Source organism: Pseudomonas sp. Irchel 3F6, from assembly GCF_900187595.1.
In the GTDB taxonomy this organism is placed as follows: domain Bacteria; phylum Pseudomonadota; class Gammaproteobacteria; order Pseudomonadales; family Pseudomonadaceae; genus Aquipseudomonas; species Aquipseudomonas siliginis.
In genome coordinates this window covers 1,025,008-1,082,678 of record NZ_FYDP01000002.1, presented here as the reverse complement: position 1 = coordinate 1,082,678, position 57,671 = coordinate 1,025,008, and the positions used below count along the sequence as shown (strand labels likewise).

45 protein-coding genes, 4 tRNA genes and 1 pseudogene (1 of these 50 running past the window's edge) are annotated in these 57,671 nt (G+C 59.6%); 29 read left to right on the top strand and 21 right to left on the bottom strand.

All coding sequences use genetic code 11. The features are described from left to right. The 4 genes from CKW30_RS11065 to CKW30_RS11050 all read left to right on the top strand — a co-directional run. Positions 1 to 894 carry the 3' portion of a urate hydroxylase PuuD gene (locus CKW30_RS11065; protein ID WP_095180787.1) on the top strand. The gene continues 420 nt to the left of window position 1, outside the view, so only the last 894 of its 1,314 coding nucleotides appear in the window; the start codon falls outside the window, past its left edge; its stop codon occupies positions 892 to 894. Positions 895 to 1,062: 168 nt separating this feature from the next. After that, complete coding sequence (locus tag CKW30_RS11060) at positions 1,063 to 2,415, top strand: nucleobase:cation symporter-2 family protein (protein ID WP_095180786.1); 1,353 nt, start codon at positions 1,063 to 1,065, stop codon at positions 2,413 to 2,415. A gap of 162 nt (positions 2,416 to 2,577) precedes the next feature. Beyond that, the gene (locus CKW30_RS11055; RefSeq protein WP_041479324.1) at positions 2,578 to 3,363 is read left to right on the top strand and encodes an outer membrane protein OmpK; all 786 of its coding nucleotides are present in this window, start codon (positions 2,578 to 2,580) and stop codon (positions 3,361 to 3,363) included. 371 nt (positions 3,364 to 3,734) lie between these two features. Then, complete coding sequence (locus CKW30_RS11050; protein ID WP_095180785.1) at positions 3,735 to 4,520, top strand: outer membrane protein OmpK; 786 nt, start codon at positions 3,735 to 3,737, stop codon at positions 4,518 to 4,520. A 91-nt stretch (positions 4,521 to 4,611) separates the two neighbouring features. Here the strand turns inward: CKW30_RS11050 and CKW30_RS11045 are convergent, their stop codons facing one another. Next, positions 4,612 to 5,784 (bottom strand): patatin-like phospholipase family protein, encoded by a 1,173-nt coding sequence (locus tag CKW30_RS11045; protein ID WP_095180784.1) that lies wholly within the window; start codon positions 5,782 to 5,784, stop codon positions 4,612 to 4,614. 34 nt (positions 5,785 to 5,818) lie between these two features. Beyond that, positions 5,819 to 6,751 (bottom strand): lipid A biosynthesis lauroyl acyltransferase, encoded by a 933-nt coding sequence (locus CKW30_RS11040; RefSeq protein WP_041479319.1) that lies wholly within the window; start codon positions 6,749 to 6,751, stop codon positions 5,819 to 5,821. Positions 6,752 to 6,868: 117 nt separating this feature from the next. Here CKW30_RS11040 and minC point away from each other — a divergent pair, with 117 nt between their 5' ends. The 9 genes from minC to CKW30_RS11000 all read left to right on the top strand — a co-directional run bounded on the left by minC (position 6,869) and on the right by CKW30_RS11000 (position 15,799). Further along, the gene (gene minC / locus CKW30_RS11035) at positions 6,869 to 7,606 is read left to right on the top strand and encodes a septum site-determining protein MinC (protein WP_041479318.1); all 738 of its coding nucleotides are present in this window, start codon (positions 6,869 to 6,871) and stop codon (positions 7,604 to 7,606) included. Positions 7,607 to 7,775: 169 nt separating this feature from the next. Next, on the top strand, positions 7,776 to 8,588 hold the full coding sequence (gene minD / locus CKW30_RS11030; protein ID WP_007913953.1) for a septum site-determining protein MinD: 813 nt from the start codon (positions 7,776 to 7,778) through the stop codon (positions 8,586 to 8,588). After that, positions 8,588 to 8,842 carry a cell division topological specificity factor MinE gene (gene minE / locus CKW30_RS11025; protein ID WP_003223146.1) on the top strand — a complete coding sequence of 85 codons (255 nt, stop codon included), beginning with the start codon at positions 8,588 to 8,590 and terminating at the stop codon, positions 8,840 to 8,842. Before minD ends, minE begins: the two co-directional genes overlap by 1 nt. Before the next feature lie 169 nt (positions 8,843 to 9,011). Further along, entirely contained in the window at positions 9,012 to 9,647 is a 636-nt protein-coding gene (locus tag CKW30_RS11020; protein WP_024012204.1) for an RluA family pseudouridine synthase, read from the top strand. Positions 9,648 to 9,799: 152 nt separating this feature from the next. Then, positions 9,800 to 10,642 (top strand): hypothetical protein, encoded by an 843-nt coding sequence (locus CKW30_RS11015; RefSeq protein WP_056784015.1) that lies wholly within the window; start codon positions 9,800 to 9,802, stop codon positions 10,640 to 10,642. Between the two features lie 94 nt (positions 10,643 to 10,736). Beyond that, positions 10,737 to 11,831: a hypothetical protein gene (locus tag CKW30_RS11010; RefSeq protein ID WP_095180783.1), complete on the top strand. Its 1,095-nt coding sequence runs from the start codon at positions 10,737 to 10,739 to the stop codon at positions 11,829 to 11,831. A 78-nt stretch (positions 11,832 to 11,909) separates the two neighbouring features. Further along, positions 11,910 to 13,199 carry a M18 family aminopeptidase gene (locus tag CKW30_RS11005; protein WP_016773748.1) on the top strand — a complete coding sequence of 430 codons (1,290 nt, stop codon included), beginning with the start codon at positions 11,910 to 11,912 and terminating at the stop codon, positions 13,197 to 13,199. A 192-nt stretch (positions 13,200 to 13,391) separates the two neighbouring features. Beyond that, positions 13,392 to 13,568: a hypothetical protein gene (locus CKW30_RS27300; protein ID WP_016773747.1), complete on the top strand. Its 177-nt coding sequence runs from the start codon at positions 13,392 to 13,394 to the stop codon at positions 13,566 to 13,568. Positions 13,569 to 13,642: 74 nt separating this feature from the next. Next, complete coding sequence (locus tag CKW30_RS11000) at positions 13,643 to 15,799, top strand: mechanosensitive ion channel family protein (RefSeq protein WP_095180782.1); 2,157 nt, start codon at positions 13,643 to 13,645, stop codon at positions 15,797 to 15,799. Positions 15,800 to 15,846: 47 nt separating this feature from the next. Here CKW30_RS11000 and CKW30_RS10995 read toward each other — a convergent pair whose 3' ends face one another. After that, the gene (locus tag CKW30_RS10995; RefSeq protein ID WP_290127533.1) at positions 15,847 to 16,122 is read right to left on the bottom strand and encodes a bacteriocin immunity protein; all 276 of its coding nucleotides are present in this window, start codon (positions 16,120 to 16,122) and stop codon (positions 15,847 to 15,849) included. Then, a complete protein-coding gene (locus CKW30_RS10990) occupies positions 16,097 to 18,004 on the bottom strand; it encodes an S-type pyocin domain-containing protein (protein ID WP_095180781.1) in 1,908 nt (635 codons plus the stop codon). Before CKW30_RS10990 ends, CKW30_RS10995 begins: the two co-directional genes overlap by 26 nt. Positions 18,005 to 18,308: 304 nt before the next feature. On the opposite strand from CKW30_RS10990, the gene CKW30_RS10985 reads away from it, so the two are divergent. Then, positions 18,309 to 19,643 carry an amidohydrolase gene (locus CKW30_RS10985; protein WP_095180780.1) on the top strand — a complete coding sequence of 445 codons (1,335 nt, stop codon included), beginning with the start codon at positions 18,309 to 18,311 and terminating at the stop codon, positions 19,641 to 19,643. Positions 19,644 to 20,102: 459 nt separating this feature from the next. Here the strand turns inward: CKW30_RS10985 and phnR are convergent, their stop codons facing one another. Further along, positions 20,103 to 20,816 carry a phosphonate utilization transcriptional regulator PhnR gene (phnR, locus tag CKW30_RS10980; RefSeq protein ID WP_016773745.1) on the bottom strand — a complete coding sequence of 238 codons (714 nt, stop codon included), beginning with the start codon at positions 20,814 to 20,816 and terminating at the stop codon, positions 20,103 to 20,105. A gap of 350 nt (positions 20,817 to 21,166) precedes the next feature. On the opposite strand from phnR, the gene CKW30_RS10975 reads away from it, so the two are divergent. The 6 genes from CKW30_RS10975 (at position 21,167) to CKW30_RS10950 (ending at position 26,477) form a co-directional block, all read left to right on the top strand. Further along, positions 21,167 to 22,234 (top strand): ABC transporter substrate-binding protein, encoded by a 1,068-nt coding sequence (locus tag CKW30_RS10975; RefSeq protein WP_041479304.1) that lies wholly within the window; start codon positions 21,167 to 21,169, stop codon positions 22,232 to 22,234. Positions 22,235 to 22,367: 133 nt separating this feature from the next. Beyond that, a complete protein-coding gene (locus CKW30_RS10970) occupies positions 22,368 to 23,174 on the top strand; it encodes an alkaline phosphatase family protein (protein ID WP_095180779.1) in 807 nt (268 codons plus the stop codon). Positions 23,175 to 23,179: 5 nt separating this feature from the next. Continuing rightward, on the top strand, positions 23,180 to 24,016 hold the full coding sequence (locus CKW30_RS10965; RefSeq protein WP_161984092.1) for an ABC transporter permease subunit: 837 nt from the start codon (positions 23,180 to 23,182) through the stop codon (positions 24,014 to 24,016). After that, positions 24,003 to 24,803: an ABC transporter permease gene (locus CKW30_RS10960; RefSeq protein WP_016773742.1), complete on the top strand. Its 801-nt coding sequence runs from the start codon at positions 24,003 to 24,005 to the stop codon at positions 24,801 to 24,803. Before CKW30_RS10965 ends, CKW30_RS10960 begins: the two co-directional genes overlap by 14 nt. After that, positions 24,800 to 25,789, top strand: a complete 990-nt coding sequence (locus CKW30_RS10955) for an ABC transporter ATP-binding protein (protein WP_095180778.1) — start codon at positions 24,800 to 24,802, stop codon at positions 25,787 to 25,789. The genes CKW30_RS10960 and CKW30_RS10955 overlap by 4 nt, the downstream gene beginning before the upstream one ends. A 34-nt stretch (positions 25,790 to 25,823) precedes the next feature. Next, a complete protein-coding gene (locus tag CKW30_RS10950) occupies positions 25,824 to 26,477 on the top strand; it encodes an HAD family phosphatase (protein WP_095180777.1) in 654 nt (217 codons plus the stop codon). A gap of 97 nt (positions 26,478 to 26,574) precedes the next feature. Here CKW30_RS10950 and CKW30_RS10945 read toward each other — a convergent pair whose 3' ends face one another. Then, positions 26,575 to 27,537: a zinc-binding dehydrogenase gene (locus CKW30_RS10945; RefSeq protein ID WP_095180776.1), complete on the bottom strand. Its 963-nt coding sequence runs from the start codon at positions 27,535 to 27,537 to the stop codon at positions 26,575 to 26,577. Between the two features lie 138 nt (positions 27,538 to 27,675). On the opposite strand from CKW30_RS10945, the gene CKW30_RS10940 reads away from it, so the two are divergent. Then, positions 27,676 to 29,760, top strand: a complete 2,085-nt coding sequence (locus CKW30_RS10940) for a carboxy terminal-processing peptidase (RefSeq protein ID WP_177434207.1) — start codon at positions 27,676 to 27,678, stop codon at positions 29,758 to 29,760. A gap of 118 nt (positions 29,761 to 29,878) precedes the next feature. Beyond that, positions 29,879 to 31,660: a bifunctional diguanylate cyclase/phosphodiesterase gene (locus tag CKW30_RS10935; RefSeq protein WP_095180774.1), complete on the top strand. Its 1,782-nt coding sequence runs from the start codon at positions 29,879 to 29,881 to the stop codon at positions 31,658 to 31,660. Positions 31,661 to 31,771: 111 nt separating this feature from the next. Here the strand turns inward: CKW30_RS10935 and CKW30_RS10930 are convergent, their stop codons facing one another. The 7 genes and pseudogenes from CKW30_RS10930 to CKW30_RS10895 form a co-directional block, all read right to left on the bottom strand. After that, positions 31,772 to 32,167 carry a hypothetical protein gene (locus CKW30_RS10930; protein ID WP_095180872.1) on the bottom strand — a complete coding sequence of 132 codons (396 nt, stop codon included), beginning with the start codon at positions 32,165 to 32,167 and terminating at the stop codon, positions 31,772 to 31,774. A gap of 493 nt (positions 32,168 to 32,660) precedes the next feature. After that, positions 32,661 to 37,334 carry an RHS repeat-associated core domain-containing protein gene (locus tag CKW30_RS10920; RefSeq protein WP_256584316.1) on the bottom strand — a complete coding sequence of 1,558 codons (4,674 nt, stop codon included), beginning with the start codon at positions 37,332 to 37,334 and terminating at the stop codon, positions 32,661 to 32,663. Between the two features lie 239 nt (positions 37,335 to 37,573). After that, positions 37,574 to 37,980: pseudogene (locus tag CKW30_RS10915) on the bottom strand (sel1 repeat family protein). Next, positions 37,981 to 38,352 (bottom strand): hypothetical protein, encoded by a 372-nt coding sequence (locus CKW30_RS10910; RefSeq protein ID WP_003223109.1) that lies wholly within the window; start codon positions 38,350 to 38,352, stop codon positions 37,981 to 37,983. It abuts the pseudogene before it with no gap. Further along, the gene (locus CKW30_RS10905; protein ID WP_056783977.1) at positions 38,349 to 38,690 is read right to left on the bottom strand and encodes a helix-turn-helix domain-containing protein; all 342 of its coding nucleotides are present in this window, start codon (positions 38,688 to 38,690) and stop codon (positions 38,349 to 38,351) included. The genes CKW30_RS10910 and CKW30_RS10905 overlap by 4 nt, the downstream gene beginning before the upstream one ends. A gap of 112 nt (positions 38,691 to 38,802) precedes the next feature. Continuing rightward, complete coding sequence (locus tag CKW30_RS10900; RefSeq protein ID WP_016773733.1) at positions 38,803 to 39,258, bottom strand: YkvA family protein; 456 nt, start codon at positions 39,256 to 39,258, stop codon at positions 38,803 to 38,805. A 292-nt stretch (positions 39,259 to 39,550) separates the two neighbouring features. Next, positions 39,551 to 40,267: an FKBP-type peptidyl-prolyl cis-trans isomerase gene (locus CKW30_RS10895; protein ID WP_016773732.1), complete on the bottom strand. Its 717-nt coding sequence runs from the start codon at positions 40,265 to 40,267 to the stop codon at positions 39,551 to 39,553. Between the two features lie 269 nt (positions 40,268 to 40,536). On the opposite strand from CKW30_RS10895, the gene CKW30_RS10890 reads away from it, so the two are divergent. Both CKW30_RS10890 and CKW30_RS10885 read left to right on the top strand, forming a co-directional pair. Next, positions 40,537 to 42,348 carry a di-heme-cytochrome C peroxidase gene (locus CKW30_RS10890; protein ID WP_095180772.1) on the top strand — a complete coding sequence of 604 codons (1,812 nt, stop codon included), beginning with the start codon at positions 40,537 to 40,539 and terminating at the stop codon, positions 42,346 to 42,348. Beyond that, positions 42,345 to 43,514, top strand: a complete 1,170-nt coding sequence (locus CKW30_RS10885) for a catalase family protein (protein WP_095180771.1) — start codon at positions 42,345 to 42,347, stop codon at positions 43,512 to 43,514. The genes CKW30_RS10890 and CKW30_RS10885 overlap by 4 nt, the downstream gene beginning before the upstream one ends. A gap of 89 nt (positions 43,515 to 43,603) precedes the next feature. Here the strand turns inward: CKW30_RS10885 and CKW30_RS10880 are convergent. The 4 genes from CKW30_RS10880 to CKW30_RS10865 all read right to left on the bottom strand — a co-directional run bounded on the left by CKW30_RS10880 (position 43,604) and on the right by CKW30_RS10865 (position 44,136). Further along, positions 43,604 to 43,680: transfer RNA gene (locus CKW30_RS10880), tRNA-Asp, on the bottom strand. A gap of 19 nt (positions 43,681 to 43,699) precedes the next feature. Continuing rightward, a tRNA-Val gene (locus CKW30_RS10875) sits at positions 43,700 to 43,775 on the bottom strand. Between the two features lie 189 nt (positions 43,776 to 43,964). Beyond that, positions 43,965 to 44,041, bottom strand: a tRNA-Asp gene (locus CKW30_RS10870). 19 nt (positions 44,042 to 44,060) lie between these two features. After that, positions 44,061 to 44,136, bottom strand: a tRNA-Val gene (locus tag CKW30_RS10865). Positions 44,137 to 44,295: 159 nt separating this feature from the next. Between CKW30_RS10865 and rdgC the strand changes: the two genes are divergently transcribed. The 3 genes from rdgC to sugE all read left to right on the top strand — a co-directional run bounded on the left by rdgC (position 44,296) and on the right by sugE (position 46,759). Continuing rightward, positions 44,296 to 45,216: a recombination-associated protein RdgC gene (rdgC, locus tag CKW30_RS10860; RefSeq protein ID WP_024012190.1), complete on the top strand. Its 921-nt coding sequence runs from the start codon at positions 44,296 to 44,298 to the stop codon at positions 45,214 to 45,216. A gap of 143 nt (positions 45,217 to 45,359) precedes the next feature. Continuing rightward, positions 45,360 to 46,325, top strand: coding sequence for a bile acid:sodium symporter family protein (locus CKW30_RS10855; RefSeq protein WP_041479525.1), 966 nt, complete (start codon positions 45,360 to 45,362; stop codon positions 46,323 to 46,325). Between the two features lie 119 nt (positions 46,326 to 46,444). After that, positions 46,445 to 46,759, top strand: coding sequence for a quaternary ammonium compound efflux SMR transporter SugE (gene sugE, locus CKW30_RS10850; protein WP_041479526.1), 315 nt, complete (start codon positions 46,445 to 46,447; stop codon positions 46,757 to 46,759). Positions 46,760 to 46,862: 103 nt separating this feature from the next. On the opposite strand, the gene CKW30_RS10845 is transcribed toward sugE, so the two are convergent. From CKW30_RS10845 to CKW30_RS10835, 3 genes are all read right to left on the bottom strand, one after another. Further along, entirely contained in the window at positions 46,863 to 48,734 is a 1,872-nt protein-coding gene (locus CKW30_RS10845; RefSeq protein WP_095180770.1) for an MFS transporter, read from the bottom strand. A 96-nt stretch (positions 48,735 to 48,830) separates the two neighbouring features. Then, positions 48,831 to 49,982 (bottom strand): TDT family transporter, encoded by a 1,152-nt coding sequence (locus tag CKW30_RS10840; RefSeq protein ID WP_095180769.1) that lies wholly within the window; start codon positions 49,980 to 49,982, stop codon positions 48,831 to 48,833. A 115-nt stretch (positions 49,983 to 50,097) separates the two neighbouring features. Next, positions 50,098 to 51,285 (bottom strand): MFS transporter, encoded by a 1,188-nt coding sequence (locus CKW30_RS10835; protein ID WP_095180870.1) that lies wholly within the window; start codon positions 51,283 to 51,285, stop codon positions 50,098 to 50,100. 103 nt (positions 51,286 to 51,388) lie between these two features. Between CKW30_RS10835 and CKW30_RS10830 the strand changes: the two genes are divergently transcribed. Then, positions 51,389 to 51,931, top strand: coding sequence for a TetR/AcrR family transcriptional regulator (locus CKW30_RS10830; RefSeq protein ID WP_056783960.1), 543 nt, complete (start codon positions 51,389 to 51,391; stop codon positions 51,929 to 51,931). A gap of 223 nt (positions 51,932 to 52,154) precedes the next feature. Next, positions 52,155 to 55,625, top strand: a complete 3,471-nt coding sequence (locus tag CKW30_RS10825; protein ID WP_095180768.1) for a PAS domain-containing hybrid sensor histidine kinase/response regulator — start codon at positions 52,155 to 52,157, stop codon at positions 55,623 to 55,625. A 595-nt stretch (positions 55,626 to 56,220) separates the two neighbouring features. Here CKW30_RS10825 and rmuC read toward each other — a convergent pair. After that, complete coding sequence (gene rmuC, locus CKW30_RS10820) at positions 56,221 to 57,585, bottom strand: DNA recombination protein RmuC (protein WP_164488343.1); 1,365 nt, start codon at positions 57,583 to 57,585, stop codon at positions 56,221 to 56,223. Positions 57,586 to 57,671: the final 86 nt, after the last annotated feature.

Here is a 57,671-nt window from a genome sequence, read left to right as displayed (position 1 = left end):
CTGGGCAAGAAACCCGCCCTGCTCGGCTTCATCCTGTTCGTGCTGATCATTGCCGCCGCCTATGGCTTCAGCAAAGTGTTCAGCGGTCGGGGTGCGTACCTGCACGTTGGCGCGATCATCGGCACCATCATGGTCGGTAACGTGTTCCGCATCATCATGCCGGCGCAACGGGCACTGGTCGCGGCGATCGCCGAGAACCGCACGCCGGATCCGGCACTGCCGGCCAAAGGCTTGCTGCGTTCGCGACACAACAACTACTTCACCCTGCCAGTGCTGTTCATCATGATCAGCAACCACTTCCCGAGCACTTACGGCAGCCAGTACAACTGGTTGATCCTCGCCGGGATCGCAGTGTTGGCGGTGTTGGTGCGTCACTACTTCAACACCCGTCACGACAGCCACAAGTTTGCCTGGACCCTGCCGGTGGCAGCGGTGGGCATGATCTGCCTGGCCTACGTCACTGGCCCGGCGCCGATGTCGAGCGCACCTGAAGTGGCCAAGGCACCGGCGAAAATCGAGTACCAACCGCTGCCGGAAACGGCACTGGGCGGTGGCGCGAAACCGGCCGAAGCGGCGCAACCTGCGGCACCCGCAGCCCCTGCGGCGGCACCCGCGCAAGCCTCCAATGCCGGCCCCGGTTTCGACAAGGTGCACAACGTGATTCAAGAGCGTTGCACGGTGTGCCATTCGTCCAAGCCGACCAGCCCGTTGTTCAGCGCAGCCCCGGCCGGTGTGATGTTCGACACCCCCGAGCAGATCCGCCAGAACGCCGCGCGCATTCAGGCGCAAGCCATCACCACGCAGATCATGCCACTGGGCAATATCACCCAGATGACCCAGCAGGAACGTGACCTGATCGGTGCCTGGATTGCCCAGGGAGCGCAAACCAATTAATCGTTAAAAGCATCGCTGGCAAGCCAGCTCCCACAGGGTTTTGCATAGCCTGTGTGGGAGCGGGCTTGCCCGCGAATGGCCGCTCCGCGGTCTGCCTGATGCAAAGAAACAGCTGCAAGCAACCCGGCAGCTGTTAATCACAAGAATAAAAAAGATCCGAGGTGTTGCATGTCCGAGCTGTCCAAAGCGCGCATCCCCGACGCACCCGCCATTCAGCGTTTGCCCCTTTTGCAACTGATCCTGGTCGGTCTGCAACATGTTCTGCTGATGTACGGCGGTGCCATCGCGGTGCCGCTGATCATCGGACAGGCCGCTGGCCTGAGTCGTGAAGAAATCGCCTTCCTGATCAACGCCGACCTGCTCGTCGCCGGCATCGCCACTATCGTGCAGTCGCTCGGCATCGGCCCGATGGGCATTCGCATGCCGGTGATGATGGGTGCCAGTTTCGCTGCGGTCGGCAGCATGGTGGCCATGGCCGGCATGCCCGGCATCGGTCTGCAAGGCATCTTCGGTGCGACGATAGCTGCCGGTTTCTTCGGCATGCTGATCGCGCCGTTCATGTCCAAGGTCGTGCGCTTCTTCCCGCCGCTGGTGACCGGCACGGTCATCACCTCGATCGGTTTATCGCTGTTCCCCGTGGCCGTGAACTGGGCCGGTGGCGGGGTCGACGCCGCGCAATTCGGATCGCCGATTTATCTGGCCATCGCTGCGCTGGTGCTGGCGACCATTCTGCTGGTTCACCGCTTCATGCGCGGATTCTGGGTCAATATTTCGGTACTGATCGGCATGTGTCTGGGCTACGTACTGTGCGGCGCGATCGGCATGGTCGACCTCAGCGGCATGGCCAGCGCACCGTGGATTCAGTTCGTCACCCCGCTGCATTTCGGCATGCCGAAATTCGAGCTGGCACCGATTCTGTCGATGTGTCTGGTGGTGGTGATCATCTTCGTCGAGTCCACCGGGATGTTTCTCGCGCTGGGCAAGATCACCGGCCAGGAAGTCTGCCCGCGCATGCTCCGTCGTGGCTTGTTGTGCGATGCCGGCGCGTCGTTCTTCGCCGGTTTCTTCAACACCTTCACCCACTCCTCGTTCGCGCAGAACATCGGCTTGGTGCAGATGACCGGTGTGCGCTGCCGTTCGGTGACCATCGTTGCCGGCGGTCTGCTGATCGTCCTCAGCCTGTTGCCGAAAGCGGCGTTTCTGGTGGCATCGATTCCACCGGCGGTGCTGGGCGGCGCGGCGATTGCGATGTTCGGCATGGTCGCCGCCACTGGCATCAAGATCCTCCAAGAGGCGGACATCGGTGACCGCCGCAATCAGTTGCTGGTCGCGGTAAGCATCGGCATGGGCCTGATCCCGGTGGTACGTCCGGAATTCTTCGCCCACTTGCCCATGTGGATGAGCCCGATCACCCACAGCGGCATCGCCATGGCCACCCTCAGCGCGCTGACGCTGAACCTGCTGTTCAACATCCTCGGCGGCAAGGAGCGTGCGGCGATCAATGATTGCCATGCTCACTGATTGAAACCACCACACCACCTGTGGGAGCGAGCCTGCTCGCGAAAGCGCTGTGTCATTCAACATTGATGGCGACTGACACAACCGCTTCGCGAGCAGGCTCGCTCCCACAGGGACTACGCAACTGCTTGTGCCTCAAACAATAAAAACAACAGGAAGCAACAGATGATCCGCACGCAAAGCAACGTTCTGTTGAGTGGCGGCCTGCTGGCCGCGAGTCAGGCCATGGCCGGCGATCTGCTGCTGTGGCAGAGCAACAGCCTCAGCTATCTGTACGGCAAGAATTTCGCGATCAACCCGTCGTATCAGCAGACGGTCACCTTCGAGCACGCCGACAAGTGGAAGTACGGTGACAACTTTCTGTTCGTCGACAAGATCTTCTACAACGGCAAGGAAGACCCGAACAAAGGGCCGCATACCTTCTACGGCGAGTTCACCCCGCGTCTGTCCTTCGGCAAGATCCTCGACCGCAAGATCGAGTTCGGCCCGATCAAGGATGTGCTGTTGGCGATGACCTACGAGTACGGCGAAGGCGAAACGGAGGCCTATCTGATCGGCCCCGGCTTCGACCTGAAAGTGCCCGGCTTCAACTACGTCACCCTGAACATTTTCCGCCGCCAGACCGAAGGCCCGCGGCCCGGCGATGGTGTCTGGCAGATCACCCCCGCGTGGTCCTACAGCTTTGCGCTGGGCAATTCCGATGTGCTGATCGACGGCTACCTCGACTGGGTCGTCGACAACGACGAAAACTCGCGCGGCACCTACCACGCCAACCTGCACATCAATCCGCAGATCAAATACGACCTCGGCAAAGCCATGGGCTGGAGCCAGAAACAGGTATACGTCGGCACCGAGTACAGCTACTGGAAGAACAAATACGGCATTGAAAACAGCCACGCGTTCGATACCAACCAGAACACCGCCAGCCTGCTGCTGAAGGTGCACTTCTGAGATGGCCCGCAACCGTGCGCCATGCCTGCCGTCGGTGCTCTGTTGCGGGGCACTTGAGCGTTGGCCGAGGAGTCAGTATTCTCCGCGGCCTTCCGAATTCGCTCTAAAAAAAAGCCTGAATTCAATTTCTGACCGAAAAGCCAACTTATCCCGGCTGCGGTCAGTCCTGAGGCATCCCGAAAACACGCTCGTCGACTGTTTTTCAGCAGCCGAACGGGCGTTTTTTGGTTTTTCAAAAGCCTTGGCGCAGCTTTTGCTACCAGCATTCAAAGCTGACCGATCGGATGAAATTTGCGGTACGAAAAAAGGCGCCACATCAGAGCGCCGATCTTAAAAAAATAACGTGGAACACCTACTTTGGGAGCAACCGAATGAAACGTATGTGCACCAGCCTGATGCTGGCCGGATCGATGTTCGCCGGCGGCCAGGCGATGGCCGAAGGCCTGCTGCAGTGGCAGAACAACAGCCTGACCTACCTGTATGGCAAGGACTTCCAGGTCAACCCGCGCATTCAGCAGACCGTGACCTTCGAGCACGCCGATGCCTGGAAGTATGGGGACAACTTCCTGTTCATCGACAAGATCTTCTACAACGGCAAGGATGATGGCGGCGTCGGCTCCAACACCTACTACGGCGAGCTCAGCCCGCGCCTGTCGTTCGGCAAGATCCTCGATCAGAAACTGGCCTTTGGTCCGGTGACTGACGTGTTGCTGGCCATGACCTACGAGTTCGGTGAAGGCGATACCGAGTCGTACCTGATCGGTCCGGGCTTCGACCTGGCGATTCCAGGCTTCGATTACTTCCAGCTGAACTTCTACCAGCGTCACACCCAGGGCGCACGCGCCGGTGACAATGTCTGGCAGATCACCCCGGTGTGGTCCTACACCATCCCGGTGGGTAAATCGAACATCCTCATCGACGGTTTCATGGACTGGGTGGTCGACAACGACTCCAATTCCAAGGGCGACTACCACGCCAACCTGCACTTCAACCCGCAGGTCAAATACGACTTGGGCAAGGCGCTGAATTTCGGCGAGAAGCAGTTGTATGTCGGTGTCGAGTACGACTACTGGTCGGACAAGTACGGGATCAAGGACAGCCAGTACTTCAAGACCGATCAGAGCACCACAAGCTTCCTGGTCAAGTTCCACTTCTGACCCTGAAAGCTTCGCGAGCAGGCTCGCTCCCACATTCAGACCGAGTTCCAATGTGGGAGCGAGCCTGCTCGCGAAGGCCTCACCGCAGATTTCAGGCAGGAGCCACCGCTTCAGATATCCGCAAAAACCGGCACAGCTCCTCGCGCTTGGCCAACGCATCGCGCCGCCCCAACTCGATCAACTCGCTGCAATACCCCGCCTCGAACAGCAGATAACTGAGCACCCCCGCCCCGCTCGTCTTCGTCGCCCCCGGCCCGCGCAGAAACAGGCGCAACGCCGCCGGTAACTCCTGGCGATGCCGCGCGGCGATTTCGTCGATCGGCTGACTCGGCGCAATCACCAGCACCTCCACCGGCGCCACACCCAGCGCGCGGGTCGGCGTGCCGGCCGGGAGCAAATGACTGAACTGATTCAGACGCTGCAGCAACTCGATATCGCTCTCCAGACTGTCGATGAACGTGCTGTTGAGCATGTGCCCGCCAATCTGCGCCAGCGTCGGTTGCTGGCCGCTGTAGGCGCGCTCCAGCGGCTGCTGCGGATCGACGCCGCGCGGGTTGCCGCTGACGCCCACCACCAGCACGCGACTGGCACCCAGATGCAGCGCCGGGCTGATCGGCGCCGACTGGCGCACTGCGCCGTCACCGAAATATTCCTCACCGATTTTCACCGGCGCGAACAGCAGTGGAATCGCCGAACTGGCCAACAGGTGATCGACCGACAACTGCGTCGGCACGCCAATGCGGCGGTGCCGCAGCCAGGCGTCGATGGTGCCGCCGCCCTGATAGAACGTCACCGCTTGCCCCGATTCGTAGCCAAACGCGGTCACCGCTACCGCGTGCAATTGCTTGCGCGCGATGGATTCGGCGATGCCGGGCAGGTGCAGTTTTTCCTCGAGCAGCTCGCGCAGCGGCGAACTGTTGAGCAACGCCACCGGCATCTGCCGACCGAGGCCGAGCAGGCTGTGGCTGACGAAACGGCTGGCCTGATGGATCACGCCCGGCCAGTCGCTGCGCAACACGCGGTGGCTGCGAAAGCCCTGCCAGAACTGGGTCAGGCTTTCGATGGCAGCGCGAAAATCCATGGCACCACTGGCCAGGCTGACCGCATTGATCGCCCCGGCCGAGGTGCCGACGATCACCGGAAACGGATTGTCCGCACCGACCGGCAGCAACTCGGCAATCGCCGCCAGCACCCCGACCTGATAAGCCGCCCGGGCCCCGCCGCCGGAAAGAATCAAACCTGTGACCGGTTCAGCAGGACTCATCGCAACACTCCACGGTGCTTGTCAGATCGGCTAATCAACGACGCTTGGGATAAAGTTTCGGCTCACCCGGTGGGCGACTCTTGAAGCGCCGATGCGCCCACAGATACTGCTCGGGGCAGGCACGCAAAGCACTCTCGACCCACTGATTGATGCGGATGCAATCGGCCTCCTCGCTTTCGCCGGGGAAATCTTCGAGCGGCGGATGGATCACCAGGCGATAACCACTGCCGTCGGCCAGACGTTCCTGAGTGAACGGCACCACCAGCGCTTTGCCCAGCCGTGCAAACTTGGTCGTCGCAGTGACGGTGGCGGCCTGAATGCCGAACAGCGGCACGAAGATGCTCTGCTTGGCGCCGTAATCCTGATCCGGCGCATACCAGATCGCCCGTCCCGAGCGCAGCAGTTTGAGCATGCCGCGCACGTCATCGCGCTCCACCGCCAGCGAATCGAGATTGTGCCGCTCGCGGCCACGGCGCTGGACGAAGTCGAACAAGGGATTTTTGTGTTCGCGGTACATGCCGTCGATGGTGTGCTGCTGGCCGAGCAGCGCCGCGCCGATTTCCAGGGTGGTGAAATGCGCGGCCATGAGAATCACGCCTTTGCCTTCGCGCTGGGCCTTCTGCAGATGTTCAAGGCCTTCGACGTGGGCCAGTTTCGCCAGACGCTCGCGCGACCACCACCAGCTCATCGCCATTTCAAAAAAGGCAATGCCGGTGGAGGCGAAGTTTTCTTTGAGCAGGCGTTTGCGCTCGGCGGCGGATTTTTCCGGGAAGCACAATTCCAGATTGCGCCGGGCGATGGTTCGCCGGTCGCTGGCGACGCGATACATCAACGCGCCCAAAACTCGACCGATGGTCAGCAGCGCCGGATACGGCAACTGCACGATCAGCCACAAAAGCCCCAGACCGCACCAGAGCGGCCAGAAGCGCGGAGCAAGATATGCTTTTCGAAAACGCGGGCGATCCATTAAAGCTTCCGTAAATACAGTGGCCGCGCATTCTACATCGTTCGACCCGGCTTGCGGCTCGCGGGCGTTCTCGTTATAAGTCTCGGCACTTTTAGTGACAAGCCGTTGTATGCCGACATGAGCCAAACCGACCCGTTAGACCAAGATCCCGTATTCCAGCTCAAGGGCAGCATGCTGGCCATCACTGTGCTGGAACTGGCCCGTAACGACCTCGAAAGCCTCGATCGGCAATTGGCCGCCAAAGTCGCCCAGGCGCCGAATTTTTTCAGCAATGCACCGCTGGTTCTGGCTCTGGACAAACTGCCGCCGAACCAGGGCGCGGTTGACCTGCCGGGGCTGATGCGCGTCTGCCGTCAGCACGGTCTGCGTACCCTGGCCATTCGCGCCAGCCGCATCGAAGACATCGCCGCCGCCATCGCCATCGACATCCCCGTGCTACCGCCCTCCGGTGCCCGCGAGCGTCCGCTGGAGACGCCGGAAGCCGAAGTCAAAAAGAAGCCGGAAAAGCCGCCTGAGCCGACCGTCAAACCGACCCGCGTAATCACCACGCCAGTACGTGGTGGCCAACAGATATATGCCCAGGGTGGCGATCTGGTCGTGGTCTCTTCGGTCAGTCCGGGGGCGGAACTTCTCGCCGATGGCAACATCCATGTATACGGCCCGATGCGCGGCCGTGCGCTGGCCGGCGTCAAAGGTGACACCAAGGCACGGATTTTCTGTCAGCAATTGAGCGCTGAACTGATCTCCATCGCCGGTCATTACAAGGTCTCCGAGGATTTGCGTCGTGATCCGATGTGGGGCTCGGGCGTCCAGGTCAGCCTGTCAGGCGACGTGTTGAACATCATTCGGCTTTAACGGATACTGCCGCATTTTCCAAGCATCTCTAAAACGTAGCGAAAACGGCTCAAACGAAGTAGGAAAAAGGCCCAAAGCCAAATTCCAGCCAAGGCTGTCCGACTGCAGTAGTTTTCAAGAGATGTTTTTCAGGGGCTGAACAGTCCTTCTTCCTTAGGGGTGAAACACCTTGGCCAAGATTCTCGTGGTTACATCCGGCAAGGGTGGTGTGGGTAAGACCACCACCAGCGCCGCTATCGGTACCGGTCTCGCTCTGCGCGGCCACAAAACAGTGATCGTCGACTTCGACGTGGGCTTGCGTAACCTCGACCTGATCATGGGTTGCGAGCGCCGCGTGGTGTATGACTTCGTCAACGTGGTAAACGGCGAAGCCAACCTGCAACAGGCACTGATCAAAGACAAGCGCCTGGAAAACCTCTACGTACTGGCGGCTAGCCAGACCCGCGACAAAGACGCGCTGACCGTCGAAGGCGTGGAAAAAGTCCTGATGGAGCTCAAGGAACAATTCGAGTTCGTCGTCTGCGATTCCCCGGCGGGCATCGAGAAAGGTGCGCACCTGGCCATGTACTTCGCCGATGAAGCGATCGTCGTGACCAACCCGGAAGTGTCCTCGGTACGTGACTCGGACCGCATGCTCGGTCTGCTGGCAAGCAAATCGCGCCGCGCCGAACGTGGCGAAGACCCGATCAAGGAACACCTGCTGATCACCCGCTACCACCCGGAGCGTGTTGAAAAGGGCGAGATGCTCGGCGTTGAAGACGTCAAGGAAATCCTCTCGGTGACCCTGCTCGGCGTCATCCCGGAATCCCAGGCGGTGCTCAAGGCTTCCAACCAGGGCGTGCCAGTGATTCTCGACGACCAGAGTGATGCCGGTCAGGCTTACAGCGATACCGTCGACCGCCTGCTGGGCAAAGAAAAAGCCCACCGATTCCTCGATGTCGAGAAGAAGGGATTCTTCGAGCGCCTGTTTGGAGGTAGGTAATGAACCTTTTTGACTTCTTTCGTGCCAACAAAAAGCCAAGTACCGCCTCGGTAGCGAAAGAGCGTCTACAGATCATCGTGGCGCATGAGCGCGGCCAGCGCAGCACGCCGGATTACCTGCCAGCCTTGCAGAAGGAACTGGTCGACGTGATCCGCAAGTACGTCAACATCGGCAACGACGACGTACATGTTGCACTGGAAAGCCAGGGCAGTTGCTCGATTCTGGAACTCAACATCACCCTGCCCGATCGCTGAGTCGATTTGGCAGTCGCTACGGCGGCTCGGGCTGTTGATGCTCGTGTAGGAGCTGCCGAAGGCTGCGATCTTTTGATCTTCAAAGTCAAAAGATCGCAGCCTTCGGCAGCTCCTACAGAGTTATCAGCAGTCCCGAGCCGCCGTTGGCATTTGTTACGAGGCTGTTTTAATGCCGCTGTCCAACATCCGCATCATCCACGAGGACGCCGCCGTACTGGTGGTCGACAAACCGACCCTGCTGCTCTCGGTGCCCGGTCGCGCTGACGACAACAAGGACTGCCTGATTACCCGCTTGCAGGAAAACGGCTACCCGGAAGCGCGCATCGTTCATCGCCTGGACTGGGAAACCTCCGGGATCATCCTGCTGGCCCGTGACGCCGACACCCATCGCGAACTGTCGCGGCAGTTTCACGACCGCGAAACTGAAAAGGCCTACACCGCTTTGGCCTGGGGTCAGCCGGAGCTGGACAGCGGCAGCATCGATCTGCCCCTGCGCTACGACCCACCGACCAAGCCACGGCATGTCGTCGATCACGAATTCGGCAAGCATGCGCTGACCTTCTGGAAGGTGCTGGAACGTTGCGGCGACTGGTGCCGTGTCGAACTGACACCGATTACCGGCCGCTCGCATCAACTGCGCGTGCACATGTTGTCGATCGGCCATCCGTTGCTCGGTGACGGACTCTACGCCCACGAGCAAGCGCTGGCGGCCTGGCCGCGTCTGTGCCTGCACGCGAGCATGCTCAGCTTCACTCATCCGCAGACCGGCGAGCGGCTGCGCTTCGAGTGCCCGGCTCCGTTCTGAACTGCGTGAATACTTTGGAAGCCCTTCCTGGTGAAGGGCTTTTTTTGTCCTGCCAAAAATCCACCGGCAATAGATTGACGTAAAGAACTGTCATAAAATTGTAATCAAATATAAAATCATGGCACTTCGATATCAGGCAGGAGGCCTTTCCCGTGTTCTGCAGCAAAACACTTCAATCCGAATACCCGATCATCTACGCATTCGGTAACACGACCCTGCACTTGAGCGAAGCACCCAGCATCCAGGCACGCCAGGCCCTGGAGCAGCTCATTAAAAAACGCCGCGCGCACAAACTGACCCGGGCCAGCGCACCGTTGTCGTCCTGTGAAACACCACTATTTGCCAAGGTCCAGCCATTGGACACGTTCAAGGCAAAGGTGCGGGTGAGCCTGAACAAACCGCAACGCAACGGGCGCTTCGACTGGCCGCTCGAAGAACTGATGAATTCCCTCGAAGCTCAGCGCCGGGGCGTGGAGATGCCTCCACTGAAGGGCTATGGCTATACCCGCAGCAGACTCGGCCTGACCGAGGAGTTCTTCCTGCTGACTCACCTGCTCGAAGGCCATATGGATGGGGCCGAGTGCATCAGACGCAATCCCGAAAACATCGAAGCCTTTATCCTCGACGCGTTTCAACTGCTCAGCTCGCTCGCCAGCAAGAACATCACCCACATGGATTTCTGGGTGGGCAACATCATGGTGCCCGAGCAAACGCAAAGGCCACTCAAAGCCATCGACTTTGAAAACTGCTTCGCAGGCCCGACCGCGCACGCAAGTGAAACACTCGGTTTTCAACTCGGCTTCTTCTATCGTCGGGATATCTACAAATTCATCACCGAAGCCGCCTACGATCGCCTGGTAGATCAATACCTCAGTGCACTGCCTGGCTTATCGAGAGACAGGTTCGAGGCTGTCTATCAGTTGAGCAAACATGAATACGTCGGTCGCAAGCAACGCCGTGAAGTCTTCCTCTCTGGCAGATTGATCACCGGTTGACGCCCTCCCTGGCAACACTTTGAAGCAAGTGCCCGGCCTGCAAATCAGCGGAGCAATACGGTAAACTCGCGCCCCCCGCCGTATGGAGCCGCTTATGCGCGAAGCCTTCCCCCCCCTGGAAAAAGTACCGCACCAGCTGCTCTACCTGATCTATGGCGACAAAGACGTTTATCGGCGCGAGGCAAAATTCAGCATCCTCACCGCCCTGGCACAACTGCAGCCAGGTGAATCATTGTGCATCCGAGTCCTGACCGATCGTCCGCAGGACTATGCCGGCTGGCCGGTCGATACCGTCCCTTTGAGCGAGCAGACCCTGATCCAGTGGCAGGGCGAGAACGGCTACCATCACCGCCGCAAAGCGTGCGCCATTGCGCTGGGCCTGACACTCGCCGAAAAAACCCTGTTTGTCGACACCGACACGCTGTTTCTCGATTCGCCGCACCGGTTATTCAGCATGATCACGCCCGGCCGTTACGTGATGGACCGCTTCGAATATGACTGGAGTTACGTCTGTAACCGGGCGGACTACGAAAGACTCGCGCGCTGCCTGCAAGTCCACGGCATCTCGTCGACGAACAGCTTCAAGCTCTACAACAGCGGCTTGTGCGGCGTCACCGATGGCGATGCAGCGCTGCTGGAGAAATCGGTCCGGCTGATCGATGAGTGGACGCAGGGTTCGTTCGACATCCATACGATCGAACAGATTGCACTGTCTTTTGCCATGCGCGACCAGCCGATCCAGGAAGCGAAGAAATTCATCTATCACTACTTCGCCGACAAGAACTTCTTCCACGCCATGCAGAAACATTTTTTCGGCCGTTACGGCGAGGCCTTCCACCCCGAACTGCCAGCGCTGTGCAACGAGGTTCCGCGCAGCAAACCCGTTCCCTCAACCTGGGAGCGCCTGCGCATCAAGTGGAAGCTGCGCAAAAAGCGCGGCGGCATGAAGAAAGTCGGCCGGGCGTTGCTGTTCGGCAGTGCTGCACCTGCCCACCCGTATTACGAGATCTGCCGTCACGAATGGTGGGAATCGGCGTCGCGGGAAATCCTGCGTTGGGACAGCGTCACGCAAAAGGCCTTCTTCGGCAGCGGCAAGGGCTGGCCGAAGCACCTGCCGAAACCCGCCAGAAAGGATGATCAACAAGCCATCATTGCCTACCTGCGCAAGCGCATCGATCAGCACTCCTGAGCGTGCTTGCGCAAACCACTTGCCCAATGGCGCTGAGTGATGCGTTAAACTGCCGCCCATTGCTGTCTGGAGTTTCTTATGCGCGCAGAGTTGAACCAGGGCCTGATCGACTTTCTCAAGGCCTCCCCTACCCCGTTCCACGCCACCGCCAGCCTCGTTCAGCGTCTGGAGGCCGCCGGTTATGTGCGCCTCGACGAGCGCGAGCCATGGTCCACCGAGGCCAACGGCCGCTATTACGTCACCCGTAACGACTCCTCGATCGTCGCGATCAAAATGGGCCGCAACTCGCCACTGCATGACGGTATCCGTCTGGTCGGCGCGCACACCGACAGCCCTTGTCTGCGGGTCAAGCCGCAACCGGAACTGCAACGTCAGGGCTTCTGGCAACTGGGCGTCGAAGTCTACGGCGGCGCGCTGCTGGCGCCATGGTTCGACCGCGATCTGTCGCTGGCCGGCCGCGTGACCTTCCGCCGTGACGGCAAGGTCGAGAGTCAGTTGATCGACTTCAAGGCACCCATCGCGATCATTCCCAACCTGGCCATTCACCTCAACCGTGAAGCCAACCAGGGCTGGGCGATCAACGCGCAGACCGAACTACCGCCGATCCTGGCGCAATTCGCCGGTGACGAGCGCGTCGATTTCCGCGCCGTGCTCACCGATCAACTGGCTCGCGAACACGGCCTGAATGCCGACGTGGTGCTGGATTACGAGCTGAGTTTCTACGACACGCAAAGCGCTGCGGTGATCGGCCTGAACGGCGATTTCATTGCCGGTGCGCGTCTGGACAACCTGCTGTCGTGCTACGCCGGCCTGCAAGCATTGCTCACCGCCGAAACCGACGAAACCTGCGTGCTGGTCTGTAACGACCACGAAGAAGTCGGCTCGTGCTCGGCGTGCGGTGCCGATGGCCCGATGCTTGAACAGACTCTGCGCCGCCTGCTGCCAGAAGGCGACGAGTTCGTCCGCACCATTCAGAAATCCCTGCTGGTCTCCGCCGACAACGCCCACGGCGTGCATCCCAACTATGCAGACAAGCACGACGCCAATCACGGCCCGAAACTCAACGCCGGCCCGGTGATCAAGGTCAACAGCAACCAGCGCTACGCCACCAACAGCGAAACCGCCGGTTTCTTCCGCCACCTGTGCATGGCCGAAGAAGTCCCGGTGCAAAGCTTCGTGGTGCGCAGCGACATGGGCTGCGGCTCGACGATTGGCCCGATCACCGCCAGCCATCTGGGTGTGCGCACCGTCGACATCGGCCTGCCGACCTTCGCCATGCATTCGATTCGCGAGCTGTGCGGCAGCCATGACCTGGCGCATCTGGTCAAAGTGCTCAGTGCGTTCTATGCCAGCCGTGAATTGCCGTAACGGCTGACAAGCTTCGCGAGCAGGCTCGCTCCCACAATGGAATGCCATTCACCTGTGGGAGCTAGCCTGCTCGCGAAATCGCCTGTGCAGACAGCAGAATCCTCCCGGCCTGATGCATTCCTGAGCCACATCACACCCCGCCTCGAAAACCCGCCTAGACTGCAAACATCCCCCACAGACAAGGCAGTCTTCATGATCTCGATGTCCTCCTTCCACGCCATGCTCATTCCCATCCTCAGCGGAATGATCCTGCTGGCCATCGGCTTCAACTTCCGCGACAAGAACGCCGGGGTGTTCGCCATGTGGATCGGTATGCTGATGATCCTCGCCACGGTGGTCTACAAGATCCTCGCCAAACTCAACGAATGACCGCGCCCGGCTCGCATTGAGCCAAAGGGCCTCGTACACTCCAGCGCATCCGCCTATCGCGAGGTTGTCTTCTGGTGTTCGCTCGTCTTTTTGCTTTGCCCGGTCTGCTGCTTGTCTGCCTGATGACGCTGCTGCCGCTGGCGCCCGCCCAAGCGGTCGGTCTGCCCGGCCTGCTCAACACTTCCAAACCGCAGCCTGAAGCCGTGGAACCCCTCGGCCAGTCACTGGACGAAGTGATCAAGTCGCTGGAAAACGACAAGCAACGCGCGCAGTTGCTCAGCGATCTGAAGAAGCTGCGCGACGCTACGAAGAAAGCTCAAGCCACCCCGGAAGAAGGCGTACTGGGCCTGATCGGCGGCACCCTCGCCAGCTTCGAAAAACAGTTTTCCGGCGCCGACAGCCCGCTCACCCGCTGGTCCAACGAATTCGATCTGGCCAAGGACGAACTGACCAGCAAGCTGCTGCCGGCCAATGAATGGCTGCCGATCATCTTCGGTTTCGCAGTGATCCTGATGGTCTGGAGCCTGCTCGCCGCCGCGCTGATCTGGCTCAGCCACCGCGTGCGTCTGCGCTTCGGCCTCACCGAAGAACTGCCGCAACACCCCAAGGCCCTCGACATGCTGCGCTTTGCCCTGCGCAAGCTCGGGCCGTGGCTGATCGCGTTGGTAATGACGGTGTACATGAGCTACGTGCTGCCGTCTTCCCTGGGCAAAAGCCTGGCGATGGTGCTGGCCTATGCCTTGGTGGTCGGCACCTGTTTCTCGGCGATCTGCGTGATCGCCTTCTCCCTGCTCGACGGCCCGCATCGCCATCGCGCGCTGTACATCCTGCGTCATCAGGCGTTTCGGCCGCTGTGGCTGATCGGCAGCTTCGCCGCGTTCGGTGAAGCGCTGAGCGATCCGCGTCTGGTCGAGAGCCTGGGCGTACATCTGGCGCACACCGCCGCGACCACGGCCAATGTGCTTGCGGCGCTGTCGACCGGCCTGTTCATTCTGCGATTCCGCCGACCGATCGCGCACCTGATCCGCAACCAACCGCTGTCGCGGCGCCTGACCCGCCGCGCCCTCAGCGACACCATCGAAATCCTCGGCACCTTCTGGTACGTGCCGGCACTGGTGCTGGTCGGCATCTCGCTGTTCGCCACGTTTGTCTCCGCCGGCGACACCAGCACCGCGCTGCGCCAGTCGCTGATCTGCACGGTGCTGCTGGTGTTGTGCATGGTTATCAACGGCCTCGTGCGCCGCCATTCGCTGAAACCGCAACGCGGGCCGAAACGCCATGCGCTGTATTCGGAGCGACTGAAAAACTTCTTCTACACCCTGACGCATTTGCTGGTGTGGCTGATCTTCATCGAACTGGGCCTGCGCGTCTGGGGCCATTCGCTGATCGCGTTCGCCGAAGGCGATGGCCATGACATCAGCGTCAAACTGTTCAGCCTGATCGGCACGCTGATTTTCTCCTGGCTGATCTGGATCCTCGCCGACACCGCCGTGCACCACGCCCTCATCCGCTCGCGCAAAGGCCTGGCGAATGCACGGGCGCAGACGATGATGCCGTTGATCCGCAACGTGCTGTTCGTGGCGATTTTCATCATCGCGCTGATCGTCGCGTTGGCGAACATGGGCATGAACGTCACACCGCTGCTGGCCGGTGCCGGCGTGATCGGTCTGGCCATCGGCTTCGGCGCGCAGTCGCTGGTCGCTGACCTGATCACCGGCCTGTTCATCATCATCGAAGACTCGCTGGCCATCGACGACTACGTCGACGTTGGCGGCCACCTCGGCACCGTCGAAGGCCTGACCATCCGCACCGTACGCCTGCGCGATATCGACGGCATCGTCCACACCATCCCGTTCAGCGAAATCAAAAGCATCAAGAACTACTCGCGGGAATTCGGCTACGCGATCTTCCGCGTCGCCGTGCCATACAACATGGAAATCGACGACGCGATCAAACTGATGCGCGACGTCGGCCAGAAGATGCGCAGCGATCCGTTGCAGCGCCGCAATATTTGGTCGCCGCTGGAGATTCAGGGTGTGGAAAGTTTCGAGTCCGGCAGCGCGATTTTGCGCGCACGGTTCAAGACTGCGCCGATCAAGCAGTGGGAAGTTTCCCGGGCGTTCAATTTGTCGCTGAAAAGGCAACTGGATGAGGCGGGGTTGGATCTGGCGACACCAAGGATGAGTGTGCAGGTGATTACGCCTGGGGTGGAAATCAAAAAGGAAAGCTGAACAGAGATGGCCCCCTATTGGAAGATAAAGCCAATAGGGGGTTGCTTTTATTTATCTTTGAAACCGGGTTTACCATTAGCGGAACGCCAGTTTTTCACCTCCAAGACAACATTTTCAGGCCCATCCTTACCTTCCTCCGGGTAGTAAATCAAATCGTAACCAGATGGATGTTCAACTAGGCGAGAGAACTCAAGAATGGCAGCAATTTGTTGCTTCTCTGTTGTAAACCCGGAATCATATATTTTCCTGACAAACTCAAGAAAATCTTCCTCTCTCATATCCTGTATCGACCTCATATCAAAGCCCTTTATGAATTTCAACATGCGCTTTCGGGGTAACGATATTTATGTTGTCAGCATTATATAAATCCCCTCCCTCGGCCAAGCCGACCTTATGATGCAGTTCGTATTTCACTCTTGCTCCTGCTGAATCGTTCATTCTAACTATCGGGGCTTTGCCCTTTTTCATTTCGTTCAAACTTGTTTCATTAAATAAGTCAGCCAGTTTTTCGTCATTGAAAACAGCTTTCCAGAATGTTTCTCTGAATGCTCTGAAACTGTTGAACTGACGACCCCGTAACTGATCAGCAATGTGCGATGGGATTGGCGCCCCATCACCCTGCGCAGCAGCCCCTAGCCATCCACCCGCAACCGGCGCTCCATGACCACTCGCCACCCCTGGATCATTGCGTCGATCCCGGAACATGACGTACTGCGGTGGCAGGCCCGATTCCGACGGGAAGACCAGAATGAAGTCGTCGAAACGAATGCTGCCCCGCCCTGGGTGAGCGTCGATCCGTCCTTCAATCGGTACGAGGTTGCCGCCGATATATCGCGGTGGGGACGGATTCTCGATGGGGAACAGCGTTGAACTGTCTGCCGGCGTTACTGCGGGAGTCCAGACCGCGGTTGTCGGCGGGATGTCAGTGAGGGTCGCGCTGTAAGTGTTGTTCCCTGCGTTGAAATCAGCTGCAACCACGCGAACGCCGGAAGGCCGTTTTGTCCCCGCTACCGGAACGACAAGCAGTTCGGCGAGAGAGCCCGTCAGCGGCCGGGCGCTCAAACGTACCGGCAGATTCAGTCGTGCTCTTTCGCTTGCCAGCTTGCCCAGATCAGGCAGTTGACCGGGCAGCAGATCTGCCAGTGGGAGGCTGAGCAGAAAGCGTTCAGGCAATTCCCCATTACCCAACACCGGGGAGTAGACAAACGCACTTACCCCCACCATCAGACCGGACGCCGTGCCGGCAGCCAGCCCCGATAAACCGGCCACCGCCGCGCGAATCGAAGCGGTAAAACCCGCCATCAGGTTGTCGGCAATCGCGACCGCACCCGCGGACGTCGCAAATACCAGTTGGGCGTGGCTGATATTGCCCTGAAAGCGCAACAGGCTACTGTGCCCACCGGAGGTGTCCTGCCGGCGCTTTTCCTCAGCAACCCTGCGTGCTTCGGCCTCAGCCTCAAGCGCTGCCTGTTCCTCGGCACGCTTGCGCTCTAGTGCCTCAGCCGCCAAACGGGCCTGTTCCTCTTCGAGCCGCCTGATTTCATCGGCCGCGGCCTGCCGCGCCAGCTCCTCCGCCTGCCGCCGCGCCTGCTCTTGAGCGACGCGGGCCTGTTCCTGTGCAACCTGCCTGGCGTATTCCGCCGCCAACCGCGCCTGCTCCTGAGCGATCCGCTCGGCTTCCTGCGCTTGCACCACGGCAATCATGCCCTTGACCGTGGCCGACTGGCTGTTCAACACGCCAATGCCTTCAACCAGTAACTTGGCGTTGAACAGAGCGCTATAAGCCTGCCGTACGCTGACGCTGGCGCTTCGCCGATTGACTTGCGGTAAGCGGCCTCCGTTGAAAAAGGTTTCAACCTGGGCGTGGCCGAAACGTTCGATGGCCACGTCCTTGGCCACCAAAAGCGCACCAAACTTCCTGGCGATCAGGGAATCCCTGAATTGCATCTCCCGCGCCAGCGCATCCAAAGGCGGCAAGACACTTTGATCACCTGCCGCCCGCGCTTCTGCCAGTTCATTTTCAATGACCTGAGCAATATTCCTGGAAGTATCTTTATAGATACTTTCCATATCGAGTATTTCACCCAACGGCGCAAAGTTAATGCCTGGTCCCGAGCCGTCCCCTGCACCTAAATAATGTAAATATTCATCTTGTTTATCCGGACGCACAACAATCGGCGGAAGCGTTATTCCATTACGCTGCATTTATAAGTCCTCCATGGACAATAGTTTTGTCGCACTGACCCGTTACCCTCAAACAGCCAATAACGTGACCGGCACCTGGAGAAATTTATGGAAATAGATGTTGTGCGGTGCGGTACATGGTTATCGCCCGCGTTTTATCTGTCACGCCGGACGAAACTGATAAAGCGGTAGGAGTTTTCGCTGATAACTTATGCTCAAACGTAAATCTGTCGGAGCGCATAGCGCTTTCCGGACCCGATCGCACTTGCGTGCAAAGCCTTTGTCACAGGCAAGGAAGCCAACAACAATAATCAAGGAGAAACCCATGCAACTGACGCGCATTGCCCAGACCCTTTTGCTCACCCTGGTCGCCAGCCACGCCAGTGCCGCGACGATGGACAGCGCCCGCACGCGCATCGCCGAGCAGGCGCAGAAGCTCGAACCGGAGCTGCTGGAAACCCGCCGCGACCTTCACGCTCATCCGGAGCTCGGCAACACCGAAAAACGCACCTCTGAGCTGGTCGCCAAACAGTTGCAAGCCATGGGCCTGGAAGTGAAAACCGGCGTCGCCCGCACCGGCGTAGTGGCCGTGCTCAAAGGCGCCCTGCCCGGCCCGACCGTGGCCCTGCGCGCCGACATGGACGCGCTGCCGGTCAAGGAAGTCTCCGACTTGCCGTTCGCTTCGAAAGCCAAAGGCACGTATCTCGACAAGGAAGTCGACGTCATGCATGCCTGCGGCCACGACGCCCACACCGCCATCCTGCTCAGCGCAGCGAAAATTCTGACGGGCATGCGCGACACCCTGCCCGGCACCGTGGTGTTCTACTTCCAGCCCGCCGAAGAAGGCCCGAGCGACTTCATTCCCGACGGCAAAAACACCTGGGGCGCGAAGATGATGGTCGAGGAAGGCGTAATGAAATCGCCGAAACCAGACGCAGTGTTCGGGCTGCACGTCTGGGCCGGCGTCCCCGCCGGCCAGATCGCCTACCGCCCCGGCCCGACCCTGGCCAGCTCCGACGACCTGCGCATCAAGATCCACGGCAAACAAACCCACGCCGGCCGCCCCTGGGATGGCATCGACCCAATCACCGTCGGCGCGCAAACCATCGTCGGCCTGCAAACCGTGGTCAGCCGCCGCACCGACATTTCCTCTTACCCGTCGGTGGTCAGCATCGGCACCATCAACGGCGGCACCCGCTACAACATCATCCCCGAATCACTCGACATGACCGGCACCATCCGCTCCTACGACTACGGCATCCGCCAGAAACTGCACAGCGACGTACGCCAGACCATCGAGAAAATCGCCGAAAGCGGCGGCGCCAAAGCCGACGTCACCATCATCGAAAAATACGACCCGACGATTAACAACCCTGCACTAACCGAGAAAATGCTGCCGACATTGAAGTGGGCGGCCAAGGATGATGTGGTGCAGGGACCGCTGGTGGGTGGGGCGGAAGATTTCTCGTTCTTCGCCAAGGAAGCGCCGGGACTGTTTGTGTTTCTTGGAGTGACCCCGAGGGACCAGGACATGAGCAAAGCCGCGCCGAATCACAATCCGGGGTTCTTTGTGGATGAGTCGGCGCTGGTGGTTGGGGTGAGGACACTGGCGTCGTTGGCGACGGATTATCTGTATGGGAATGCGGCGGTGGGCAAGTAGGAAGGGGTGACTGTGAGGGCGCTTTCGCGAGCAGGCTCGCTTCCCACAGAAAAGCGAAAGCAAAAACAAAAGATCGCAGCCTTCGGCAGCTCCTACACACGATGAGCGTTAGCTCGAGCACCGCTTTTGATCTTGATCTCGGAGCCCGTCGGCAGGCTGAGTGGAGGGATTGAACCGGGCGTGGGAGCGCAGCGACCGTACGACGCAGTCGTACACAGCGAGTGTAGGTGCAGCGAAGCAAACCGGAGCCGCTGCGCCAGGATCGATCCCGCAGCGAAGGAACCCCGAGCCCCAGCGAGCGGGCCGAACGTCAGGGCGCAGCCTTTTGGTTACTTTTTGGCGTTTGAAAAAGTGACCCGCCGTAAGGGCGGAACCATAAGAAGCCGTTACCGCAGCAACGGATATTCACCCAAACCCCCAAAACCTGGTCGGCCCAAAGGCCGCCAAGGTCAAAAAAGATCAAACCACATCAACCCCTACGTGAATCGCATCATGCCGCCAAAACTCCAGATCACAATCAATCAGCCGCCCATGCTGATCATAATTGACCCGAGCAATCCTCAATCCCGGACTCCCCACCGACACCCGCAAAGCCGCCGCCGCATCGACAGATAAAGACGTAGGCACAATCTCAAACCGCACCCGCCCATAGTGCAAATCGAAATGCCGCGCATACAACTCAGTGATCGACTGATTCAGATCAAACTCAAGAATCCCCGGAAAAAACTGCGGATTCAGGTAGTGCTCGACATACAACACCAGTCGCCCATCAATCCGCCGCGAGCGGCAAATCTGGATCACGCTCGACAACGCCGGCAGCTGCAACCACGCACACACCGCCGCCGACGCCGGCTGCAACCGCGCCGAAATCACCTCGGTCGACGGCTCACGCCCCTGCGCACTGACCATGGCGTGAAAATGACTGCGCTGCATCAGGTTGTACGCCAGACGCGGCGGCGACACGAACCAGCCGCGCCGCTCCTCACGATAAATCTGCCCTTGCGCCTCCAATTGCAACAGCGCTTCACGCACAGTGATCCGCGTCGTCCCGAACAACTCGCTGAGCTTGCGTTCAGCGGGCAACTTGCTCCCGGCCGCCAGCAAACCATGATCGATCTGCTCCTGCAGCACCTGGCCAATCGCTGTCACCGCTTTCGTTGCCTCATCGCGCATCAACGTTACCTATCTGGACTAGACCAGCACTGTTTCAGGGCAAATCCGGGCGCTGCTCAGAGCGCTTTCGTGTGTTGCAAGCCTAGGCAGTGCAGATGACCGACAGATGACAAAAACCACCCAACGGTCGTTTTCACGGCTTGCAATACATCGGCCAAGTCCCTTGCGTATCGGGCCTGCGTCATGGTCTACGCTTGTTTGGCAACGGCCAATCCCGGGCGGAGAAAAGATCAGCCACAAGGCCATCGACATCAAAATGTCATCCAGCCCGCCTAAATTGGCTCAGGTATTGCTGACCTAGACCAACCCAACCGCAATCGCAGCGTTGAACACGACCAAGGAGCTTCGGAATGAAACAGCTTTTCCTGGCAACACTGTTAGGCTCGACCATTGCAATGTGCAGCGCCGCCATGGCGGCCGACACCGATCTGAAAACCCTCGAAGCCGCTGCGAAAGCGGAAGGCGCCGTCAATAGCGTCGGCATGCCCGACAACTGGGCCAACTGGAAAGGCACCTGGGATGATCTGGCTGCGAATTACGGCTTGAAACACATCGACACCGATATGAGTTCGGCTCAGGAAATCGCCAAGTTCGCCGCTGAAAAAGACAACGCCACCGCCGACATCGGCGACGTCGGTGCTGCCTTCGGCCCGATCGCGGTCAAGCAAGGCGTGGTGCAACCGTACAAGCCAAGCACTTGGGATCAGATTCCGGACTGGGCCAAGGACAAGGACGGCAACTGGGCACTGGCCTACACCGGCACCATCGCCTTCATCGTCAACAAGAAGCTGCTGAACGGCTCCGACGTGCCGACCAAATGGGCTGACCTGAAAACCGGTAAATACAAAGTCTCCATCGGCGACGTGAGCACTGCTGCCCAGGCCGCCAACGGTGTCCTCGCTGCCGCACTGGCCAATGGCGGTGACGAGAAAAACATCAAGCCTGCATTGCTGCTGTTCGCCGACCTCGCCAAACAGGGTCGTCTGTCGATGGCCAACCCGACCATCGCCACCATGGAAAAAGGCGAGATTGAAGTCGGCGTGGTCTGGGACTTCAATGGCCTGAGCTACAAAGCCAAGATGGCCAACCCGGATGATTACGTAGTGCTGATTCCATCCGACGGCTCGGTGATTTCCGGCTACACCACGATCATCAACAAGTACGCGAAAAACCCCAATGCCGCCAAGCTGACGCGCGAATACATCTTCAGCGACGCCGGCCAGACCAACCTCGCCCGCGGCAACGCCCGGCCGATCCGCGCCGAACACCTGCAACTGCCGGAAGACGTGAAAGCCAAACTGCTGCCGAACGAGCAATACAAAAACGTTACGCCAGTCAAGGACGCCGACGCGTGGGAAAAGACCTCCAAAGCCCTGCCGCAGCAGTGGAACGAAGAAGTCATCGTAGAGATGAAGTAATCCTTCATCTGTAGGAGCTGCCGAAGGCTGCGATCTTTTGATCTTGCCCTTTAAAAGCAACATCGAAAGATCGCAGCCTCCGGCAGCTCCTACACAGATTGGTTCCAGATTTGTTTTCGGAGTTCTTGCCCCTATGAAGCACAACGTCATCCTTGTCGTGCTCGACGGCCTCAACTACGAGGTTGCGTGTCACGCCATGGGGCATCTGCAGGCTTATGTTGGCGCAGGACGCGCGGCGCTCTATCAACTGGAGTGCGAATTGCCCGCCCTGTCCCGACCGCTTTACGAATGCATTCTCACCGGCGTGCCACCGATCGGCAGCGGCATCGTCCACAACAATGTCTCGCGCTTGTCCAACCAGCGCAGCATCTATCACTACGCCCGCGATGCCGGGTTGAAAACAGCCGCTGCGGCGTATCACTGGGTCAGCGAGTTGTATAACCGCTCACCGTTCGTGGCCGCGCGCGACCGCCACACCAACGATCCGACGCTGCCGATCCAGTACGGCCACTTCTACTGGAACGATCATTATCCGGATTCGCACCTGTTCGCCGACGCGGAGAACCTGCGCCTGCGTCACGCGCCGGATTTCCTCCTGATCCACCCGATGAACATCGACGACGCCGGGCACAGGCACGGCCTCGACAGCTCGCAATACCGCAACAGCGCGCGCTCGGCTGACGTCATCCTCGCCGACTATCTGCAGAGCTGGCTCGACGCTGGTTATCAGGTATTGGTGACCGCAGACCACGGCATGAACAACGATCGTTCGCACAACGGCCTGCTGGCGGAAGAACGTCAGGTGCCGCTGTTCGTCCTCGGTGAGGCGTTCAGCCTCAACACTGACGCCACTCCGAAGCAGACCGAGCTCTGCGGCACGGTTTGCGAACTGCTCGGCGTGCCCCACGACAAACCTGTGTGCCGGGAGCTGCTCAAGTGAATGCCATGAATCGCGGCAAATGGCTCGCGGCGCTGTGTCTGGTGCCCTTCGCGCTGTTCTTCATCGTCTTCGAAATCGCCCCGCTGGTCTGGGTGATGATCAACAGCCTGCAATCGGAAGAGTCCGGCTGGGGCCTGGCCAACTTCAGCAAGATCTTCGGTTCGAAGTTCTATCGGCAGGCAATCCAGTACAGCCTGGAGATCAGTTTCTGGTCGAGCGTATTCGGCATCATCATCGCCGTGCTGGGTGCGTATTCACTACGCCGCGTCGATTCGAAGCTGCGCAACTTCGTGAATGCCTTCGCCAACATGACCAGCAATTTTGCCGGCGTGCCGCTGGCGTTCGCCTTCATCATCCTGCTCGGTTTCAACGGCAGCATCACCATCATGCTCAAGCAGTCGGGGATCATTCAGGACTTCAACCTGTATTCGAAAACCGGCCTGATCATCCTCTACACCTACTTCCAGATTCCCCTCGGCGTGCTGCTCCTCTACCCGGCTTTCGACGCTCTGCGGGAGGACTGGCGCGAGTCCGCCGCACTGCTCGGCGCCAACGGCTGGCAGTTCTGGCGGCACATCGGCCTGCCGGTGTTGACCCCGGCGTTGCTCGGCACGTTCGTGATCCTGCTGGCCAACGCCCTCGGCGCCTACGCCACGGTTTATGCGCTGACCACCGGCAACTTCAACGTTCTGCCGATCCGTATTGCGGCGATGGTCTCCGGCGACATTTCCCTTGACCCGAACCTGGCCAGCGCGCTGGCGGTGGTGCTCGTGGCGCTGATGACCATTGTCACCGTCGTGCATCAATTGCTGTTGAAGAGGAGCTACCATGTCTCGCGCTGAATCCGGCCCGGCCGGCCTCTACCACCGCGTCGTGGTCTATCTGCTGTTCGCCATCCTGTTGTTGCCGCTGCTGGGCACGCTGGTCTATTCGATCGCCAGCAGTTGGTCGGCAACGATTCTGCCGAGCGGCTTCACCTTCAAGTGGTACATCCAACTGTGGAGCGATCCGCGCTTTCTCCACGCATTCGGGCAGTCGCTGATCGTCTGTGTCGGCGCGCTGGTGTTATCGGTGGTGCTGATCCTGCCGCTGCTGTTTGTCGTGCATTACTACTTTCCGAAACTCGATGCGCTGATGAACATCCTCATCCTGCTGCCCTTCGCGGTGCCGCCGGTGGTGTCCTCGGTGGGGCTGCTGCAGCTCTACGGTTCCGGGCCGATGGCGATGGTCGGCACACCGTGGATTCTGATCGGCTGCTACTTCACCGTAGCGCTGCCGTTCATGTACCGCGCGATCACCAACAACCTGCAAGCGATCAACCTGCGCGACCTGATGGACGCCGCGCAACTGCTCGGCGCCAGCACCTTTCAAGCGGCGTTTCTGGTGGTGCTGCCGAACTTGCGCAAAGGCCTGATGGTGGCGCTGCTACTGTCTTTCTCGTTCCTCTTCGGTGAGTTCGTGTTCGCCAACATTCTCGTCGGCACCCGCTACGAAACCCTGCAGGTGTACCTGAACAACATGCGCAACAGCAGCGGCCACTTCACCAGTGCGCTGGTCATTTCGTATTTCTTTTTCGTGCTGGTCCTGACCTGGATCGCCAACATCTTGAACAAGGACAAAAGCGAATGAGCTACGTCAGCGTCCAACACCTGCAGAAAAGTTATGCCGGCACCACGGTATTCAGCGACATCGATTGCGAGATCAACAAAGGTGAGTTCGTCACCCTGCTCGGCCCGTCCGGGTGCGGCAAGTCGACTTTGCTGCGTTGCATCGCCGGCCTGACCCCGGTGGATGGCGGCAAGATTTTGCTCGATGGCGTCGACATCGTGCCGTTGAGTCCGCAAAAACGCGGTATCGGCATGGTCTTTCAGAGCTACGCGCTGTTCCCCAACATGACCGTCGAACAGAACGTCGCCTTCGGCCTGCGCATGCAAAAGGTCAACGCCGATGACAGCCACAAGCGCGTCTCTGAAGTGTTGAAACTGGTTGAACTGCACGACTTCGCCAGCCGCTATCCGCATCAACTGTCAGGTGGGCAGTGCCAGCGTGTCGCCCTCGCCCGGTCGCTGGTGACCCGCCCGCGCTTGTTGCTGCTGGATGAGCCGCTGTCGGCGCTCGACGCACGGATTCGCAAACACCTGCGCGAACAGATTCGTCAGATCCAGCGCGAACTCGGCCTGACCACGATCTTCGTCACCCACGATCAGGAAGAAGCGCTGACCATGTCGGACCGGATTTTCCTGATGAACCAGGGAAAGATCGTCCAGAGCGGCGACGCCGAAACCCTCTACACCGCTCCGGTCGATGTATTCGCCGCCGGCTTCATCGGCAACTACAACCTGCTCGACGCCGATGCCGCCTCGAAGCTGTTGCAACGGCCGGTCAACCACCGCATCGCCATCCGCCCGGAGGCCATCGAACTGAGCCTTGACGGCGAACTCGACGCGCAGATCCGCAGCCACAGCCTGCTCGGCAACGTCATTCGCTATCGCGTCGAAGCACGCGGCGTGGAACTGGTGGTCGACGTACTCAACCGCTCCGCCGCCGATCTGCATCCCGACGGACAACGCCTGGCACTTTCCATCGATCCGACGGCCCTGTGTGAGGTAGCCTGATGACTTTGCTGACGTTGAAGAGAGAACTGCACTGATGGCCCTGGCAATTTTTGATCTGGACGAAACGTTGATCCACGGCGACTGCGCCACCCTCTGGAGCGAGCAGATGGGGCGCCTGGGCTGGGTCGATCCCGAGTCGTTCATGCGCAAGAACAACGAACTGATGGACGCCTACAGCCATGGCAAATTACGCATGGAAGATTACATGGCGTTCAGCCTCGAACCGCTGATCGGCCGTACGCCAGAAGAAGTCGAGCACCTGGTCGGGCCGTGGGTTGAAGACTTTATCGAACCGATCATCTTCAGCGACGCGACCAAAACCATCGCCGCGCACCGCAAGGCCGGCGACCGGATTCTGGTGATCTCGGCGTCGGGCACGCACCTGGTCAGACCGATTGCCGATCGACTCGGCATCGACGAGATTCTAGGGATTGAACTGGAAGTCGCGCACGGCGTTTACAGCGGCCATACCGTGGGCACGTTGACCTACCGCGAAGGCAAGATCACTCGCCTGCTGGAATGGCTGGACGCCGAAGAAGAAAACCTCGAGGGCGCGAGTTTCTATTCCGATTCGCGCAATGACTTGCCGCTGCTGTTGAAAGTGGATTTTCCACACGTGGTCAATCCGGATCCGGTGCTACTCGAGCACGCGGAAAAATCCGGCTGGCCGATCCACCTCTGGAAATAAAAGCAAAAGATCGCAGCCTTCGGCAGCTCCTACCTTTGAAATACGGTGCAACTGTAGGAGCTGCCGAAGGCTGCGATCTTTTGACCTTGCTTTGCTGTCAGCTCAAACCCTCATTGATCACCAGCACCAACTTGCCCGCCACCGTATTGCTCGCCAGTTCGGCAAACGCTGCTTCGGCATCCTTCACCGCAAAGGCTCTGGCCAATTGCGGACGCAAGCGGCCCTCGGCAAACAGCGGCCACACATGCTGGCCCAGATCACTGAGCAGATCGGCCTTGAATTGATCGCTACGGCTGCGCAACGTCGAGCCGAGCAGTTGCACACGCTTGGCCAACACCTGCGCCAGATCCAGTTTCGCCTCGCGCCCGCCCATCAAACCGATCAGCACCCAACGTCCGTCCAGCGCCATCAGCTTGAGGTTCAGCGCCGCATAATTGCCGCCCACCGGGTCGAGAATCACATCGAACGGCCCGAAGTCGCGCAGGCTTTCAATTTCATCGGTGCGCACCACGCCGCCCTGCGCACCCAACGCTTCGCAGTAAGCCAGGCGTTCGGCGGAACCGACGCTGACCCAGCACGGGTTGCCGAAGGCTTTGCACAGCTGAATGGCGGCTGAACCGATTCCACTTGCGCCGGCGTGCAGGAGAATTTTCTCACCGGGTTTCAGCGCTGCAAGTTGAAACACATTCAGCCAGACGGTGGCGTACACCTCGGGCAATGCCGCCGCCTCGATCAGCGAAACACCTTCGGGCACGGGCAGCACATGCCGTCCGTCGACGACCACCTCTTCGGCCATGCCGCCCCCGGCCAGCAAGGCGCAGACCCGGTCACCGACTTGCCAGGACGAGCCCGCGCCGACCTCGCTGATCACCCCGGAGCACTCAAGACCAAGCACTTGGCTGACCCCGGGTGGTGGCGGATAAAGCCCTGCTTTCTGTAATAAATCGGCGCGATTGAGGCCGGCTGCCGCCACCCGGATGCGGACTTGTCCTACATCGCACGTCGGACTCGGCTCTTCAACCCATGCCACTTGACCTTCAACGCCTTGCAATGCCTTCACACTGCCTCCATAGTGAGTCTGGACTGAGCCCGAAGCTGTAGCGCCGGGCTTTTTGCATTATGCGACCGGCTCTCAAAGAACCGGCGACTTCAAAGACGGCCTAATATGCGTTATCAATTGTCCCCGCGTCGAATCAGCATGAAGCATCTGCTCCCCAGCACCGCCCTCGCTCTTTTCATCGGTATCGGCCTGTTGCCGGTGTCGGGCACCACATTCGCAGCCAACAGCTGGGACAAGTTGCAGCCTGATCGCGATGAAGTCATCGCCAGCCTGAACGTCGTCGAGTTGCTCAAGCGTCACCACTACAGCAAGCCGCCGCTCGATGATGCGCGCTCGGTGATCATCTACGACAGCTACATCAAGCTGCTCGACCCGTCGCGCAGCTATTTCATGGCCAGCGACATCGCCGAATTCGACAAGTGGAAGACCCAGTTCGACGACTTCCTCAAAAGCGGCGACCTCAACGCCGGGTTCACCATCTACAAGCGCTATCTGGACCGCGTCAAAGCGCGTCTGGACTTCGCCCTTGCCGAGCTGAACAAAGGCGTCGACAAGATGGACTTCAACACCAAGGAGACCTTGCTGATCGATCGCAAGGACGCGCCTTGGCTCAAGTCCACCGCGGAACTCGACGACCTCTGGCGCAAACGCGTCAAGGACGAAGTGCTGCGCCAGAAGATCGCCGGCAAAGACCCGAAGCAGATCCAGGAAACCCTGACCAAGCGCTACAAGAATCAGCTGGCGCGCCTCGACCAGACCCGTGCCGAGGACATTTTCCAGGCGTACATCAACACCTTCGCCATGTCCTACGACCCGCACACCAACTATCTGTCGCCGGATAACGCGGAAAACTTCGACATCAACATGAGTCTGTCCCTCGAGGGCATCGGTGCCGTGTTGCAGAGCGACAACGATCAAGTGAAGGTCGTGCGTCTGGTGCCGGCAGGCCCGGCGGACAAGACCAAGCAAGTCGCTCCGGCCGACAAGATCATCGGCGTCGCCCAGGGCAACAAGGAAATGGTCGACGTGGTCGGCTGGCGTCTGGACGAAGTGGTCAAATTGATTCGCGGTCCTAAAGGCACCGTGGTGCGTCTGGAAGTCATTCCGGCGAGCAATGCGCCGAACGACCAGACCACCAAGATCGTGCCGATCACCCGTGAAGCGGTGAAGCTCGAAGACCAGGCCGTGAAGAAGTCGATTCTCAGCCTGAAACAGGACGGCAAGGACTACAAACTTGGCGTGATCGAGATCCCGGCCTTCTACCTCGACTTCAAGGCATTCCGTGCCGGCGATCCGGACTACAAGAGCACCACTCGCGACGTCAAGAAGCTGCTGACCGAGCTGCAGAAGGACAAAGTCGACGGCGTGGTCATCGACTTGCGCAACAACGGCGGCGGCTCCCTGCAGGAAGCCACCGAGCTGACCAGCCTGTTCATCGACAAAGGTCCGACCGTACTCGTGCGTAACGCCGACGGCCGTGTTGACGTGCTCGAAGATGAAAACCCGGGCGCGTTCTACAAAGGCCCGATGGCGCTGTTGGTCAACCGCCTGTCCGCCTCGGCCTCGGAGATCTTCGCCGGCGCCATGCAGGACTACCATCGCGCATTGATCATCGGCGGCCAGACTTTCGGTAAAGGCACTGTGCAAACCATTCAGCCGCTGAACCACGGCGAACTGAAACTGACCCTGGCCAAGTTCTACCGTGTCTCCGGGCAGAGCACCCAGCATCAGGGCGTACTGCCGGACATCGACTACCCGTCGCTGATCGACACCAAGGAAATCGGCGAAAGTGCCCTGCCGGAAGCCATGCCGTGGGACACCATTCGCGCGGCGATCAAGCCGGCGGCCGATCCGTTCAAGCCGTTCCTCGCCCAGTTGAAGTCCGAACATGACTCGCGCACCAACAAGGATGCCGAGTTCGTGTTCATCCGCGACAAGCTGGCCCTGGCGCAGAAACTGATGGAAGAAAAAACCGTCAGCCTCAACGAAGCCGATCGTCGTGCCCAGCACGCCGACATCGACGCCAAGCAACTGGCGATGGAGAACATCCGTCGCAAGGCCAAAGGCGAAGAACCGCTCAAAGAGCTGAAGAAAGAAGACGAAGACGCACTGGCCGCTGCCGAGCCGGACAAGGTCAAACCGGAAGACGATGCCTACCTGAGCGAAACCGGGCGCGTGCTGCTGGATTACCTGAAACTGAGCAATCAGGTGGCCAAGAAGTAAGTGATGGCAATTTAGTGCTGACGATCCCCGGATCGTCATCAAACAGTCATCATTCTGTCGTGCAATAAAGGACCAGGAGCAAGCGCTCCCGGTCCTTTTTTTATCGCCAGAGACTGCCATGACCACGACCGAACAGCTGAGCGCCTTGAGCTCGATCCTGACTCAAAGCGGTTTACACAGCCTGTTCCAGCCGATCATCTGTCTTTCCGAACGCCGCATTCTCGGTTACGAAGCCCTCACCCGTGGCCCGTCCAACAGCCCTCTTCACTCTCCGATTGCCCTGTTCGCCGTGGCGCGACAGGCTGGTCGATTGAGTGAACTGGAAATCGCCTGCCGACAAAGCGCCTGCCGACGGTTCAATGAGCAGCAACTGCCGGGCAAGCTGTTCCTTAACGTGTCTCCAGAATCCTTGCTCGAAGCCGCGCACCAACCCGGGCGTACGTTGCAACTGCTGCAGGACTTGGGCATTGCGCCGAGCCAAGTGGTCATCGAGCTCACCGAGCAGACGCCAATCGATGACTTCCAGTTGCTGCAAACCGCCCTGCATCACTACCGGGCGATGGGTTTTTCCATTGCGCTGGACGACTTGGGCGCAGGGTATTCGAGCCTGCGCCTGTGGTCGGAATTGCGTCCGGATTACGTGAAGATCGACCGGCACTTCATTGATGGCATTCATCAGGATGCGTTGAAAAGAGAGTTTGTCGGTTCGATTCTGCAAATTGCCAAAGCCTCGCGCGCGCAAGTCATCGCCGAGGGCATCGAGCTACCGGAAGAACTCGCGGTGCTGACTGAAATGGGCGTCGACCTGGTGCAGGGCTACCTGCTCGGCCGCCCTCAGGAACATCCGTCCCGCGACGCTCGCGCGATGATGCCCAAACACGACAGCAGCGCCGTCGCGCTGAATGACGAAGGCAGCGACCTCAGCGCCCTGCTCAACGACCAGCCCGCCGTGCAACGCGATACGCCCACCGCGACGGTACTGGAAGCCTTCCGCCGCCAGGCCAACCTCAATTCGCTCGCGGTGCTCGACGAACAAGGCCAGCCCTGCGGCATCGTCCATCGCCACTCGCTGTCGGACGCACTGCTCAAACCGTTTGCCACCGATCTGTTCGCGCGCAAACCGATCAGCCGCCTGATGAACGATGATTTCCTCGCCGTGGAAATCAGCCAGTCGCTGCAGCAAGTCAGCCGCCTGATCACCAGCCGCGCCCGCCAGCGCATCGAAGAAGACTTCATCATCACCCTCAACGGCGGTTATCTAGGCCTCGGCCGGGTGATCGACGTGCTGAAACTGATCACCGAACTGAAAATCCAACAGGCGCGCTACGCCAATCCCCTCACCCTGCTGCCGGGCAACGTACCGATCCAGCAGTGCCTCACCCGCCTGCTGCAACAGGCCCGCGAATCGATGATCTGCTACGTCGACATTGACAGCTTCAAACCCTTCAACGACATCTACGGCTACGGTCGCGGCGACGAAGTCCTGCTCTGCCTCGCCCAATGCCTCAACGAACGCATCGACCCCACCCGCGACTTTGTCGGTCACATCGGCGGCGACGACTTCCTCCTCGTCCTCGGCCCCGAAGACTGGCGCAAACGCCTCAACCAACTGCTCGACGATTTCCAAAGCCAATGCCGCCGGTTCTATCGGCCCGAGCATCTGGAAGCCGGTTGTTTTGTAGCGCCAAACCGACAGGGTGTGCGGCAAGAATTTGCGTTGTTGTCGTTATCGATCGGGGTGGTGCATCTGCGACCTGAGGCTTGTGCAGCGCTTGATGCCAGCCAGCTTGCGGAGATGGCTTCGCAGGCTAAGCATCATGCGAAGGGGGTTGTGGGGTTTAGTGTGTATTTGCTCGATGCTGTAGCGCCTCCGGTGCAGACAACACAGTTAGTTGGTTAAACCCGGCACAGTAGCGCATCATGAACTCCATTTAGTTCAAAATCAAAATCTAGCAATCAGATGGCACCCTCTTCAGATACGGGAGGTGTACTAAGTAGTGACTACTAATTCTCAATCTATCGGATAGTCGCAAGCCCAAGGGGGAACGAACAACTCTGGATTGATCCCATTCAATTCAAGAAAGGCATTTATTTCGTCCTCCGCCTCCATTTTTTTCAGTTTTGTAATTGTGGTATCGCTAGCACCAAAACTATCTCTGGTTTCCGAAATATGAACTGGCACGGTGAACTCAATGAAGACGAACTTAGAGCTCTTGGAATCCTCAAGGAAGTCGTAATAGCGTTCTCCTGGGTGCCTATCCATAAAATTCAAGTGATACACCGCATAAATGGCAGCCCATTTCCGAAGCGAACGATCATGCGAAGGCATCTCTCGGGCTATCTCTGTGTAATTTCTAGCTTCCTGCCCCCACCATACTTTTCTAGAAATCACTTTGTAAATGCTCATTTTTCCGTTTGATGAGGCTCGCCCCATATTACTCTCGTGTGAATTCGTTAGTTCACAGACTCCATCAACATCGCGTTGTGTGCTCTACGCCGGCGGTGGCAATGGACTAATCAAATCGGATACCCGCACCGCCATGGGGGGCAGAATAATTCCGGATTGATCGCGAGCCGTTCCAAAACCGTATAGATATCCTCCTCAGAATTAACGGGCACAAAGTTTAATATCACGACATCCCGATCATCAATACCATCGCTGGAGCCAATTTCTTTAATAGACAAAGTAAACACTACAATCGAAAACCTAAACCCTTTCGATTTATGAATAAAATCGTAATATTGATGCGGATCGCCTGAGAAAGAATATTTGTATATAGCATATATTGAGACCCATTTTCGACTTGAGTGATCTTTGCACGGAAGTTCTTGTGCAATATTGTCGTAGCTCGTCCCTTCGAGTCCATACCATACGCTACGAGCGATTTTCTTCTGCTGTTTCATTTTTGACCTGCAAATGAGTTTGGCCAGTAAATTCGGATTACTTTGCCGTCCTTTGGATGCAATTGTAGATGAGGCATGACAGCATGCGGATCGTCAGGACTATGATTTGCCATGTAAACTTTTCGATTCACAACATTAGATACAGCTGTGTCATCCCAGTGATAGTACGATTCTTTCCCAAAGGGCGTTTGGAAATAGTCTTTGGCGGTAACGGAATTGAACTCTTCAGCATTCCTATATCCTTGACCTAAATATTTCCCTCTGAACAATTCTTCAGCTTCAGCTCGACTGTTAACAGTAACGTCCTTAGCACCTTGATCCAGCAGCGCAGAAGCTCGTTTAACGCTAGGACTCGACCATTCTATATCCGGTGGAAGAGGTTCTCTGGTATCAACCTTTGCATTCCCGCATGGTGCCGTTGGATTCCCTTTTCCGTCTCCATCTGGCGGGCATCCGTTCAACCCCAACGGATCCACCCACCCCGTCGGATTCGGCACGTACTGGTACTGATTCAACCCACCCGCCAGCTTCACCGGATCCGGCGTCAGATACCGCCCAAGCCTCGGGTCGTAATACCGATGCCGGTTGTAATGCAGGCCACTTTCAACATCGAAGTACTGCCCCTGAAAACGCAACGGTTGGTCGAGGTAGTCTTCGCCGGCCAAGGTCACAGCGGCGACTTTGCCGTAGGCGTCGTATTGCGCGGACCAGACGATTTCGCCGCTGTAGTCGGTGAGTTCCTGCGGGGTGCCGAGGTGGTCGAGTTGGTAGTAGAAGGGGCAGGCTTTTTTCGGGCCTTTGCCGTCGAGCATCGCCAACGGGCGGAAGGTGCCGGGTTCGTAAAGGAAGCTGCGGTATTGGCTGGCGCTGCTTTCGGCGACGAGGTGTTCGCCTTGCCAGAAGAATTCGGTGACGGCGCCGTCGATTGTTTTGCGGATGCGCCGGCCGAAGGCGTCGTAGTGATAAGTGGCGGTCTGGCCGTCGGGGCGGGTCAGGCCGATCAGGCGGTGCTGGCAGTCGTAGCGGTATTCAGTGACCAGGGTCTGGCCGTGGCCTCGGCGTTCGCGGATCAGGTTGCCGAAGGCGTCGTAGTCGTAATGACGGTCGCCCTGCATCAGCAGACGATTGCCTTTGATCTGCGCAGGGCCGGGGCGGTCCTGCATCAGCAGGTTGCCTGCCGGGTCGTGGGCGAAGGATTCGGGCAGTTCGTCGCGCGAGTGACGTACGCGGATCAACCGGTCAAGGGCGTCGTAGCCGTAGGTGCGCTGGCCGTGGCGGCTGTCGGCGATGTGCTCGAGATTGCCGTTGGCGCTGTAGGCATAATCGCGGCGGTACAGCGAAGCGTGGCGATGACCTACAGCGTGGGCAAGCAAGCGGCCCTGATCGTCGTAGGAGTATTCGCTGAGCAGCAGACCTTGCTGGCGTTGCTGTTCACGACCGCAGTGGTAGACGTGGCGCGTGAGCGGCGTGCCATTGAGGTCGATGGCTGACAGCGCACCGCCCTTGGCGTAGTGATAATCGAGCTTGCTGTTGTCCGGCAGGCGCAGGCGTTTGAGCTGGCCGCAGGCGTCATAGGCGTAGCGCAAGGTGCCCCAGCCCTGATGCTCGGTGATCAGCCGGTCCTGACGGTCGTACTCGAAGGCCAGCGGATGGTTCTGCCCGTCCTCGACACCTATCAACCGACCGAGGCGATCGTAGTCGTAGCGAACTTTGAGCCCATCGGGCAGGGTTTTGACCAGCAAACGCCCGGCCTTGTCGCGCTCATAGTGGGTGACCAGACTGGGGCCGAAATCACCAAACTCGGTCTTCTCCACCAAATGACCATTAAGGTCGTAGGCATAAGCCGTGCGCCGCCCATCAAACCCGGTTTCCTGTCGGATCAATCCGGTCGGCGTGTAATCCAGTCGGTACTTTTCTCCGGACTCGTTTTCAATCTCGGTCAGCAACAGCCGCGCATGGTCATAGCGGTACTGCACGTGGGTGCCGTCGGGGTTGATCCGCCGCGAGACCAGGTGCAGGTCGTCGTCATATTCATAGCGGGTGATGCGCCCGAGCTCGTCGCGCTCAGCGGTGATCTGGCCGTAAGCGCCGTAGCTGTAGGCGCGCGTGCTGCCCGTAGGAGAAGTCGTCAGGATCAGTCGGCCGGCGGCGTCCCACTGCTGACGACTGACGACACCAAATTCGTCCTGGGTGGTAATCCGCCGGCCCAGCGCATCGTAGGAAAAACGCCGCACGCCGCCGTCCGGCAGGGTTTCTTCGATGAGCTGGCCGAGCTCGTTCCACACCCAGCGGTGGCGGCTGCTGTCCGGATAGCGCAGCGACAGCAATTGGCCGCGCAGGTTGTAGTAGTAATGGGTGACCTGGCCGTCGGGATCGACCGCTTCGGTGACGGCGCCTTCAGCGTTGCGCCGGTAGATCCACACCGCATCACCACGGCAACGCTTGTAGAGAAAGCCGTTGCGGTACTCGTAGGACGTTGGTGCATCGTCCGGCGGAATCAGCGCGATCAGCCGTCCGACCTCGTCATAGCGGTATTCGGTAACCGCGCCCAAAGCATCCTGCTCGGCGATCAATCGCCCCTGCTGGTCATAAGCCTTGAGCTGTTCACCGCCATCGGCCGCAACCTGGCGCACCAGTCGCGCGCGCTCGTCGTGGACGTAGACTTCTTCGGTACCGTCGACGTAATGCACGGTCACGCTGGCGTCGTCATCGTTCCAGACGTAACGGGTGTTCATCTGCGAGAACGACGCCCAATGCCTCACGCAGCGCGCCGCTTTGCCCTCGCGCTGCCACTCCCAGAAGAAGCTCGCGCCGCCGGTCAGCTGGCGCTGGAGGATGACGTGGTGATCGTCGTAGTCGTAGCGTTCACTGTCGCCGACCGCGTTGGTCGCGGTCAGCAGGCGTTGCCGGGCATCGAAGCTGTAGGTGGCGAGGGTTTGCTCGGTGGTCCACTCGCCTTGGACGAACACCTGATAATCGACTGCCACCAGCTGCGTGCGGTCATAACGCAACAGCAATGAGCGGCCGGCGCCGTTGTCCAGACGCTGAATGCGGTCGGAGCGATCACGTTGCAGGGTCAGACGATTGCCGTAGACATCGCTGATTGCGGTCAGCCGGCCGGCGCGAAAGTGGTAGAAGCGCGCGTTTTCCCCGGCCAGGGCGAGGATCAGTTCTTCCGGTTCATCACCGAGAAAGATCGCCGCCCGCGACAGGCTGTTGTGAATCGCCGGACGCGCGACGTTGGGCAGGGGAAACCGAGTGCGGCGGTTTTCGTGGTCGATCCAGATCACGCCATCGCCGTCGAAGGACAGGCGATGGGCCAGCGTGTGGCTCCAGCCGAAACCCAGGCCGATGTCGATCTCGACCGCGCTGCTGCGGTACAAGCGGGTGAACTCGAAGGGCAGCACGCCATCAAGCACCGCGTCGGTCAGGGTCAGCAGTTCCTCGCCGGTGACCATCGACACCGGACAGCCGTTTTTGCAGGTATTGGCGACGCAGTCGGCGGCGTCGCCGTTGGGGTTTTTTGCCTGGTCGGGGACGTCGTCGTGCTGTTCGTCTTTCTTCAACATGGCGTTGCGCTGGGCATCCCAGCGCAATTGCATCCGGCCCTTTTTCACCCCGGCGGCGATGCCGCGCGCGGCAACGGCTTTGTAGCGGTCGACGTATTCAATGAAGGCGCTGACGATGCTGAACAGCGCCTTGACCAGACGCTTGGCGACGTTGAACAGCTGCGTTGCACGGTCAGCCAGACGCAGCGTCAGATAAGCGATCCCCGCCCCCGCTCCGACAAACGTCAGCACCACGCTGATCAACACATCGATGATCAGTTGCACGATCATCATCGACGCCACTTCAGCAGATTTGCCGGCAATCTCGCTGGGCGGCAGCATGTCCAGCCACAGGCTTGCCGACCGCAGCAGCAAGCACATCGCCGCTTCGTCACTGACCAGCAACTGCAGCTTTTCCATGAGATTTGGCGCGGTCTGTGCCAGCTCGATCAGCTCAGCCGCGCCACTGCCCAAACGCTCGGCAAACTTGCCGGGGTCCTGGAGAATTTCCGAGAGCAGTCCGAGGCTGTCCCATACCCCCTCGATGGCCGCCCAACTGCCGGCGAGCATGCCGTTGCTGGCTGCGGTCGCCACCGACTGTGACCACTGCGGCTTGAAACCCTGCCACTCGCTACGCAGCCAGCGTTTCAGTTCGCCGGTCAAACCGTTGTAGGATTTGAACAGCTCGTCGACTTGACTGGAGGTGACAGCGCTGTGGACCAGAACGCGGTAGAACTTGCCCTCTTCGCCTCTGAATTCAGCCTTGCCCTGCTGATCAAGGGTGACCGGGCTGGTTTTGCCGCTATCCACGTCGACCACATCGACGGAAATGTTGCCCAGCGGGATGTCGTAGACCGATTCGAACTTGCTCTCGATCTGCATGAGCCCGCCCTGCGGGCACTGGACAACGCTGGAAGAAAACTCCTCGTCGCTGCTACTGACCGCCGTGCGGCTATCGCCGAAGCGGATGATCCGCTCCATGCCCACCAGCGATGGCAGGTCTGCTGCCTCGCTGATCTGGTCCACCCTGCGACTGAGCCAGTGATCGAGCTGTTTGCGGTAGAGGCTGAGCGTTTGCGGGAAACTGTCGAGTTCCTGCTCGATGCGAGCGATGGCTTCCATCAACACACGCAGGCAGACAAGGTGGGCTGAAAAACGGGCTGAAGCATGAGCGGTCCCTCGCGCAAGAAATTAGTCGCGGGAACTGTGCGGGGGATCAGAAAGGAAAGAAGTCAGGCGAGTAGGCAAAGGATGTAGGACTAATCTGCAATCCAACATCCAGCGAAAAACGTGCAGGCAAAAACGTAAACGCGGCGTGAGGAAAACCTCACGCCGCGTTTACTTAGAAGACATACATGGAATTACTGCGTTGAATCACCAGCCTTCAGCTGTTGCAGCTTCAGCTCGGCCAACGGATGCCCGGCCTTGGCGGCCATGCTCCACCAACGAGCGGCCTCAACGGGATCCGGCGCCTTGCTCGGGGTACCGGCGAGGCTGATGACGCCGACTTGATACGCCGCTTTACCGTCGCCGGCAAACGCCGCCAGACGCAGTAAACGCACACCCTCTTCACGCGCGCCCAACCCGACGCCGCGAAAAGTCAGAATGTGCCCATAAAGCTTTGAGCATCGACATCGCCGAGGTTGGCCATGCGCGCGAACTGGCCTTCAAGCCAGCGCCAGCCACGCGGCTGGCGAACGAACCACGACCAACGAAACAACCTGCGGGCCAGCCAATAACCGGCCCGCGCCTTGAGGCGCAGAAACACTCAGGCCTCCGCCGATTCCGGGTATTCGTATTCGAAGACGCGCACCACTTCCGACGCATGCCAGGACGCCGCTGCAACGCCATCCGACGGCCCGGAAAAGCGCCCCAGACGCTCGACACATTCAAAAAACCCGGTACGCGGCAAACGACTGGCGCCCTGACTGATGACCAGCGAACTGCGCAACGGCTGTTCGGCTTTGGCGTCCAGTGCGGCCAGATGCTCCAGCGCAGCCGTCAGTGTCTGCATCGCCGGCGTCGGCAGCTGCAAACGCTCAAGCAAGGCTCGATAAGTGAGAAGATGGCGCTGACGACGCGCCTGGTCCAGTTCCCCCAGCAATCCGTCCCAATGTTGACGACTGATGCGTACGCTCACGATTCGTCCCTCCAACCCGGCACCGTCAGTTCCCAGGCCAGGCTGCGGCGAATCGCGGCGTCGGGCTGACGCTCACCACTTTCGATCATGGCCAGATAAGACGGGCTGATACCTACCGTGCGGGCCAGCGCCTCGATGGCGATGCCCTTCCCTTCGCGCAAACTGCGTAATTGATCCAGACCCGGAAGAATCGGCTCCGGCGAGGCGGCGAGCGGCGCTGCTGGCTGCTGCACCGGTGTTGCGTTGATCCCTGCTGCTTTCAGTAAAGCCTGATATTGAGCCCACGGCAGAACCGCGTATTCGGGTTCGCCATCGCGTGCAATTATCTGAATATCCATGACTACCCCGTAGGACAACACCACTTAGCGAGTCGGCACTTTTCCCTAGAAGTGTAATCCTAACAGCGGCCAAGGTCGCGAGTGGTATCTATCTGTAGGCAGTCTTCGTCAGTCAGGGCTTTTTCGGGCCTTGCAGCTGCAATTGTTCAGGGGTATCAGGGAGGCGTTCAACCACCGCCAGCTTCTCCGGTTGCTGGCGCTTGCGCCACAGACGAAAGGCGTTGAGCTCATCATCGAGGGTTTTCATCAGCCAGGCGAGGACAGCGATGTCATCGAGCATGCCGAACATGGGAATGAAATCCGGAATGGCATCGACCGGGCTGAGGAAATACATCAGGCCGGCCACCACCGAAATCAGCGACTTGGCACTGATCGCGCGATACTCGCCACGCCAGTAGGCCAGGCACAGCGACTGCAGCAAGCGCAGATCATCCTTGAGTTTGCCCAGGCGATTGCCTTGCGCGGCGCCTTTGCTGGCCACGGCAAACAACAGGGTCGGCAAGCGTCCACGGGCCAGCAGGCGACCGGCCAACGGCAGGAATCGAGCGAAATTCCACGGAGCTTTCATCTATTCTTCCCGTTGAAATGTTATCCACACAAATTGTGGATAACCTTGTGAACAGAGCTGCATTTCAGCGCTGAGAGCCCCGTTTCATAAGGGCTGCGCTCAGATCGGGCGTTTTTTACTCACATAAAAAAGCCCAATATTTCATTGACTTGGCAGCTCAGGGCGTCTAGCGCGGGCAGCCTCAAAGCTATGACTGTGCTGATCGCTGTCAGTTCGCTCTGTTTACCTTCCCTGACCTGCAGATGCAACAACGCCCCGCATGTGCGAGGCGTTGTTTTCGAGCCGTTGCGTGTTACTTGGCAGCGGCGTCTTCTTTGGCTGGATCCTTGATGGCCAGCAGTTCCAGGTCGAAAACCAGAACCGAGTTGGCCGGGATTGCCGGGCTTGGCGACTGAGCGCCGTAAGCCAGATCGCTAGGGATGTACAGTTTGTACTTCTCGCCAACGTGCATCAGTTGCAGACCTTCAACCCAACCCGGGATCACGCCACTGACTGGCAGATCGATCGGGCTGCCGCGCTCTACGGAGCTGTCGAACACGGTGCCGTTGGTCAGCTTGCCGGTGTAGTGAACAGTTACGACGTCGGTCGGCTTAGGCTGTGGGCCGTCGGCTTTCTTCACTACTTCGTACTGCAGGCCGGAAGCGGTGGTGGTCACACCGGCTTTCTTGCCGTTCTCTTCGAGGAATTTCTTGCCGGCGGCTGCCGACTCTTCACTCATCTTGGCCATACGCTCTTCAGCACGTTTTTGCAGCGAGGCGAAGGCTTCGACCAGTTCTTCATCTTTCAGCTTCTGTTCTTTCTTGCCAACGGCATCTTCGATGCCCTGGGCTACCGCTTTGGAGTCCAGATCATCCATGCCTTCCTGGGCAAGGCTTTTGCCCATGTTCAGGCCGATGCCGTAGGAAGCTTTTTGCGCCGGGGTTTTCAGCTCTACGCTGGTCTGCGAGTCACAACCCGCGAGTACCAGGCTAACCAGGGCTACCGCCGCCGCCAACCGATGCTGTTTCATGCTATTTCCTTGTTCATGCGCCGAATGGGCAATCGAGTAAAGCCGCGAGCTTATCAGGCCGCCACGACCAATGGCTACCGGCATGAGAGCAGGAATCTTCCGATAAGTTCAGGGATTAAAACGCATTTGGGCAACGGCTGGATGAAGCTTCTGTCATCCACGGACGACAAGCGTCATCGGAGCTTGCCTCAGCGTCTGGCGTAATGGCCACTTGCCCAGCAGTCATGGCTCAGGCATAACAGCGCAACAATTCGACAAGGATGTTTAACTTGCGCCTTCTATTCCGCGTTCTCACTCTGGTGATCGTGCTGGCGATAATCGCCCTCGCGGTGATCGTCTATTACGTCGCCAGCCCGAAATTGCCCTTCTACACCCCGCCGCAACAGGTACGTTACCTGGATCAATGGAGCGAAGAGCAACGGCAGACCTACTACTTCACGCCCCAAGGTACGCAAGTCAAAGGCCTGCGTTACGAGTGGTTTCAGGCATTGGAATTGCCCTTCTCCGAGCAGCGCTTCGCCTCCCCTGAATATCTCGCCCGTTTCGGCTTCCTGGTCGACCCGCAGCAGAAAGCGAGCGCGAACAACCCCGGCAACCTTCCCGTCGGTTTTGCCCGGCACCAGAATCCCGGCAACGCCTCGGAGCATTATCTGGACATCACCTGCGCCGCTTGCCACACCGGCGAGTTGCGCGTCAAAGGCCAGGCCGTACGTATCGATGGCGGCAGCGCACAGCACGTGCTGCCTTCCAGCGTTCCTACGTTGCGCGGTGGCAGTTTCGGACAGGCCCTGGTCGCCAGTCTCGCCTCGACTTACTACAACCCGTGGAAGTTCGAGCGCTTCGCCCGCCAGGTGCTCGGAGATGATTACGAAGCGCGCCGCGAACAATTGCGCAGCGAGTTCAAGACCTCGCTGAACACCTTCATCAAAGTGGCGTGGAACGACACCCATCGCGGCCTGTACCCGACCGAGGAAGGCCCGGGGCGCACCGATGCGTTCGGCCGGATTGCCAACGCGACGTTTGGCGATGCGATTTCCCCTGCCAACTACCGCGTAGCCGATGCCCCGGTGGATTATCCGCAGCTGTGGGACATGTGGACGTTCGATTGGGTGCAGTGGAATGGCTCGGCCCAGCAGCCGATGGCGCGCAATATCGGCGAAGCGCTCGGCGTCGGAGCCACATTGAATTTCTTCGACGGCAACGGCCAGCCGCTGCAAGGTGCTGAGCGCTACCCCTCCAGCGTGCGCGTGCGCGATCTGCACGCCATCGAAGAAACCTTGCAGCAGTTGAAGCCGCCGACCTGGCCGGAAGATCTGTTCGGTGCGATCGACAAGCCGCTGGCCGCCAAAGGCCGCGCGCTGTTCGCGGAAAACTGCGTCGGCTGCCATGTCCCGCGCCAATCGCAGGAAGGCGAACGCTGGGTGCAGCACTTGCACATGCTGCCCGTAGACGTGATCGGTACCGATCCCAATGCGGCCAACAACGTTGCCAGCCATCGTTTCGACCTGAGCGCGCTGCAATGGGATGTCAAAGAGTTGGAAAAAATGGACGTCAGACTGCACCCCGAACCTAAAGCGCCGCTTGATCTGAGCCAATTGTCGGTGGCCAAGGGCCTGGCTTACGTCACCGCGTTCGTGGAAAACCGTGCCTATCGCGACGCGCAGATCACGCCGGAAGAAAAACCGCGCATGGACGGTTTCGGCCTGCCGATCGGCGTGCGCGAGAAGGTCGCTTACAAGGCTCGACCGCTGGCTGGCGTGTGGGCGACTGCGCCGTTTCTGCACAACGGTTCGGTGCCAAGCATCTATCAGTTGCTGTCACCGCAGGATGAGCGCGCCACCACCTTCTATAAAGGCACGCTCGAATACGACCCGCACCACCTCGGCTATCGCACCGAATCTTTCACCAACGGTTTTCTGTTCGACACGCGCATCAGCGGCAACCATAACAGCGGCCACGAATTCCGCGCCGGCGCTCGCGGCAACGGGGTGATCGGCCGCCTCCTGCAACCAGAGGAGCGCTGGGCGCTGCTCGAATACCTGAAAGTGCTGGGCGGACCACTGGAGGCGCAGTTGCCATGATCATGCCGACATTCAAAAAAGAACTGCCGCCACTGGCTCGCTTCTGGCTCTGGTTGGGGCGTTTGCTTGGCAAGACGCTGCTGATCCTGCTGATCATCGGCCTGCTCGGCTGGGCCATCGCCGCCGCGTGGTTCGCTTGGCAGCATCGTGGGCCGGTGTCGGCGCAGGAACAGATTCCACCAGGCGAAGCGGCGATGACCCAGGACATCATTCAAACCGCTGTGCGCATCGTCGACCAGCATCGCGAAAGCACGCGTTATCTGCGCGATGCCCACGCCAAAGCGCATGGCTGCGTGAAGGCGCAAGTGCAGGTTTTACCGGAACTGGCGCAATCGCTGCGACAGGGGGTGTTCAGCGAGCCGGGCAAGACCTGGCAGGCGCTGATCCGGTTGTCCAACGGCAATGCCTACCCACAATTCGACAGCATTCGCGACGCGCGCGGGATGGCAATCAAGCTGTTCGAGGTTTCTGGCAAGCAACTGCTCGGCAATCGCCAAGACCAGCATGAACAGGATTTCGTGATGTTCAGCCATCCGAATTTCTTTGTCAGCGATGTCGCCGAGTATCGTCAGAATGTAGCGGCGCAGGCTGACGGCAAGAAGGTCATGGCGTTTTTTCCGACGTGGGATCCGCGCACCTGGCAGGTCCGCCATCTATTCATCGCGTTGGCAACCCTGTCAGCGCCGCCGGACAGTCCGACCGAGACTACATATTTCTCGGTATCGCCCTACAAGTTCGGTGAGGCCAATGCGAAATTCCGCGTCGTGCCGGATCCGGAGCGTTGCCCGGCGTATACCTTGCCCAAACAGAATCACGACTTGCCGAATTTTCTGCGCAGTGCACTGAATCAACAGTTATCCACGGATCGGGTGCCGGCGTGTTTTGCCCTGCAGATCCAGCGCCAGGACGCGAACAAGTACATGCCGATCGAGGACACCAGCATTGAGTGGCGTGAGCAAGATGCACCGTTTGAAACCGTGGCGCGGATCACTCTGCCTGCGCAGGACTTCGATACGCCGGCGCTGAATCTGCAATGCGACAACCTGTCGTTCAACCCGTGGTTCGGCATCGAGGCGCATCGGCCGATTGGCGGGATCAATCGCTTGCGCAAGGCAGTGTACGAGGCGGTGAGCGATTATCGGCATGCCCGCAATGCGGCGCAGTAGCGCGGCGATTTCATAAATCGCAGACAGCAAAAAGCCCGCACAAGGCGGGCTTTTTGTGGTGTCTGGCGTTCAGTTCCAGATACCGAATATGGCGCAGCGGACGGGACTCGAACCCGCGACCCCCGGCGTGACAGGCCGGTATTCTAACCGACTGAACTACCGCTGCGCGAAACGCTTGAAACGAATGGTGGGTGATGACGGGATCGAACCGCCGACATTCTGCTTGTAAGGCAGACGCTCTCCCAGCTGAGCTAATCACCCTTCGCTTCGTTACGGGGCGCATTATGCCACAAGTTTTCGTAAAGTGTTGATTTAATTGAATATTTTTCAAAAAATCTGAAAACCGGTGAAACGATACATCCCGCGGGTACAACCTTGAGACAGAAAAAAACCCGCATCAGCGGGTTTTTCCGTGGTTACCTGGCGTTCAGTGGTCCAGGTTACCGAATATGGCGCAGCGGACGGGACTCGAACCCGCGACCCCCGGCGTGACAGGCCGGTATTCTAACCGACTGAACTACCGCTGCGCTAAACACTTGAAACGAATGGTGGGTGATGACGGGATCGAACCGCCGACATTCTGCTTGTAAGGCAGACGCTCTCCCAGCTGAGCTAATCACCCTTCGCTTCGGTGTGGCGCGCATTCTACGGAGCACCCCAACCTCTGGCAAGCACTTTTTTAAATAATTTTCCGAGGCCTTCCAAAGGCTTAGAGAAGGGTTGGCCTATGCCCCGGCGAAGACAATAATGCCCCCCTTTGTATAAAGGAGTGACTCGCCCCATGTGGTTCAAGAACCTGCTGATCTATCGCCTGACCCAAGACCTGCCTGTCGATGCCGAGGCGCTGGAAACTGCACTGGCGACCAAACTGGCGCGGCCGTGTGCAAGCCAGGAGCTGACCACTTACGGTTTCGTCGCACCATTCGGCAAGGGCGAAGATGCGCCGCTGGTGCATGTCAGCGGCGATTTCCTGCTGATCTCTGCGCGTAAAGAAGAACGTATTCTGCCGGGCAGCGTGGTGCGTGACGCGGTCAAGGAAAAGGTCGAAGAGATCGAAGCCGAGCAGATGCGCAAGGTCTATAAGAAGGAACGCGACCAGATCAAGGATGAAATTATCCAGGCGTTTCTGCCGCGCGCGTTCATCCGTCGTTCGTCGACCTTCGCCGCGATCGCGCCGAAACAGGGCCTGATCCTGGTCAACTCGGCCAGCCCGAAACGCGCCGAAGACCTGCTGTCGACGCTGCGCGAAGTGATCGGCACCCTGCCCGTGCGTCCGCTGACCGTGAAAATGGCACCGACTGCGGTGATGACCGAGTGGGTCACCACACAGAAAGCCGCCGACGATTTCTATGTACTGGACGAGTGCGAACTGCGCGACACCCACGAAGACGGCGGCATTGTCCGTTGCAAGCGTCAGGACCTGACCAGCGAAGAAATCCAGCTGCACCTGAGCACCGGCAAAGTCGTCACTCAGCTGTCGCTGGCCTGGCAGGACAAACTGTCGTTCATGCTCGACGACAAGATGACCGTCAAGCGCCTGAAATTCGAGGATCTGCTGCAGGATCAGGCGGAACAGGACGGTGGTGATGAAGCCCTGGGCCAACTGGATGCCAGCTTCACCCTGATGATGCTGACCTTCGGCGACTTCCTGCCGGCGCTGGTTGAAGCGTTGGGTGGGGAAGAGATGCCGCAGGGGATCTGACTCTGACGAGCATCTAACCTGTGGGAGCGAGCCTGCTCGCGAAAGCGGTGCGCCAGCAACATTAATGTATCTGGCTCACCGCTTTCGCGAGCAGGCTCGCTCCCACAATGTTTTGTGGTGTAACCAATAATAAGGATCAAGCCATGCGCGCACTGGCTGCACTCAGCCGCTTTGTCGGCAATACCTTCGCTTACTGGGTTCTGATATTCGCCGTCGTGGCCTTCCTGCAACCGGCGTGGTTCATTGGCCTGAAAAGCGCGATCGTACCGCTGCTGGGTCTGGTGATGTTCGGCATGGGCCTGACCCTCAAGCTCGACGACTTCGCTGCCGTCGCTCGCCATCCGTGGCGGGTGGCGCTGGGCGTGGTTGCACATTTCGTGATCATGCCCGGTGTGGCGTGGTTGCTTTGCCAGGTGTTTCACCTGCCGCCGGAAATCGCCGTCGGGGTGATTCTGGTCGGCTGCTGCCCGAGCGGCACCTCTTCGAACGTGATGACCTGGCTGGCACGCGGTGATCTGGCGCTTTCAGTGGCGATTGCCGCGGTCACTACCCTCCTCGCCCCACTGTTGACCCCGGCACTGATCTGGCTGCTGGCCTCGGCGTGGCTGCCGGTATCGTTCATGGAGCTGTTCTGGTCAATCCTGCAAGTGGTGCTGTTGCCGATCGTTCTCGGCGTGGTCGCGCAGCGTTTACTCGGCGACAAGGTGCGGCATGCGGTGGATGTATTACCGCTGGTGTCGGTGGTCAGCATCGTGATTATCGTCACCGCCGTGGTCGCGGCGAGTCAGGCGAAAATCGCCGAGTCCGGCCTGCTGATCATGGCGGTGGTGATGCTGCACAACAGCTTCGGCTATCTGCTCGGCTACTTCACCGGGCGCCTGTTCGGCTTGCCGCTGGCTCAGCGCAAGTCGCTGGCACTGGAGGTCGGCATGCAGAATTCGGGACTGGGCGCGGCATTGGCCAGTGCGCACTTCTCGCCACTGGCGGCGGTGCCGAGCGCGCTGTTCAGCGTCTGGCACAATATTTCCGGGGCGCTGCTGTCGACGTACTTCCGGCGCATGAGCGAAAAAGAAGATCGCGACAACCTCGCGCAAAGGGCTGCCGACTGAGCTGAAAACTTGATCCCCGGGTTAATGCTCGTCAGTATATTGCGCAACGCGGGGACGACCCTGCGGCTCGATCGAGTCATTCATCTGGGGACGACCCCGTCAATCGATGGAGGTCCTGCATGTCCTGGATCATTCTGTTTTGCGCCGGTCTGTTCGAAGTCGGCTGGGCCGTCGGGCTGAAATACACCGACGGCTTCACCCGCCCGCTCCCCACCGCCCTGACCGTTGCCGCCATGGCTATCAGTCTGGGTCTATTGGGCTTGGCGATGAAGGAATTGCCGTTGGGTACGGCCTATGCGATCTGGACCGGCGTAGGTGCGGTGGGCACGGTGATCGCCGGGATCATTTTGTTCGGCGAGTCGATGGCATTGATTCGGCTGGCCAGTGTGGCATTGATCGTTACCGGGTTGATCGGGCTCAAGGTCAGCGCTTAAGCCACCGGCCCCATCGCTGGCAAGCCAGCTCCCACAAGATTGGTGTACACCATCGAACCTGTGGGAGCTGGCTTGCCAGCGATGAGGGCCGTCCAGTCAACAACTATCTGACGGATCCGCGCAATTCCCCCACCAACACCTGCAACTTCGCCGGCTCGGTCCCTTCGGTAATTGCCGGCCCCGCCACCAGCGTCACCCGCGACCACAAGCGATGGAACAAGCCCTTGTTCGGATCGCGACTGAAGAAACTCCCCCACAATCCTTGCAGCGCCAGCGGAATCACCGGCACCGGCGTCTCCTCCAGAATGCGCGTCACGCCGCCGCGAAACTCGTTGATCTCGCCATCGGCGGTCAATTTGCCTTCCGGGAAGATGCACACCAGCTCACCGTCCTTCAGATACTGAGCGATGCGTGTGAAGGCTTTTTCGTAGATCTGGATATCTTCCTGGCGTCCGGCAATCGGAATAGCGCCCGCCGTGCGAAAGATGAAGTTCAGCACCGGCAAGTCGTAGATCTTGTAGTACATGACAAAGCGAATCGGCCTACGCACCGCCCCGCCGATCAGCAAGGCGTCGACGAACGACACGTGGTTGCACACCAGCAGCGCCGCGCCCTCGTCCGGGATCGCTTCAAGGTTGCGGTGCTCGACGCGGTACATGGAATGGCTGAGCAGCCAGATCATGAAACGCATGCTGAATTCCGGAACGATCTTGAAGATGTAGGCGTTGACGCCAATGTTCAGCAGCGACACCACCAGGAACAGTTGCGGGATCGACAGCTTGGCGACGCTCAACAAGACGATCGAAACAATCGCCGACACCACCATAAACAGCGCGTTGAGAATGTTGTTGGCGGCAATCACCCGCGCCCGTTCGTTTTCAGCCGTGCGCGACTGGATCAGCGCGTACAGCGGGACAATATAGAAGCCACCGAAAATGCCCAGGCCAAGGATGTCGATCAACACCGCCCAGGTGTGCACGAAGCCCAGCACCGCAATCCAGCTATGGCCGGTGACGCTGTCCGGGATCCCACCGGAATGCCACCACAGCAACAGACCGAACACGGTCAGGCCAAACGAGCCAAACGGCACCAGACCGATCTCGACTTTGCGCCCGGAGAGCTTTTCGCAGAGCATCGAACCCAGCGCGATGCCCACCGAGAACACGGTCAGGATCAGCGTGACCACGGTTTCGTCACCGTGCATCCATTCCTTGGCGTAGGCCGGGATCTGCGTCAGATAGATTGCCCCGACGAACCAGAACCACGAGTTGCCGACAATCGAGCGCGACACCGCAGGCGTCTGGCCCAGACCGAGTTTCAACGTCGCCCAGGACTGACTGAAGATATTCCAGTTCAGGCGCATTTCCGGCGACGAGGCCGCCGCGCGCGGAATGCTGCGGCTGGCCAGATAACCCAGCACGGCAATGCCGACGATCGCGGCGGAGACTACCGGCGCGTAGTGCTCGGACGACATCATGATCCCGGCGCCGATGGTGCCAGCGAGAATCGCCAGAAACGTGCCCATTTCCACCAGACCGTTGCCACCGACAAGTTCATCGTCGCGCAAGGCCTGCGGCAGGATCGAATACTTCACCGGGCCGAACAGCGCCGAGTGCGTGCCCATGGCGAACAGCGCCACCAGCATCAGCGACAGATGATCGAAGAGGAAGCCGATCGATCCTACGGCCATGATGGCGATTTCCGCGAGTTTGATCAGACGGATCAGCGCGTCCTTGGCGAATTTTTCCCCGAACTGCCCGGCCAGCGCCGAGAACAGGAAAAACGGCAGGATAAACAGCAGCGCGCAGAGGTTGACCCAGATCGAGCGATCGCCCTCGATGGTCAACCGATAGAGGATGGCGAGGATCAACGACTGCTTGAACACGTTGTCGTTAAACGCGCCGAGCGACTGGGTAATAAAGAAGGGCAAAAAGCGCCGGGTGCGCAACAGGTTGAACTGTGAGGGGTGACTCATCTTCCGTGTTTCCTGATGTTAGGTAGTGAGGCCTGGGTGCTTGTTATTGGAATCCCGCACCACGATCCAGGCCACACCTTACCTAAACTTTTCGGATTATTTCTTCAAACCTGCAATACACGGCGAGACAAACAGCTCGCCACGCCACGCGCCCTGCACGGTGCGCTTGCCGACGATCAGCCACATTGCAGCCAACAAAATCACCAGCGCCGTACCGAACACACTGAAAAATGTCAGGTTGAGGATACTTGCCAGTTTCAGCGTCGCCAGCGAATACACGCCCAATGGGAAGGTGAAGCCCCACCAGCCGAGGTTGAACGGAATGCCGTCACGCAGATAACGCACGGTGATCAGCAGCGCCATCAACATCCACCACAGACCAAACCCCCACAGCGTAATCCCCGCCACCAGGCCAAGGCCCGAAGCGATTTCACCGACGCCAGCCAGGCCATTGGCGGCAAAAATCGCTGGCGCCTCACCGCCCAACAGCAACATGCCCAGCGCACCGGTGCCGATCGGACCGAGGGCCAGCCAACTCGACGCGGCCATGTTTTCGTGAGGTAGCTTGTGCAGAGCCATACGCAACAACAGGATGGTCAGAATGCTGAACGCCACCGGCAGGGAGAAAGCCCAGAGCACATAGCTGGTGGTCAGTACGACGAGTTGCCCATGGGCGTCGGTCAGATGCGGGGCGAGCAAACCGCCGCTGGCCGCTGCTACTTCCGCCGCCACCACCGGCAGCAACCAGACCGCAGTCATCTGATCGATGCTGTGTTCCTGACGGGTAAACATCATGTACGGAATCAACACACCGCAGGCCAGCGACATCGCTCCATCGATCCACCACAACACTTCAACGAGCTGAATGACACCGTCGCCCCAGCGCGGCAGCCCGAACAACAGAAAGCCGTTGATGATCGTCGCCAGGCCCATGGGAATGGTGCCGAAGAACATCGACACAGTGGAATGACTGAAAATCCGCCGCGCCTCGTCAAAGAACAAAATCCAGCGCGCGGCGTAGGCAGCAGTAAACAAGCTGAACAACAGAATGTTGAACAGCCACAGCCCCTCGGCCACGACGCGTAATCCGGGAATGGCCAGCGGCAACTGGGCCAGCGCCAATGCCAGCACACCGGTGCCCATGGTCGCGGCGAACCAGTTCGGCGTGAACTGGCGGATCACTTCACGCGGATGCTGAAGCTGGCTGAAAGGTTTGTAGCCGGGGGTGACACTGTTGGGGCAAATCATCATGAACTCCTGTCCTCTGGTGAGGTGGAGTCCATGGTAGATCCGAATCGAATATCGATATAACGGGTAATATCTCTAACTGTTATCTGTTTTGCAGATAAGTATCTACACGCGCTTAAGGAGCGCTGCAAACTCTGCCTGTCTGCGGACGCAGACTGAGCAGCAGCGCAGCCACGGCCAGCACGATCAATACAACGCCGTAACCGTCGGTGGTCACCAGCAACCCGAAACTGCGAGCCAGGTGCCCGGCCAGCAACGCCGGCAAACAGAACGCCAGATAACTGAGCACGTAATACGCCGACATCAACCCGGCTCGCTCGTGTGGCGCGGCCAGCGACACCAGACTGCGCACCGCACCGAGGAAACCGGAACCGAAGCCGCAACCGGCGACCAGGGTACCGAAGAAAAACAGCGACAGACTGGCGCCATGCACGCCGAGGAGGATCAGGACCAGCCCGATCGGCAGCAAGCTCGCACCCAGCCGCAGCGCCTGAGCGGCCGGACGATTGCGCATCATGAAAATCATCAACGCACCGGTCACGGTGAGCGCCGCGACCGTAGCGCCACCAATCAGATTGGAGGTAGAGCCAGTGGCGGTGCGCACCAACGACGGCGCCAGCGAGGCATAAAAACCTCCGAGCGCCCAGGTTGCGGTGTTCAGCGGCAGCACTCGCCACAACGTTGAACGCGCTTGCACCGGCACGTGCAAAGTCGGTCGCAAAGACGCCAGCGCCCCACCTTGCCGCGAGACACTTTCCGGCAGGCGCCAGACATAAACGCCCTGCAACACGAACAACGCCAACAGCAACCAATAGGTCAGCTGCAACGGCGCCGGTGCGAATTCTGCCAGCAAGCCACAGCCCAAACCGCCCAAAGCCATCCCGAGTAACGGCGCGACACTGTTGATCAGCGGCCCCTGCTGGCGGTCGGTGTCGAGCAGCGTTGCACTCAATACGGCAGTGGCCATGCCGGTGGCGAAACCTTGCAGCACCCGTGCGCTGATCAACCACGACACGCTGTCGGCATAAATGAACAGCAGCATCGCCAGCGCATTGAGCAGCACGGCACTGAAGATCACCGGTTTGCGTCCGAGATGGTCGGAAAGCGAACCAACCGTCAGCAACGCCGCCAACAGACTGAAAGCGTAAACGGCGAAGATCAGCGTCAACATCGCTGCCGAGAAATGCAGCTGATCCTGATACAAGTGATACAACGGCGTCGGCGCGGTGGAAGCGGCGAGAAAACTGAGTAAGGTGATCGCCAGAAACCACAAGCTCGACTGGTGGGAAGCGACACTATTCAAGGGGCTGGTCATGGGCATACTCCGCAAAAGCTAATTTTTTGCTTTTATGCAGTGTGCTACCGCCCCGCGCTTAAAGCAAATTCTTTGTGTTAAGGTCTGCCGCATGGCTATTAAAGAAGGTTTACGCCCCGGTGGCCGCAGTGCCCGGGTGCAGGAGTCGATTCATTCGGCGGTCAATGCGCTGCTGCAAGAGCAGGAACGTTCCACCGTGACCGTCCCGCAGATTGCCGCCCGCGCAGGGGTTACGCCGTCGACGATTTATCGACGCTGGGGTGATCTGGCGGCGTTGCTGGCGGACGTCGCCCTCGCCCGCATGCGCCCGGACAGCGAGCCGGCGAACACTGGCAGCCTGCGCGGCGATATCCGCGCCTGGGCCGAGCAATATCTCGACGAGATGAGCTCGGAGGTCGGGCGCAACATGATGCGCGACGTGCAGGCCAGCGCTACGCCGGGCTATTGCGTGGCGATCATTGGTGCGCAGTTGCAGACCATCGTCGATCGCTATCCGCATGAGAAGGCGCCGAGTGTCGATCGCTTGATCAATCTGGTGGTGGCGCCGGTGGTGTTCCGGATTCTGTTTTCGGCCACGGCGCTGGAGGTGGATGAGTTGCATCGGTTGATCGATATTGCATTGCGGCAGGACTGACGCCTTCGCGAGCAGGCTCGCTCCCACAAGGGAATGCATTCCAGAAAGTGGGAGCGAGCCTGCTCGCGAAGAGGCCCGCCCGGGCACCACAAAAACCACCCGGTACCCCGCCTGCGACACCCCGCCACGCCACGACCTTGGTCGACACTGACTAACCGCCGCGCGCGTGCGAGACTGTCCGCCCGGGCAGGAGTGCCGGGGAGTCTTTTGTCGGGAGTGCTGCATGTCGTTGTCCACCGGGCTGATCGCCGTCGTTGCCCTGGCCTACATGGCCATCATGTTCGCCATCGCCTTCTACGGCGACCGTCGCAGCACGCCGTTGCCGCCACGGGTGCGCGCCTGGGTGTACAGCCTGTCGCTGGCGGTTTACTGCACCAGTTGGACGTTCTTCGGCGCGGTCGGTCAGGCGGCGGAACAACTGTGGTCATTCCTGCCGATCTACCTCGGGCCGATCCTGCTGCTGGTCGGCGCGCCGTGGGTCCTGCAGAAAATGGTGATGATCAGCAAACAGGAGAACATCACCTCCATCGCCGACTTCATCGCCGCGCGCTACGGTAAGTCGCAATCGTTGGCGGTGGTGGTGGCGCTGATTTGTCTCGTCGGCGTCTTGCCCTACATCGCCCTGCAACTCAAAGGCATTGTCCTTGGCGTGAACCTGTTGATCGGCGCCGGCGCCGATGCCATGGGCACCCGCGCCCAGGACACGGCGCTGATCGTGTCGCTGGTGCTAGCCCTGTTCACCATCGTTTTCGGTACGCGCAACCTCGACGCCACCGAACATCACCGTGGCATGGTGCTGGCGATTGCCTTCGAATCGCTGGTCAAGCTGTTCGCCTTTCTCGCCGTCGGCGCCTTCGTCACGTACGGCCTGTATGACGGTTTCGACGACCTGTTCAATCAGGCGATGCTCGCCCCGCGCCTTGAGGCGTACTGGAAGGAAACCATCAACTGGCCATCGATGGTGGTGCAGACCGGCGTGGCGATGATGGCGATCATCTGCCTGCCCCGGCAGTTTCACGTCACCGTGGTGGAGAACATCGACCCGCAGGATCTGCGACTGGCGAAATGGGTTTTCCCCGCCTATCTGGCTTTGGCCGCACTGTTTGTAGTCCCGATCGCCCTTGCCGGTCAGATGATGCTGCCCAGCGATGTGCTGCCCGACTCGTTCGTGATCAGCCTGCCGCTGGCCCAGGCCCATCCGGCGCTGGCGATGCTGGCGTTTATCGGTGGTGCATCGGCAGCGACCGGCATGGTGATTGTCGCCAGCGTCGCACTGTCGACCATGGTCTCCAACGACATGCTGCTGCCGTGGCTGTTGCGCCGCAACAACGCCGAGCGCCCGTTCGAGGTGTTCCGCCAGTGGATGCTCTCGGTGCGCCGAGTGAGCATCGTGGTGATTCTCCTGCTGGCCTACGTCAGTTATCGCTTGCTTGGCTCGACCGCGAGCCTGGCGACCATCGGCCAGATCGCCTTCGCCGCGGTAACGCAACTGGCGCCGGCGATGCTTGGTGCGCTGTACTGGAAACAGGCCAACCGCCGTGGCGTGTTCGCCGGGCTCGCTACCGGGACGTTTCTGTGGTTTTACACGCTGGTGCTGCCGATTGCCGCGCACAGTCTCGGCTGGTCACTGGCGAGCTTCCCCGGCTTGGCGTGGCTGCACAGCAATCCGCTGAACCTGCCGATCACCCCGTTGACCCAAGGCGTGGTGCTGTCGCTGGCCGGTAATTTCACCCTGTTCGCCTGGGTCTCGGTGCTGTCGCGCACGCGCGTTTCCGAGCACTGGCAAGCCGGGCGCTTCATCGGTCAGGAAATCAGCGCGCGGCCTAATGCCCGTTCGATGCTGGCGGTGCAGATCGACGATCTGCTGCAACTGGCGGCGCGTTTCGTCGGCGAAGAACGTGCGCGGCAGAGCTTCATTCGCTTCGCCTACCGTCAGGGCAAGGGTTTCAACCCCAACCAGAACGCCGACAGCGAATGGATTGCCCACACCGAACGCTTGCTCGCCGGTGTCCTTGGCGCCTCTTCGACGCGCGCCGTAGTAAAGGCCGCCATCGAAGGTCGGGAAATGCAGTTGGAGGACGTAGTCCGAATCGCTGACGAAGCCTCGGAAGTGCTGCAGTTCAACCGCGCCCTGCTGCAAGGCGCGATCGAGAACATCACCCAGGGCATCAGCGTGGTCGACCAGTCGCTGAAACTGGTGGCGTGGAACCGGCGTTATCTGGAGCTGTTCAACTACCCCGACGGCCTGATCAGCGTCGGCCGGCCGATTGCCGACATCATTCGCTACAACGCCGAACGCGGTTTGTGCGGCCCTGGCGAAGCGGAAGTGCACGTCGCGCGACGCTTGCACTGGATGCGTCAGGGCCGCGCACACACTTCCGAACGGCTGTTCCCCAATGGCCGGGTGATCGAGCTGATCGGCAACCCGATGCCCGGCGGCGGATTTGTCATGAGCTTCACCGACATTACCGCGTTCCGCGAAGCCGAACAGGCGCTGACCGAGGCCAACGAAGGGCTGGAACAACGGGTCAGCGAGCGCACCCAGGAACTGTCGCAACTCAACGTCGCGCTCACCGAAGCCAAGGGCAATGCCGAGGCGGCCAACCAGTCGAAAACCCGCTTCCTCGCCGCCGTCAGCCACGACTTGATGCAACCGCTGAACGCCGCGCGACTGTTCTCCGCCGCCCTCTCCCACCAGAACGAAGGCTTGAGCGCAGAGGCGCAGCAGCTGGTGCAACACCTCGACAGCTCGCTGCGTTCGGCGGAAGACCTGATCAGCGATCTGCTGGACATCTCGCGCCTGGAAAACGGCAAGATCAACCCGGACCGCAAAGCGTTCGCCGTCAATGAACTGTTCGACACCCTCGGCGCGGAATTCAAGGCGCTGGCTCAAGAGCAAAAGCTCACGTTCCGGGTGCGCGGCAGTCAATTGCGCATCGACAGCGACATCAAACTGCTGCGGCGGATTCTGCAGAATTTCCTCACCAACGCGTTCCGCTACGCCAAAGGCCCAGTGCTGCTGGGCGTGCGTCGGCGCGGTGGTGAGTTATGTCTGGAAGTCTGGGATCGCGGCCCGGGCATTCCGGAAGACAAGCAGCAAGTGATTTTCGAAGAATTCAAACGCCTCGACAGCCACCAGACCCGCGCCGAAAAAGGTCTGGGCCTGGGTCTGGCGATCGCCGACGGCTTATGCCGCGTGCTCGGGCATACCTTGCGCGTTCGTTCCTGGCCGGGGCGCGGCAGTGTGTTCAGCGTGACAGTGCCGATCGCCCGCACGCAAACCCCTCCAGTCAGCGCCACGGTGGAACTGAACGGAAAACTGCTCAGCGGCGCGCAGGTGCTGTGCATCGATAACGAAGACAGCATCCTGATCGGCATGAACAGCCTGCTGAGCCGCTGGGGCTGCCAAGTGTGGACGGCGCGCAATCGCGAAGAATGCGCAACGATATTGAATGAAGGCGTGCGGCCGCAACTGGCGCTGGTCGACTATCACCTCGACCACGGCGATACCGGCACAGAGCTGATGGCGTGGTTGCGCACGCGCCTGGGTGAACCCGTGCCCGGCGTGGTCATCAGCGCGGATGGACGCCCGGAGACCGTGGCGCAAGTGCATGCGGCGGGCCTGGATTACCTGGCCAAACCGGTGAAGCCGGCAGCGTTGCGGGCGCTTTTGAGTCGGTATTTGCCGTTGTAGAAGGTGACCTTGCAGACGCCTTCGCGAGCAGGCTCGCTCCCACAGAACAGCAAAAGCAAGAGCAAGAGCAAGAGCAAGAGCAAGAGCAAGAGCAAGAGCAAGAGCAAAAGATCGCAGCCTTCGGCAGCTCCTACAGTTGGACCGTCGATATCTGAGTGAAATGGTTGGTCGGCAGATTGCCTTCGCGAGCAGGCTCGCTCCCACAAAAGCAAAAGCAAGGCAGCGCAGCTGCCCGCGGCGAAGCCGCCCCACTCAACAATGAGCGCAAGCTCGAGTGCTTTTGATCTTGATCCACCGGCGACGTCGGAAGGCTGAGCGGAGGGATTGATCCGGGCGTGGGAGCGCAGCGACCGTCTGGCGCAGCCAGACACAGCGGAAGGAGGTGCAGCGAAGCAAACCGTAGCCGCTGCGCCCGGATCGATCCCGGAGCGAAGGAACCCGAGCCTGCGAGGGCCGAACGCAGGAGCTAGCGTTTTTTGCTTACTTTTTTTGGCGCTTGTAAAAAAGTAAGTCGCCGTCAGGCGAAACCGCCAGCCGCCACGCCCGCAGCAACGGATATGCCCCCAATCAGCCAGAAAAAAACGAGCCTTTGGATTTACTCAGGCAACTCAACCAACCCATCAACATCCGTCATCGCCCGCTCCAGCAAATCCGCCGGCAAGCTCTTGCTCGCCCGCGCCCCAAGCAACTTCAACTGCTCACTGCGGCTGACCAGATTACCGCGCCCCTCTGTCAGCTTGTTACGCGCTGAGCTGTAAGCCTTGTCCAGTTGCTGCAGACGATTGCCCACTTCGTCCAGATCCTGAATAAACAACACGAACTTGTCGTACAGCCAACCCGCCCGCTCAGCGATTTCCCGGGCATTCTGGCTCTGCCGCTCCTGCTTCCACAGACTGTCGATCACCCGCAACGTGGCCAGCAGCGTAGTCGGGCTGACGATCACGATATTGCGGTCGAAGGCGTCCTGAAACAGCGACGGCTCAGCCTGCAATGCCGCAGAAAATGCCGCTTCAATCGGTACGAACAGCAAAACGAAATCGAGGCTGTGCAAGCCTTCCAGACGCTTGTAATCCTTGCCGGCCAGACCTTTCACATGATTGCGCAGCGACAACACGTGCTGCTTGATCGCGATCTGCCCCAACGTGTCGTCATCTGCCGCAACATACTGTTGATACGCGGTGAGGCTGACTTTCGAGTCGACCACGACTTGCTTGTCGCCGGGCAGATAAATGATTACATCGGGCTGGAAACGCTCACCGTCCGGGCCTTTGAGATTGACCTGAGTCTGATACTCGCGGCCCTTCTCCAGACCCGCGTGCTCAAGAACGCGCTCGAGGATCAGTTCGCCCCAATTGCCCTGGGTTTTCTGGCCCTTGAGCGCGCGAGTCAGATTGGTCGCTTCGTCGCTCAGACGCAGATTCAATGCCTGCAAACGCTCCAGCTCCTTGGCCAGCGAGAAGCGCTCGCGGGCTTCGGCCTGATAGCTTTCTTCCACGCGTTTTTCAAAGGACTGAATGCGCTCTTTCAACGGATCGAGTAACTGCCCGAGCCGCTGCTGGCTGGTTTCGGCAAAGCGCTGCTCACGCTCATCGAAGATCTTGCCGGCCAGCTCGGCGAACTGCGCGCGCAGCTCATCACGCGAGCCTTGCAGGTCGTTGAGACGTTGTTGATGGCTTTCCTGTTGCTCTCGCAGTTCGGCACTCAGCGAGGCCGCTTGGGCGTCGAGGCGGCGCAACTCAGCGTCCTTGTTGGCGCGTTCGAGGTTCCAGGCGTGGGAGGCGTCGCGGGCGTCATCGCGCTCGATCTGCAGCAATTCAACTTCGCGGCGCAGGGCGGCGAGGTCTGCCTGTTTGGCGGCATTGGCCTGGCCGAGATCGGCGATTTCATCGCGGCTCGCTTCAAGCTGCGCGGTGAGGCCGTCCTGGGCCAGTTGCGCCATCGCCAGGCGCTCCTCGAGCAAGGCCAGATCGGCCTGGGCATTGCCGGCCCGGCGTTGCAGTTGCCAGGCCAGCGCCAGCAGCGGCACCCCTGCTGCCGCAAGACCAA

Coding starts and splice junctions, on each gene's coding strand:
- CKW30_RS10935 (WP_095180774.1), top strand. CDS start 29,879: ATGACCACGACCGAACAGCTGAGCGCCTTGAGCTCGATCCTGACTCAA.
- CKW30_RS10965 (WP_161984092.1), top strand. CDS start 23,180: ATGAATCGCGGCAAATGGCTCGCGGCGCTGTGTCTGGTGCCCTTCGCG.
- CKW30_RS10905 (WP_056783977.1), bottom strand. CDS start 38,690: ATGGATATTCAGATAATTGCACGCGATGGCGAACCCGAATACGCGGTT.
- sugE (WP_041479526.1), top strand. CDS start 46,445: ATGTCCTGGATCATTCTGTTTTGCGCCGGTCTGTTCGAAGTCGGCTGG.
- minC (WP_041479318.1), top strand. CDS start 6,869: ATGAGCCAAACCGACCCGTTAGACCAAGATCCCGTATTCCAGCTCAAG.
- CKW30_RS10920 (WP_256584316.1), bottom strand. CDS start 37,334: ATGGAAGCCATCGCTCGCATCGAGCAGGAACTCGACAGTTTCCCGCAA.
- CKW30_RS10995 (WP_290127533.1), bottom strand. CDS start 16,122: ATGTTGAAATTCATAAAGGGCTTTGATATGAGGTCGATACAGGATATG.
- CKW30_RS10940 (WP_177434207.1), top strand. CDS start 27,676: ATGAAGCATCTGCTCCCCAGCACCGCCCTCGCTCTTTTCATCGGTATC.
- CKW30_RS10975 (WP_041479304.1), top strand. CDS start 21,167: ATGAAACAGCTTTTCCTGGCAACACTGTTAGGCTCGACCATTGCAATG.
- CKW30_RS10885 (WP_095180771.1), top strand. CDS start 42,345: ATGATCATGCCGACATTCAAAAAAGAACTGCCGCCACTGGCTCGCTTC.
- CKW30_RS10930 (WP_095180872.1), bottom strand. CDS start 32,167: ATGAGCATTTACAAAGTGATTTCTAGAAAAGTATGGTGGGGGCAGGAA.
- CKW30_RS27300 (WP_016773747.1), top strand. CDS start 13,392: ATGATCTCGATGTCCTCCTTCCACGCCATGCTCATTCCCATCCTCAGC.
- CKW30_RS11045 (WP_095180784.1), bottom strand. CDS start 5,784: ATGAGTCCTGCTGAACCGGTCACAGGTTTGATTCTTTCCGGCGGCGGG.
- CKW30_RS11010 (WP_095180783.1), top strand. CDS start 10,737: ATGCGCGAAGCCTTCCCCCCCCTGGAAAAAGTACCGCACCAGCTGCTC.
- CKW30_RS11020 (WP_024012204.1), top strand. CDS start 9,012: ATGCCGCTGTCCAACATCCGCATCATCCACGAGGACGCCGCCGTACTG.
- CKW30_RS10855 (WP_041479525.1), top strand. CDS start 45,360: ATGCGCGCACTGGCTGCACTCAGCCGCTTTGTCGGCAATACCTTCGCT.
- CKW30_RS10950 (WP_095180777.1), top strand. CDS start 25,824: ATGGCCCTGGCAATTTTTGATCTGGACGAAACGTTGATCCACGGCGAC.
- CKW30_RS10955 (WP_095180778.1), top strand. CDS start 24,800: ATGAGCTACGTCAGCGTCCAACACCTGCAGAAAAGTTATGCCGGCACC.
- minE (WP_003223146.1), top strand. CDS start 8,588: ATGAACCTTTTTGACTTCTTTCGTGCCAACAAAAAGCCAAGTACCGCC.
- CKW30_RS11005 (WP_016773748.1), top strand. CDS start 11,910: ATGCGCGCAGAGTTGAACCAGGGCCTGATCGACTTTCTCAAGGCCTCC.
- CKW30_RS10900 (WP_016773733.1), bottom strand. CDS start 39,258: ATGAAAGCTCCGTGGAATTTCGCTCGATTCCTGCCGTTGGCCGGTCGC.
- CKW30_RS10840 (WP_095180769.1), bottom strand. CDS start 49,982: ATGATTTGCCCCAACAGTGTCACCCCCGGCTACAAACCTTTCAGCCAG.
- CKW30_RS10845 (WP_095180770.1), bottom strand. CDS start 48,734: ATGAGTCACCCCTCACAGTTCAACCTGTTGCGCACCCGGCGCTTTTTG.
- CKW30_RS10825 (WP_095180768.1), top strand. CDS start 52,155: ATGTCGTTGTCCACCGGGCTGATCGCCGTCGTTGCCCTGGCCTACATG.
- rdgC (WP_024012190.1), top strand. CDS start 44,296: ATGTGGTTCAAGAACCTGCTGATCTATCGCCTGACCCAAGACCTGCCT.
- CKW30_RS10960 (WP_016773742.1), top strand. CDS start 24,003: ATGTCTCGCGCTGAATCCGGCCCGGCCGGCCTCTACCACCGCGTCGTG.
- CKW30_RS10830 (WP_056783960.1), top strand. CDS start 51,389: ATGGCTATTAAAGAAGGTTTACGCCCCGGTGGCCGCAGTGCCCGGGTG.
- CKW30_RS11050 (WP_095180785.1), top strand. CDS start 3,735: ATGAAACGTATGTGCACCAGCCTGATGCTGGCCGGATCGATGTTCGCC.
- CKW30_RS11060 (WP_095180786.1), top strand. CDS start 1,063: ATGTCCGAGCTGTCCAAAGCGCGCATCCCCGACGCACCCGCCATTCAG.
- CKW30_RS11055 (WP_041479324.1), top strand. CDS start 2,578: ATGATCCGCACGCAAAGCAACGTTCTGTTGAGTGGCGGCCTGCTGGCC.
- phnR (WP_016773745.1), bottom strand. CDS start 20,816: ATGCGCGATGAGGCAACGAAAGCGGTGACAGCGATTGGCCAGGTGCTG.
- CKW30_RS10985 (WP_095180780.1), top strand. CDS start 18,309: ATGCAACTGACGCGCATTGCCCAGACCCTTTTGCTCACCCTGGTCGCC.
- CKW30_RS10990 (WP_095180781.1), bottom strand. CDS start 18,004: ATGCAGCGTAATGGAATAACGCTTCCGCCGATTGTTGTGCGTCCGGAT.
- CKW30_RS10970 (WP_095180779.1), top strand. CDS start 22,368: ATGAAGCACAACGTCATCCTTGTCGTGCTCGACGGCCTCAACTACGAG.
- CKW30_RS11040 (WP_041479319.1), bottom strand. CDS start 6,751: ATGGATCGCCCGCGTTTTCGAAAAGCATATCTTGCTCCGCGCTTCTGG.
- CKW30_RS10895 (WP_016773732.1), bottom strand. CDS start 40,267: ATGAAACAGCATCGGTTGGCGGCGGCGGTAGCCCTGGTTAGCCTGGTA.